The organism is Streptomyces poriticola, assembly GCF_036689765.1.
Taxonomy (GTDB): domain Bacteria; phylum Actinomycetota; class Actinomycetes; order Streptomycetales; family Streptomycetaceae; genus Streptomyces; species Streptomyces poriticola.
On record NZ_JBAGKH010000041.1, the window covers coordinates 1 to 42,236 of the forward strand.

Below are 42,236 nucleotides of genomic sequence, written 5' to 3' on the forward strand. Positions count from 1 at the left end.
ACCACGGGGCTCGGGCGGGCGGACCTCGCCCGTATCAGCCGGTCGGGTACCCGGGCCCTCGGTACCGAGGACGGGCTCGCCCTCTTCGACCAGGCCGTCCGTGGCACCGACGCCCTGTCCGTCGCCGCGCTGTGGGACCTGTCCGCGCTGCGCGCGGCGCAGTCGCTGCCGCCCCTGTTCCAGGGGCTCGCAGGGCGGCCGGTCCGGCGGTCGGTCGCCGACGGTGCCGGGCGGGGTGCGGAGTGGGCCGACCGGTTCACCGGGCTGACGCCGGCCGAAAGCGAACGTGCCGCCGTCGAGTGGGTCCGTGAACAGGCGGCGGCAGTGCTGGGGCACGCGTCCTCCGCCGCCGTCGCCGCGGACCGGGCCTTCCTCGACCTGGGCTTCGACTCGCTCACCGCCGTCGAACTGCGAAATCGGCTCGCCACGGCGACCGGGCTGCGGCTCGGCACGACCGCGGTGTTCGACTACCCCACCCCGGCCGGGCTGGCCGCGCACCTGCTGGAGCGCGTGCTCGGCGCCACGACCGGCCCGGCGCAGGCGGCTCCCACCGCCGTACCGGCGGACGAGCCGATCGCGATCGTCGGCATGGCCTGCCACTACCCCGGTGGGATCACCTCCCCGGACGAGCTGTGGCGCGCGGTCACCAATGGCCGCGACGCGATCTCCGGGTTCCCGACCGACCGCGGCTGGGACCTGCGGGCCCTGTTCGCCGACGACCCCGAGCGGCCCGGCACCAGCCACACCCGCGAAGGCGGATTCCTGCACGACGCGGGCGAGTTCGACGCCGACTTCTTCGGTATCAGTCCGCGTGAGGCGCTGGCCATGGACCCGCAGCAGCGGCTGCTGCTGGAGGCGTCCTGGGAGGCGATCGAGCGCGCCGGGATCGACCCCGCGTCGCTGCGCGGCAGCCGGACCGGCGTGTACGCCGGCGTGATGTACCACGACTACGCGGCCCGCGTGGACGTCCTGGCCGACGGCGTCGAGGGCTACCTCGGCACCGGCAACTCGGGCAGCATCGCCTCCGGCCGGATCGCCTACGCCCTCGGTCTGGAGGGCCAGGCCGTCACCGTCGACACCGCATGCTCCTCGTCGCTGGTCGCCCTGCACTGGGCGGTCCAGTCGCTGCGCTCCGGCGAGAGCGACCTCGCGCTCGCCGGCGGTGTCACCGTGATGGCCACCCCGGGTGTCTTCGTCGACTTCTCCCGGCAGCGCGGCCTCGCCACCGACGGACGCTGCAAGTCGTACGGCGCCGGCGCCGACGGCACCGGCTGGTCCGAGGGCGTCGGCATGCTCCTGGTCGAACGGCTCTCCGACGCCCGCCGCAACGGGCACCGGGTGCTCGCCGTCATCCGCGGCACCGCCGTCAACCAGGACGGCGCGTCCAACGGACTCACCGCGCCCAACGGGCCCTCGCAGCAGCGGGTGATCCGGCAGGCACTGGCCGACGCGGGACTGCGGCCGTCCGACGTGGACGCCGTGGAGGGCCATGGCACCGGCACCTCGCTCGGCGACCCGATCGAGGTGGAGGCGCTGCTCGCCGCCTACGGTCAGGAGCGCGCCGAGCCGCTGTGGCTGGGGTCCATCAAGTCGAACATCGGGCACACCCAGGCCGCCGCCGGTGTGGCCGGCGTGATCAAGATGGTCGAGGCCATGCGGCACGGTGTGCTGCCCCGCACGCTGCACGCCGACGAGCCGTCCCCGCACATCGACTGGTCCTTGGGCGCGGTGGAACTCCTGGCCGAGGAGCGGGAGTGGCCGCGCACGGACCGGCCGCGCCGGGCCGCCGTGTCGTCCTTCGGACTGTCCGGCACCAACGCCCACGTGGTGCTGGAACACCTGGACCACGGCGACCGGACGGCCGAGGCCGGCGAACGGCCCGCCGTACCCGTGCCGGTGGCGCTGTCGGCGCGTACCGACGCCGGGCTGCGGGCCCAGGCCGACCGGCTCGCCGCGGCGCTGACCGCCGACCCGGACCTGGTCCCCCTCGACATCGCCTACTCGGCGGTGACCGGACGGGCCCGCCTGGAGCGCCGGGCCACCGTCGTCGCGGCGACCCGAGAGGAACTGCTGGCCGGGCTGGGAGAGTGGGGCCCGGCGACGGTGGCCGGCACCGGGCACACCGCGTTCCTGTTCACCGGACAGGGCGCTCAGCGCCCCGGCACCGGTGAGGAGCTGGCCGCCGCGCACCCGGTGTTCGCCGCCGCGTACGCCGAGGTGTGCGCCGCGTTCGACGCGGTCCTCGACCGGCCGCTGCGCGAGGTCGTCGCCACCGGCGACGGTCTCGACGACACCGGGTACGCGCAGCCGGCGCTGTTCGCGCTGGAGGTCGCGCTCGGGCGGCTCTTCGAGTCCTGGGGCTTCGTACCGGACTTCCTGCTCGGCCACTCCGTCGGCGAACTGGCCGCCGCGCATCTGGCCGGCGTGTGGTCGCTGCCCGACGCGGTGCGCGTCGTCGCCGCCCGCAGCCGGCTCATGGCCGCCCTGCCGGCGGGCGGCGCGATGGCCGCCGTCGAGGCGCCCGAGGAGGAAGTGGCCGCCGAACTGGCCGACGGCGCGGTGCTCGCCGCGGTCAACGGCCCCCGGTCGGTGGTCGTCTCCGGCGCGCGGGACGCGGTGCTGGCCACCGCCGGGCTGTGGGCCGCACGCGGCTGCCGCACCCGGGAGCTGAAGGTGTCGCACGCCTTCCACTCGCCGCTGATGGAGCCCATGCTCGCCGACTTCGCGGCGGCCCTGGCCGACGTGGAGTTCCGTGCGCCGCGGATCCCGCTGGTGTCCACGGTGACCGGCACCGCCGCCGGCGACGAGCTGTGCACCCCCGGCTACTGGGTCCGGCACGTACGGGACACCGTGCGGTTCGCCGACGGCGTCCGCGCCCTCGGCGAGGCCGGCGTGGACACCGTCGTGGAACTCGGCCCGGACGGTGTCCTCACCGCGATCGCCGCTCCGCTGCTGCCGGACACCGCCGTTGCCGTGCCCACGCTGCGTGCCGGACGCCCCGAGACGCCCGCCGTGGCCGCCGCGCTCGGCGCCCTGCACGACCGGGGCGCGGCGGTGGACTGGCCGGCCTTCTTCGCGGGCACCGGAGCCCGGACCGTCGAACTGCCGACGACCGCGTTCCAGCGCACCCGCTACTGGCTGGAGTCCGCCCCCCGGACCGGCGACCTCTCCGCCGCCGGGCTCGCCACCGCCGGGCACCCGCTGCTCGGGGCCGCCGTCGACTCGCCCGACGGGATGCTGCTCACCGGCCGGCTGGACACCGCCACCCACCCCTGGCTGGCCGACCACACCGTCCTGGACACCGTCCTGCTGCCGGGCACCGCCTTCGTGGAACTCGCCCGCGCGGCCGGCGAACGCGTCGGCCTGCCGCGGGTACGGGAACTCACCCTGGCCGCCCCGCTCGTGCTGCCCGCGGACGGCTCGGTCCTGGTCCAGGTGCACGTCGGCACCGCCGCCGACGGCGAGCGGCCGGTCACCGTGTCCGCCCGCACCGACGACGGCCAGGAGTGGACACGGCACGCCACCGGCGTACTCGCCCCGGCGGCACAGGCGCCCGGCACCGACCCGCTGCCCTGGCCGCCGCAGGACGCCGAACCGGTGCAGCCGGCCGGCCACTACGACGAGATGGCCGCCGCCGGCCTCGGCTACGGCCCCGCCTTCCGCGCCCTGCGCGCGGTCTGGCGGCGCGGGGACGGCCCGACCGCCGAGGTGTTCGCCGAGGTCGGCCCCGCCCCGGGCACCGACCCGGCGGGCTTCGGCGTGCACCCGGCGCTGCTCGACACCGCCCTGCACGCGGCCGCTGTCGGTGGACTCGGCGTCGCGGGCGTGCCGTTCACCTGGAGCGACGTCGAGGTGCACACGGCCGGCGCCCGCTCCCTGCGGATCCGGATCGCCCCGGACGGAAGCGGCGGGCTGTCCCTGCGCGCTACGGACGACGAGGGCCGGCCCGTGATCGAGGTAGGAGCGCTGCGTCTGCGCGCGATCGCCCCGGAGGACCTGCGCACCGCGCCGGCCGCCACCGAGGCGCTGTTCGACCTGGACTGGGTGCCCGTCCCCGGCGCGCAGGGCCCGCGGCCCACCGGGCGCTGGGCGGTGCTCGCCCCTGCCGACGCCGCGCGGGCCGAGGTGCTGGGAGCCGGGACCGAGACGGTCAAGGACCTGGCCGTGGTGCCGGAGGACGCGGACGTCGTGCTCGCCGTCGTGCCCGCCGGGGACGGGGCCGCGACCGGCACCGATGTCCCCGAGGCGGTCCGGGTCGCCCTGCGCGACACCCTCGACCTGGTGCAGACGTGGGTGGCGGGGGAGTCCGCCGCCCGGCTGGTGGTGCTCACCCGCGGCGCCGTGGTGCTCGCCGGTGAGCGGCCCGACCTGGCCGGTGCCGCCGCCTGGGGCCTGGTGCGCGCGGCGCAGTCCGAGCACCCCGGCCGGCTCGTCCTCGCCGACGTGGACGACGACCCGGCGTCCCTGGCCGCGCTGCCAGCCGCCCTGGCGACGGGCGAGCCGCAGCTGGTGATCCGCGCCGGTGCGGTCCGCGCCGCCCGCCTGGTCCGCGCCACCTCCGCCGAACCCGCCGTACCCGCCGCCCCGCTGGGCGCGCGCGGCACGGTGCTGGTCACCGGAGCCACCGGCAGCCTCGGCGCCCTGGTGGCCCGGCACCTGGTCGCCGAGCACGGCGCCCGGCGGCTGCTGCTGGTCAGCCGGCAGGGGCGGCAGCCGGAGCTGGCCGCGGAACTCGCCGCGGCCGGGGCCGAGGTCCGCTTCGCGGCCTGCGACGTCGCCGACCGGGACGCGCTGGCCGCGCTCCTGGCGAGCGTCGACCCCGAGCACCCCGTGACGGCCGTCGTGCACGCCGCGGGTGTGCTCGACGACGGCGTCGTCGCGGCGCTCACCCCGGACCGGCTCGACACCGTCCTGCGGCCCAAGGCGGACGCCGCCTGGCACCTGCACGAACTCACCGGCGACCTGGACGCGTTCGTGCTGTTCTCGTCCGCCGCGGGACTCCTGGGCGCACCCGGACAGGCCAACTACGCGGCTGCCAACGCGTTCCTGGACGCCCTCGCGGCGCACCGCCGGGCCGCCGGCCTGCCCGCGGTGTCGATCGCCTGGGGCCCCTGGGCCGACGGCATGGCCGCACAGCTCGACACCCGGCGCGCCTCCCGGGCCGGCCTGCTGCCGCTCGACGCCGCACTCGGCCTGGCGCTGTTCGACGCCGCCCGTGCCGGGGCACCGACCGCCCCGCTCGCCGCCCGCCTCGACCTGCCGGGACTGCGCGCCAGGGCGGCGGAACTCCCGCCGGTCCTGCGGGCCCTGGTGCCCGCCCCGGCCCGGACGGCACCCGAGCCGGCCGAGGCGCTCGCGGACACCCTGGCCTCCCTGCCCGCCGCGGAACGCAAACGCCGGGCACTCGACGCCGTCCTGCGGCACACCGCCGAGGTGCTCGGCCACGCCACGGCCGACGGCGTCGACCGCGACCGGGGCTTCCAGCAGCTCGGCTTCGACTCCCTGATGTCCGTCGAACTGCGCAACCGGCTGGGCGCCGCCGCGGGCCTGCGGCTGCCCGCCACGGTGATCTTCGATCACCCCACGCCCGCCGCGCTCGCCGCCCACCTGGTGGCCGAACTGGCCCCCGGCCGCCCCACCGTGGCGTCCCTGCGCACCAGCACGCTCGCGGAACTGGAGGCCACGGCGGCCGAGTTCGCCGGCGACCCCGAGCTGCGCGAGGGCCTGCGCACCCGGCTGCGGGCACTGCTGCGCACCCTCGACGACCCGGCCCCGGACGAGCCGCTCGCCGAGACCGGCGAGGAGAGCCTCGCCGATCTGCTCGACCTCGCCGACCGGGAGCTGGGGGACTTCTGATGACCGACCACGACCGCACGACCGACCGCACCACCGCACGAGGAGCCACTGCGTTGTCCCAGGAACAGACCGATGACCGCAAGGTCGTGGAGACGCTCAAGCGCCTGACCACCGACCTGCGCCGCGCCAAGCAGCGGCTGCGCGAGGCGGAGGACCGGGCGCACGAGCCGATCGCGATCGTCGGCATGGCCTGCCGGTACCCCGGTGGCGTCAGCTCGCCGGAGGACCTGTGGCGGCTCGTCCTCGACGGCCGGGACGCCATGGGAGCCTTCCCCACCGACCGCGGCTGGGACCTGGCGGCCCTCTTCGCCGACGACCCCGAGCGCTCCGGCACCAGCCACACCCGCGAGGGCGGGTTCCTGCACGACGCGGGCGAGTTCGACCCCGGCCTGTTCGGGATCAGCCCCCGCGAGGCGCTCGCCATGGACCCGCAGCAGCGGCTGCTCCTGGAGACCGCCTGGGAGGCCGTCGAACGCGCCGGTATCGACCCCATCGCGCTGCGCGGCAGCCGCACCGGCGTCTACGCCGGCGTGATGTACCACGACTACGGCACCGGGACCGACCCCCTGCCCGAGGGCGTCGAGGGCTACCTCGGCCTGGGCACGGCGGGCAGCGTCGCCAGCGGCCGGATCGCCTACACGCTGGGCCTGGAGGGCCCCGCCGTCACCATCGACACCGCCTGCTCCTCGTCCCTGGTCGCCCTCCACTCCGCGATCCGGGCCCTGCGCGCCGGGGAGTGCACGATGGCCCTGGCGGGCGGCGCGACCGTGCTGTCCACCCCGGCCGTTTTCGTGGACTTCTCCCGCCAGGGCGGCCTCGCCACCGATGGACGCTGCAAGTCCTACTCCGCCGAAGCCGACGGCACCGGCTGGTCCGAGGGCGTCGGCATGCTCCTCGTCGAACGGCTCAGCGACGCCGAACGGCTCGGCCACCCCGTCCTCGCCGTGCTGCGCGGCTCCGCGGTCAACCAGGACGGTGCCAGCAGCGGCCTCACCACCCCCAACGGGCCGGCCCAGCAACGGGTCATCCGGCAGGCGCTCGCCGACGCCCGGCTCACCACCGCCGACCTGGACCTCGTGGAGGGCCACGGCACCGGCACCCCGCTCGGCGACCCGATCGAGGTGCAGGCCCTGCTCGCCACCTACGGCCAGGACCGTGCCGAACCGCTCTGGCTGGGCTCGGTGAAGTCCAACATCGGCCACACCCAGGCCGCCGCCGGTGTCGCCGGGGTCATCAAGGCCGTCATGGCCCTCCGGCACGGCGTGCTGCCCGGCACCGCCCACTTGACCGAGCCGACCCCGCAGGTCGACTGGACCGCCGGCGCGGTGGAACCGCTGCGGGAGGCCCGCGCCTGGCCCGAGACCGGCAGGCTGCGCCGCGCCGCGGTGTCCTCGTTCGGAATCAGCGGCACCAACGCCCACGTGGTCCTGGAACAGGCTCCCGCCGCGCCCCCCGCCACGCCGGAGTCCCCCGGGACCCGCCCCGCCCCGGCCGCCCTCCCCGTCCCCCTCTCCGCCGCGACCGAGGCCGGCGTCCGCGCCCAGGCGCTCCGGCTGGCCGCCCACCTCACCGAACACCCTGAACCAGCCCCGCACGACATCGCGTTCAGCGCCGCCACCGGACGTGCCGCACTCGCAAGCCGGGCCGTGGTCCTCGCCGACGACCGGGCCGGGCTGCTGGACGGCCTCACCGCGCTGGCCGAGGGACGGCCCAGCCCCGCCGTCGTCACCGGCACCGCCGCGGCCGGAGCGCGCCGGATCACCTTCGTCTTCCCCGGCCAGGGCGCCCAGTGGGCCGGCATGGCCGTACCCCTGCTGGAGACCTCGCCGGTGTTCGCGGCGAAGTGGGCCGAATGCTCCCGCGCGCTCGCCCACTGGGTGGACTGGTCGCCCGACGAGGCGATCCGCTCCCCGCAGGCACTGGAGCGGGTCGACGTCGTCCAGCCCGTGCTGTGGGCCGTCATGGTCGGCCTCGCCGAGCTGTGGCGGGCCGCGGGCGTACGGCCCGAAGCCGTACTCGGCCACTCCCAGGGCGAGATCGCCGCCGCCTGCGTCGCCGGCGCCCTGTCCCTGGAGGATGGTGCGAAGGTCGTCGCGCTGCGCGCCAAGGCCCTGCTCGCGCTCGCCGGCCGCGGCGGCATGCTCTCGGTCCCGCTGCCCGAGGCGGAGGTCCGCGCCCGGCTCGACAGCCGGCCCGGCCTCGGCATCGCCGCCGTCAACGGTCCCGCCACCGTGGTGGTGTCCGGCGAGACGGCCGCCCTCGACGAGGCCCAGGCCGCCTGGGAGGCCGAGGGCGTCCGGGTGCGCCGTGTCCCCGTCGACTACGCCTCCCACTCCCCGCACGTCGCCGAGGTCCGCGACCGCCTCGCCGCCGACCTCGCCGGCATCACCCCGCGCCCGGCGGACGTGACCTTCCTGTCCACGCTCACCGGGGAACCCCTCGACACCACGGGACTCGACGCCGACTACTGGTACCGCAACCTGCGCGAGCAGGTCCGCTTCGAGGCGGCCACCCGGCGCGCCCTGGAGCAGGGCCACCGCGTGTTCATCGAGGTCGGCCCGCACCCCGTGCTCACGCTCGGCGTCCAGCAGACCGCCGAGGCCATGGACGTGTCCGCCGCGGCGATCGCCACCCTCCGCCGCGACCAGGGCGACCTGCTCCGCTTCCGCACCGCGCTCGCCGAGGCCGCCGTCCTCGGCGCCCCCGTCGACTGGGCAGCCGAACTCGCCCCGTACGCGCCCCGCCCCGTCGACCTGCCCACCTACGCCTTCCAGCGCGAGCGCTACTGGCTCACCCCGCAGCGGCGCGCCGCCCTGGCCGCCGGCACCGGCACCGACCCGTGGGACGGCCGGTTCTGGGACATCGTGGACCGCGCCGACGTCGAGGAACTCTCCCGCGCGCTCGGCGTCGACACCGACGACCCGCTCACCGCCGTCGTACCGGCCCTCTCGCGCTGGCGCCGCCTCCTGCGCGAGCAGTCCGCCGTGGACAGCTGGCGCTACACCGTCACCTGGGAGCGGCTCGCCGTCCCCGACGACGCCCGGCTGACCGGGCCGTGGCTGCTCGTCGTACCCGAGACCCGGGCCGGTGACGCCCTCGCCGCGCAGTGTGCCGCCGCCCTCACCGGGCACGGCGCCGACGTCACCACGCTCACCCTGGGCGCGGACGACACCGACCGCGAGGCGCTCGCGGCCCGGCTGGCCGGCCTCCGCCCGGCCGGTGTGCTGTCCCTGCTGGCTCTGGACGACGCCCCGCACCCCGCACACCCGGCCCTGCCCACCGGACTGGCCCTGACCATCGCCCTCGTGCAGGCCCTCGGCGACGCCGACGTCACCGCGCCCCTGTGGTGCGCCACCCGGGGCGCCGTCGCCACCGGCCCCGCCGACCACGTCACCGCCCCCGCCCAGGCGCAGATCTGGGGCCTGGGCCGGGTCGTCGCGCTGGAACACCCCGACCGCTGGGGCGGCCTGATCGACCTGCCCGCCGAGTGGGACGACCGCGCCGCCGGCCGCCTGGCCGCCCTGCTCGCCGGCGGCGGCGACGAGGACCAGACGGCACTGCGCGCCACCGGCGTGTCCGCCCGCCGCCTGACCCGCGCGCCGCTCGGCACCGAGCCCGCCCCCCGGCCCTGGCGGCCGGCCGGCACCGTCCTGCTCACCGGCGGCACCGGCGCCCTCGGACCGCACCTGGTGCGCTGGCTGGCCGAGCAGGGCGCCGAGCGCATCGTGCTGCCCGGCCGCCGCGGCGCCGACGCCCCGATCGCGGCCGAACTGACCGCCGAACTGGCCGGCACCGACACCGAACTCCACTTCCCGGTCTGCGACGTCACCGACCGCGCCGAACTGGCCGCGCTGGTCGGCGATCTCGACGCGGCCGGCACCCCGGTGCGCAGCGTCCTGCACGCCGCCACCGCGCTCGAACTGCGCCCGCTTGCCGACACCCCCGTCGACGCCTTCGCCGGACAGACGGCCGCCAAGGTGCTCGGCGCCCGGCACCTCGACGAACTCTTCGCCGACCGCGACCTGGACGCCTTCGTGCTGTTCTCCTCGGTCGCGGGCGTCTGGGGCAGCGGACTGCACGCCCCCTACGCCGCCGCCAACGCCTACCTCGACGCCCTCGCCGAGGACCGCCGGGCCCGCGGCCTGACCGCGACCTCCGTCGCCTGGGGCATCTGGGCCGCCGTCAACGAATGGGACGGCGTCAACGAGGACGTCGACCCCGAGCGCGTCGGCCGGCAGGGCCTGCCCTTCCTCGACCCGGACCTGGCCGTCGCCGGCCTGCGGCAGACCCTCGACCACGACGAGACGACCGTGGTGATCGCCGACGTCGACTGGACCCGGTTCGTCCCGGTGTTCTGCTCCGCGCGCCGCCGGCCGCTGCTGGAGTCCGTGCCCGAGGCCGCCGCCGTCCTGCGCACCGCCACCGTCGACACCGGAACGGTGTCCGCGCTGCGCGAGCGGCTCGGCTCCCTGCCCGAGGCCGGCCGTCGACGGGCCGTCACCGAGCTGGTCCGCGAGCACGCCGCCGCCGTCCTCGGCCACGACTCGCCCGCGGCACTCCCCGCCGACCGCGCCTTCCGGGACGTCGGCTTCGACTCCATCACCGCGGTCGAACTGCGCAACCGGCTCCGCTCGGCCACCGGCCTCGCCCTGCCCGCCACCCTCGTCTTCGACCACCCGTCGCCCACCGCGCTCGCGGACCATCTCCTGGCGCTCGCCTTCGACACCGCCGCGGCGGACGTAGCCGTGCCCGCCGCCCGCACCGCCGCCGATGACGACGACCCGATCGCCATCGTCGGCCTCAGCTGCCGGTATGCCGGCGGGGTCGTGTCCCCGGACGAGCTGTGGCAGCTCGTCGTGGCCGGGCAGGACGCGGTGGGCGCCCTGCCCACCGACCGCGGCTGGGACCTCGACTCGCTCTACGACGCCGACCCCGACGCCCGTGGCCGCAGCTACGTCCGCCAGGGCGCCTTCCTCACCGACCCCGCCGGTTTCGACGCCGCCTTCTTCGGCATCGCCCCGGCGGAGGCACGAGCCACCGACCCCCAGCAGCGGCTGCTCCTGGAGGCCGCCTGGGAGGCGTTCGAACATGCCGGAATCGACGCCACCGGCCTGCGCGGCGGACGCGTCGGCGTCTTCGCCGGCGCCAACGTCGGCGACTACGCCTCCAGTCGCGGCCCCGGCGCCGGCGGCTCCGACGGACAGCTGCTCACCGGCAACGTGCCGAGCGTGATCTCCGGCCGGATCTCCTACACCTTCGGGTTCGAGGGCCCGGCCGTCACCGTGGACACCGCCTGCTCGTCCTCCCTGGTCGCCCTCCACCTGGCCTGCCAGTCGGTGCGCAGCGGCGAGAGCGACCTGGCTCTGGCCGGCGGCGTCGCGCTCATGTCCAGCCCGGCCGCCCTGATCGGCTTCTCCGCGCAGCGCGGCCTGTCCGGCGACGGCCGCTGCAAGGCCTTCGCCGACGCCGCCGACGGCACCGGCCTCGCCGAGGGCGTCGGGCTGCTGCTGGTGGAACGTCTCTCTCGGGCCCGCGCCCAGGGCCACCGCGTCCTCGCCCTCGTACGCGGCTCGGCGATCAACCAGGACGGCGCCTCCAACGGCCTCACCGCCCCCAGCGGCCCCGCCCAGCAGCGCGTCATCACCGCCGCGCTCGCCGACGCCGGGCTGCGGCCCGCCGACGTCGACGCCGTGGAGGCCCATGGCACCGGCACCCGCCTCGGCGACCCGATCGAGGCCCAGGCCCTGCTCGCCACCTACGGCCAGGACCGCACCGAACCGCTCTGGCTCGGCTCGGTGAAGTCCAACATCGGCCACTCCCAGGCCGCGTCCGGCGCGGCCGGCGTGATCAAGACGGTGCAGGCGCTGCGGCACGGCCTGCTGCCCGCCACGCTCCACGTGGACCGGCCCACCAGCCAGGTCGACTGGACCACCGGCGCCGTCGAGGTGCTGACCGAGGCCCGGAACTGGCCGGCCCTGGACCGGCCGCGGCGGGCCGCCGTGTCGGCGTTCGGCCTGTCCGGCACCAACGCGCACGTGATCCTCGAACAGGCCCCCGCCGAGGACGCCCAGCTGATCCCCGAACAGACCCCTGCCGAGGACGTCCCGCAGACCGCCCCCGAGCCCGTGCGGCCCGTGGCGTGGCCGGTGCACGGCCGGACCCGGAACGCCCTGCGCGCCCAGGCGGCCCGGTTGCGCACCCACCTGGAGGCCCGCCCCGACGCCCGCCCGGCCGACGTCGGCTGGACCCTCGCGGCAGGCCGGGCCGTGTTCGACCACCGCGCCGTGGTGCTCGGCACCGACCGCGCCGAGCTGCTGCGCGGACTCGACGCCGTCGCCGCCGGCACCCCCGACCCCGCGGTCACCGACGGCGCCGCCCAGGGCGCCGACCGGGTCGTGTTCGTCTTCCCCGGACACGGCGCCCAGTGGCCCGGCATGGCACGCCGGCTCTTCGACGACTCCCCGGTGTTCCGGGAGAGCGTGCTCCAGTGCGCCGACGCCTTCGCCGAGTTCGTCGACTGGTCCCTGCTCGACGTGCTCCGCGACGAGGAGGGCGCGCCGCCGCTGCACCGCGTGGACGTCGTCCAGCCCGCCCTGTTCACCATGATGGTGTCGCTGGCCGCGCTGTGGCGCTCGTACGGCGTGGAGCCGTCGGCCGTGGTCGGCCACAGTCAGGGCGAGATCGCCGCCGCCTACGTGGCGGGCGCCCTCGACCTGCAGGACGCCGCCCGGATCGTCGCCACCCGCGGCAAGGCCTGGCTGACCCTGGCCGGCACCGGCGGCATGGCCTCCGTGGCGCTGCCCCGCGCCGAGGCGGCCGAGCGGCTGCGCCCGTTCGGCCACCGCCTGGACATCGCGGCCGTCAACGACCCGCGCTCGGTCACCGTCGCCGGCGACCTCGACGCGCTGGAGGAGTTCCTGACCGGCCTGGAGGCCGAGGGCGTCCGCGTCCGCCGGGTCCGCCAGATCGTCGGCGCGGGCCACACCGCGCACGTCGACGCGCTGCGCGACCAGCTGATCGAGACCCTCGCGCCGACCGCGCCGCGCTCCGCGCCGATCGCGTTCTGCTCCACCGTCACCGGCGAACTGCTCGACACCGCCGGCATCGACCACCACTACTGGTACCGCAACGCCCGTCAGACGGTCCTGTTCGAACAGGCGGTCCGCACGCTGGGGGAGCAGGGCTACGGCCCCTTCCTGGAGATCAGCGCGCACCCGATGTTCACCGTCGCCGTGCAGGAGACCCTGGAGGACGCCGGCGCCGACGCCCCGGTCCTCGCCACGCTGCGCCGCGACGAGGGCGGGCGGGACCGGTTCCTGCGCGCCGCCGCCGAGGCCCACACGGCCGGTGTCACCGTCGACTGGCGGCCGGCCTTCGCCGGCACCGGAGCCCGTACGGCCGAGCTGCCGACGTACGCCTTCCAGCGCTCCCGGCACTGGCTGGAGCCGGGCGGAGACAGCGGCGACGTGACGGCCGCCGGCCTGGCACCGGCCGGTCATCCGCTGCTGGGCGCCGTGGTCGAACTCGCCGACGGGGCCCTGGTCCTGACCGGCCGGCTCTCCGCCACCGCACAGCCCTGGCCGGGGCCCGAGGCGCCGGACGCCGCGCTGGTCGACCTCGTCCTGGCCGCCGCCGACCGGGCCGACTGCGCGGGCATCGGCGACCTGACAGTGTACGAACCGCTGGTCGTGCCGGCCGGCGGCGCCGACACCCGGCTGACCGTCGGCGCACCCGACGCGGCGGGCAGCCGCACGGCCGCCGTCCACACCCGCACCGCGGACAGCCCGTGGGTACGCCACGCCGAGGCCACGCTCGTCACCCGGTCGGTCCCCGGCGACTCCCTGACCGACTGGCCGCCGGCCGGCGCGGAACCGATCGACCCGCCCGCGGAGACGGGCCGCGCCGGTGTCGCCGTGACCGCCGCCTGGCAGCGCGGTGACGACCTCTTCGCCGAAGTCGCACTCGACGACGGCACCGCCGAGCGGGCCGACGCGTTCGCCCTGCATCCGCTGCTGCTGGACGCCGTCCTGAGCCCGCTGCTCGACGGCGAGCTGATGCCCACCGCGTGGTCGGGTGTCCGCCTGCACGCGGCCGGGGCCAGGACTCTGAGAGCGTGCGCGGAGCGCACCGGCCCCGACACCGTGGCGCTCACCCTGGCCGACCCCGAGGGCGGCCCGGTACTGACCGCCGACACCGTCCGCCTCGCCGCCGCGCCCGCCGCGGGAGCCGGCCGGCGGATCGGCAAGGACGCCCTGTTCCGGATGGAGTGGGTGCCGGCGCCGCTCGCCGCGGCCACGCCCGGCCGCTGGGCCGTGCTCGGGGCCGACCCGCTCGGCGCCGCCGACACCCTGCGCGCCCTCGGGCACACCGTGCACGGCGCCGACGGTCCGGCCGGCCCGACCGAGGTGCCCGACGCGGTGCTGATCACCGCCGCCGGCGCCCTGGACGAGGCGCCCGCCGAGGCACGCACCGTGCTGCACGGCACGCTCGCCACCCTCCAGACCCTCCTCGCCGACGACCGGTTCGCCGCCGTACCGATCGTGGTCCTCACCCGGGGCGCCGCCGCCGACCGGGCCGACGATCTCGCCGGCGCCGCGGCCTGGGGCCTGGTGCGCTCCGCACAGTCGGAGCATCCCGGCCGCTTCGTCCTGGCCGACATCGACGACGACCCCCGCTCCTGGCGGGCACTGGCCGGCGTACCGGCCACCGGGGAGCCGCAGCTGGCGCTGCGGGCCGGCGAGGCCACCGTCCCGCGGCTGGCCCGCCTCGCCCCGCCGGACGGCCCGGCGCCGTGGAACCCGGACGGCACCGTCCTCGTCACCGGCGCCTCCGGCGACCTCGGTGCGCTGGTGGCCCGGCACCTGGTGGCCGCCCACGGGGCCCGGCACCTCGTGCTCGCCTCCCGGCGCGGCCCCGCCGCCCCGGGCGCCGCCGAACTCGGCGCCGAGCTGCGTGCGTCGGGCGCCGCCACGGTCACGCTGGCGGCCTGCGACACCGCCGACCGCAAGGCGCTCGCGGAACTCCTCGCCGCCGTCCCCGACGAGCACCCGCTCACCGCGGTCGTGCACAGCGCCTCCGTCCTCGACGACGGGGTGATCGCCGCACTCGACCCGGACCGGCTGGACACCGCGCTGCGCCCGAAGGCCGACGCGGCCTGGCACCTGCACGAACTGACCCGGCATCTGGACCTGTCCGCCTTCGTGCTGTTCTCGTCCGTGGCGGGCACCTTCGGCGGCCTCGGCCAGGGCAACTACGCGGCGGGCAACGCCTTCCTGGACGCGCTGGCCCGCCACCGCCGCGCCCACGGCCTCCCGGCGACCTCCGTGGCCTGGGGCTGGTGGGCGGAACGCGCCGCCAAGAGTGGCCACGGCACGGACGCCGAGGCGCCCGTCGCCGTCAACGGCATGACCCCGCTGACCGAGGACCACGGCCTCGCCCTGTTCGACGCGGCTTGCCGCGGCGACGAGCCGTTCGTGGTGGCCGGCGCGCTGCACCTGCGCTCGCTGCGCGCCGCGGCCGACGAACTGCCGGCGCCGCTGCGCGGCCTCGTCCGGGCACCCGCCCGCAGGGCCGCCGCCCAGGCCGCCGGGACCAGCACGCCCACGGTGGCCGGGGAACTGGCCGGCCGCCCGCCCGCGCAGCGCGAGGCGTTCCTGGTGGACCTGGTGCGCGACGAGACCGCGCTCGTGCTCGGCCACACCGGCCGTGACGACGTACCCGCCCACCACCGGTTCCTGGACCAGGGATTCGACTCCCTGGCGGCGCTGAAGCTGCGCAACCGGCTCGCCGCCGCCACCGGGCTGCGGCTGCCGCCGACACTCGTCTTCGACCACCCGACCCCGACGGAGCTGGCCCGCCATCTGCTGGCCGAACTCGCCCCGCCGGCGGACGCGAAACCGCCCGCGTTCGACGACGAGGACGCAGCCACGGCCGTCCTGGTCCTGGAGGAACTCGGCCAGTTGGACGAGGCCATCACAGGGCTGCCCGCCGACGGGCCCGAACGCACGCGTATCGCCGGTCTGTTGGCAGACCTGCTGGCGAGGTGGGGTCGATGAGGTTGCGCACAGCACTGGCCACGGGCCCTGGACCGTCCGATAGCATCACCATGATCGCTACGGCAGGGCGGGCCCACCACCGACCCGGCCGCACCGCGCCACGGGGGCGGGTACGGCTGACGGCGATCGATACGCGTGAGCAGGCAGGCACGTCCGCCGCACGCACGCACACAAGGGGGAACTGATGGAGAACGTTCAGGCCTGGGTTCTGCCCGCTGGTCCGGAGGACAGGTCCGGCGGCTCGGTGCGCGGCGAGCTGACCCTCACCCGCATCCCGGTCGCCTCCCCGGGCGAACACGAGGTACTGGTCGAGTCCCTCGTCGGCTGCTGGGAGGCCAACATGGAGCACGCCCTCGCGCGCAGCCCCGTCGACATCGTCCGGCAGCGCGGCGAGGAGCAGATCGTCATCGGCACCTGCGGCGTCGTCCGCGTGCTCAGCACCGGTTCGGCCGTGCGCGGACTGCGCGAGGGCCAGGAATGCCTGTGGATCCCGTTCGGCCAGGTCGACCGCAACGGCTACGCGGAGACCATCTGCGCCTACGACGCGCCGGGTTCGCCCGGTCTGCTGGCCGAGCGCATGGTCGTCCCCGCCGACCGGCTCGTGCCGCTGCCGGCCGACGGACGCTACCCGCTGGAGCGCTGGGCGCCGTTCGCCCGGTACTTCACCGCATGGGACAACTGGCGGGTCACCAGCCGGTGCTGGCGCAGCCAGGTCGACGACGCCTGGGACGAGCAGCCGCTCGTCCTCGGCTGGGGCGGCGGGGTCGTCTTCGCCGAACTCGAACTGGCCCGCCGCGAGGGCTTCCGCACGGCGATGGTGTCCGGCCGCGAGAGCCGGCTGAAGGAGATCGCCGCGTCCGGCGCGACCGCCGTCGACCGCCGTGAGTTCCCCGACCTGGACTACCTCCGGGCCAAGGAGTCCACCGACCCCGACGCCATGGACCGCTACCGCGCCTCCGAGGCCCGGTTCCTGGAGATCGTCGGCGAACTCTCCGGCGGCCACGGTGCCTCGGTCTTCCTGGACAACCTCGGCGGCGGCCTGCACCGGGCCACCATGAAGAGCCTCGCCCGCGAGGGCGTGGTGTCCACCGTCGGCTGGAAGACCGGCATGCGGCTGTGGAACCTGCGCGCCACCGAGTGCATCAGCCGCCACATCCACGTCCACACCCACGCCTGGCGCCTCCAGGACGCCCCCCGCATCCGCGACGTCATGCAGGAGACCGGCTGGCTGCCCGACATCGCCGACGACCCGGTGACCCCGTTCGCCCGCGTCCCCGAACTGGCCGACGTCTACCGCCGGGACGACCTCGACACCTACTTCCCGCTGTTCTCCGGCGCCGGGAGGGGCTGACCCGATGAGCCCGCGTTCCTACGACGTGGCGGTCGTCGGCATGGCCTGCGCGTTCCCCGGTGCACCGGACCTCGACCGGTACTGGGCCAACGTGGTGGCCGGTGTCGACTCCGTCACCGAAGTACCCCCGGACCGCTGGCCGGCCGACCGCCACTGGGGCGGCGCCGACGCGGCCCCCGGCGAGCAGTCGCCGTCGAAGTGGGGCGGTTTCCTGCCGCCCCTGCCCTTCGACGCCCTCGCCCACGGCGTCCCGCCCAACTCCCTCGGCGGCATCGAGACCGCCCAGCTGCTCGCCCTGCACACCGCCGACCGGGCACTGGCCGACGCCGGGTACCGCGAGCGGCCGTTCGACCGGGAGACCACCTCGGTGATCTTCGCCGCGGAGGCGGGGGCCGACCTCGCCTCCGCGTACGCGGCGCGCTCGATGCTCGGTCAGCACCTGGAGTCGGTGCCGGAGGAGCTGGACGCCCGGCTGCCCCGGCTGACCGAGGACTCCTTCCCCGGCACCCTCGCCAACGTCATCGCCGGCCGGGTCGCCAACCGGCTCGACCTCGGCGGCCCCACCTACACCGTCGACGCCGCCTGCGCGTCCTCGCTGGCCGCGCTCGACCAGGCCTGCAAGGAACTCCTCGCCGGAACCAGCGACATGGTGCTGTGCGGCGCCGTCGACACCCACAACGGGCTCCACGACCACCTGCTGTTCGGCTCCGTGCGGGCACTCTCGCCCACCGGCCGCTGCCGTGCCTTCGACGCCTCCGCCGACGGCATCGTCCTCGCCGAGGGCGTCGCCTGCCTCGTGCTGAAGCGGCTCGCGGACGCCGAACGGGACGGCGACCGCGTCTACGCCGTGATCAAGGCGGTCGGCGCAGGCAGCGACGGACGCGGCCTCGGCCTGACCGCGCCCCGCCCCGAGGGCCAGCGGCGCGCCCTGGAACGGGCCTACGCCCTCGCGGGCCTGTCCCCCCGCGAGGTCGGCCTCGTCGAGGCGCACGGCACCGGCACGGTGCTCGGCGATCGCACCGAACTGGAGACGCTCACCGAGGTGTTCCGCACCGCCGGTGCCGGTGCCGGTGCCGGTCCCGGAGCGTGCTCGCTCGGCTCGGTGAAGTCCCTCATCGGCCACGCCAAGTGCGCGGCCGGCATGGCGGGACTGATCAAGGCCGTACTCGCCGTGCACACCGGTGTCCGGCCGCCCACCCGCCTCACCGAGCCCAACGCGGCCTGGGACCCGGCGACCAGCCCGTTCGCCTTCGACACCACGGCCCGCCCCTGGGCCGAGCCCCGACGCGTCGCAGGAGTCAGCGCATTCGGCTTCGGCGGGGTCAACTACCACGCCGTCGTGGCCGCCCCCGCCCCGGACCCGTCGCACGAGACCGCCCCGAGGTCCGCCGGACTGCTCCTGTTCCGCGGTACCGAGGACGAGGTCCGCACCGCCCTGCGGGACCTGGCCGGCCGGCTGGCCGACGGCACCGTACGGCCGTACGCCCTCACCGGCGTCACCGGCACCGGCCCGGCCCGGGTCGCCCTCGTCACCGAGGGCACCGCCACGCTGGGAGAACAGCTCGACCTGGCCCTGCGCCTGGAGGACCGCCCCGAACGCGGCGTCCACGTGGGAGACGGCACCCGGCAGCCCGTCGCGCTGCTCTTCCCGGGCCAGGGCAGCCAGCGGCCCGGCATGCTGGCCGACCTCTTCGTCGCCTTCCCGCGCCTGCACCGGTTCCTGCGCGCCGAACCGGCACTGACCGGCGCCGTCTTCCCGCCCGCCACCTTCGGCGGCACACCCCCGCGCCTGGTCGACACCCGGCTCGCCCAGCCCGCCCTCGGCCTCGGGGCACTCGCCGCCCTGGACCTCCTGCGGGCCTGCGGCGTCGAACCCGACATGACCGCCGGCCACAGCTACGGCGAACTGCCCGCCCTCGCCGCCGCCGGCGCCCTCCCCGAGACGGCCGTACTGCCGCTCAGCGGCGCCCGGGCCGAGGCCATGCACATCGCGGCGGGCCAGGACCCCGGCGCGATGGCCGCGGTTGCCGCGCCCGCCGGCACGGTCGCCGAACTGCTCGCCCGGCACGGCCTGGCGGACGACGTCACGCCGGCCAACTACAACGCGCCCGGCCAGGTGGTGCTCGCCGGCTCCGCCGCCGGGATCGACGCCGCCGTCGCCGTACTCCGGGAGGCCGGGCACACCGCCAAGCGGCTACCGGTCGCGGCGGCCTTCCACAGCCCGCGGATGGCCCCGGCCGTCGACGCCTTCGCCGGCGCACTGGCCGGCCACGACCTCCGCGTGCCCCGGCTGCCGGTCTGGTCGGGCGCCACCGCCCGGCCGTATCCGACGGACCCCGAGGCGATACGCACCCAGCTCGCCGGCGCACTCGCCCGCCCGGTGCGGTTCGCCGAGCAGATCGAGGACATGTACGCGGCCGGCGTCCGCGTCTTCGTGGAGGCGGGCCCGGGCACGGTTCTGACCCGCCTGGCCGGCGAGGTGCTCGCCGGCCGCCCGCACACCGCCCTGTCCGTGGAGGCCCCGGGCCGCCCGGGCCTCGCCCATCTGCTCGGCACCCTCGCCGCGCTCGCCGTACGCGGCACACCCGTACGGCTGGACGAGCTGACCGGCGCCCGGGACGAGCCGGTGTCCGCGCCCCCCGGATGGACCGTCGACGGCCACCTGGTCCGCACCGCGGACGGCACGCCCGTCCCCGGCGGACTCCAGCCGGCCGGACCGCCCGTGACCCTCACTGGCGGCGGCGTGTCCGACAGCCGGGACGAGACCGTCATCGAGTTCCTGCGCGGCACCCAGCGGATCGTGGCCGCACAGCAGGAGGTCGTGCTCCGCTACCTCGGCACGGAACCCCCGGCCCCGGAGCCGCCCGCCGAGCACGACCCAGCGGAATCCGCCGGGACCGCTGCGCCCACCGTCCTGGACCTGGTCGCCGCACGCACCGGCTACCCGCCGGCCATGCTCGACCCGGACCTGGACCTGGAAGCCGCCCTCGGCGTCGACTCGCTCAAGCGCACGGAGATCGCCTCCGCCCTGGTCCGCGGCACCCCGGCCGCGGACGCCGTGGGCGAACTCGCCGACCTGCGCACCATCCGGGCGATGACCGACTGGCTCGCCACCCGCACCGGCCCCGACGGCGCCGACCGCCAGGCGGCCGTGCCGGAGCCCGAAGCCATGCCCGCCGGCGCCTCGGGCACCGTGCGCCACGTCGTCGAACCCGTGCCCGAGGAACGGCCCGCCGGTCCGCCGCCGACCCTCACCCGGGCCGCCGTCAGCGGCGGCGGTGAGGTCGGTGACGTGCTGGCCACGCTGCTCAAGGAGCGCGGCACCGAGGTCGTCAGCGACCCCGCCGGCTGCGACGCCCGCCTGCTGCTCGACGCCCTCGACGGCGGCGACGGCATCCTGCCCGGCCGGTTCGCCGACATACAGGCGGCCGTCCTGGGCGGTGTACGCACCGTGCTGCTGGCCACCTGCCACGACGCGGGACCCGCCGGCAGCGGAGTGCACGGCCTCGCCCGCGCCCTCTCCCGCGAGCACCCCGGCCTCGCGGTGGTCGCCGTCGACCTGCCCGCCGGACAGCCGGCCGAGGAAGCGGCGCGCACCCTGCTCGCCGAACTCGGCGGCAGCCAGCCGTCCGTGACCCACACCGACGGCCGCCGGGCCGTCTGGCGCACCCGGCCGGCCCCGCTGCCCGCCGCCGACGTCACCGCCGGCGACCTCGGCCTGGACCGCGACTCCGTGGTGCTCCTCACCGGCGGCGCGCGCGGCATCACCGCACGCGTCGCCCGCGCCCTGGCCACCCTCACCGGCTGCCACATCGAACTCGTCGGCCGCAGCGAACCCGTCACCGGGCCGGTCCTCACCGACGCCGACCTGCGGACCCGCCTGATCGCCGAGGGCGGGCGCGACCCGGCCGGCATCGAACGCGCGGTCCGTGCCCACGCCGCCGGCCAGCAGGTCCGGCAGTGCCTGGACGACCTCGCCGGCCGGGCCGCCTCCGTGCGCTACCACCGCGCCGACGTACGCGACCCCGAGCGGCTGGGTGCCGTCCTGGACGACGTGTACGCCCGGCACGGCCGGCTGGACACCGTCGTCCACGCGGCCGGCCAGGTCCGCGACCGGCTGCTGCGGGACAAGACCCCCGACGAGTTCGCCGAGGTGTACGACACGAAGGTCGCGGGCGCCCGGGCGCTGGCCGCCCGGCTGCGGCCGGGCCTGCGCCACCTGGTGCTCTTCGGCAGCATCGCCGGCGTGACCGGCAACCGCGGCCAGACCGACTACGCCGCCGCCAACGACGCTCTGGACACCCTGGCCCGGCAGTGGTCCGGCCGGGTCGCCGACCGGGTCCTCGCCCTGGACTGGGGCCCCTGGGCGGCCGACGCGGGCGGCATGGTGACCGCCGAGCTGGAACGGGCGTACGCCCGCAACGGCATCGGCCTGATCGACCCGGACGACGGCGTACGGGCCTTCCTGCGCGAACTGGCCTTCGGCAGCGACCCGCAGGTGCTGCTCACCGTCGGGGACCCCGCCGGGTTCGGGAGCGCCCTTGACTGACATCCTCCTCGCCGCCGCGGTCGGCCCCGGGGCCCTGGGCACCGCCCTGCGCTCGGGCCGGCGCGGCGGCACCGGACCCTGCCGGGTCGCCGTGCTCGACCCCACGGCCGAGCGGATCGCACAGGCCCTCGCCCTGATCGACCGGGGCGAACCGTGGCACGGCGGCAACGACATCTGGTTCGCGCCCCGGCCCGGGCCGGTCGGCCGCACCGTCTTCCTCTTCCCCGGGCTCGACGCCCGTACCGGCCCGCCCCCCGACGACGTCCTGCGCTGGCTGGGTCGCCCCGCCGGACCGGCGACCGGCGCCGCCACCCTCGCCGAGCGCACCCACGCCACCCTGCGGCTCAACCGGGTGCTCCACGCGGCGCTGCTGCGGGCGGGGATCGTCCCGGACGCCATGGCGGGGCACAGCGCGGGGGAGTGGAGCGCCCTGTTCGCGGCGGGACTCTTCCCCGAGACGGCGTTCGACGAGTTCGCCCGGACCATGGGCGCCGCCCCGGTCCCCGACGTGGTCTTCGCCGCCGTCGGCCTGCCCGCCGAGGCGGCGGCCCGGCTCGCCGAGGGAGAGCCGCGGGTCGTGCTGTCCCACGACAACGGGCCCGACCAGAGCGTGCTGTGCGGCGACGAGGACGCCGTCACACGCTGCCTGGCCCGGATCGCCGACCCCGAGGTGCCGCGCAGGGTGCTGCCGTTCCGGTCGGGGTTCCACTCGCCGATGCTCACCCCGTACCTGCCGGGTTTCTCGGCCGTGTTCGACCGGGTGCCGCTCGCCCGCCCCGCCGTCCCCGTCTGGTCCGCGACCACCGTCGCCCCCTACCCGGACGACGAGACCGAACTGCGCGCCCTGCTCGACCGGCACCTGGTGGAGCCCGTCCGGTTCCGTGCCGTGATCGAGCGGCTGTACGAGCAGGGCGCCCGCGCCTTCGTGCAGGCCGGCTGCGGCAGCCTCACCCGCTTCGTCGCGGCCACCCTCGCCGGCCGGCCCCACCTCACGGTCAGCGCGGGCTCGCCGACCCGGCTCCAACTCGACCAGCTGCGCTGGGCCGCCGCCGCACTATGGGCGGAGGGCCACACCCCGGACCTGGCCGCCCTCGGCCTCACCGGGCCCGCGGCGGACCCGGTGCCGAGCCCCCGCGCCGTGACCGGCGCCCACCCGAGAACGGGCGCGTACCCGGAGCCCCACCCGGTGGCCGACGCCTACGAGGCCGCCGTCGCCGCGGTGAGCGCCTCCGTGGAGACCGTCTACCGGACCTGGAAGGAGCGGACATGAGCAGCCGGCGACACGCGGTCGTGACCGGATCGTCCAGCGGCATCGGCGCGGCCGTCGCCGCCCGGCTGGCCCGGGCGGGCTGGGCGGTCACCGGCTGGGACCGGAAACCCGGCGACACCACCGGCCTCGCCGACTGGCGCGAGGTGGACGTCTCCGACACCGAGTCCGTCCAGGCCGCCGCCCGCGAGGTGACCGGGACCGACCTCCTCGTCAACAGCGCGGGCGTCGGCGCCATCGCCCCGTCGGCGGAGCTGAAGCCGCGCACCTGGGAACGGGTCGTCGGCGTCAACCTCAGCGGCACGTTCTACTGCGCCCAGGCACTGTTCCCCGCCCTGTCCGCGCGCCGCGGACTGGTGGTGAACCTCGCCTCCGTCATGGCACACCGGGCCGTCCCCGGCCGCGCCGCCTACTGCGCGTCCAAGGCCGGCGTGGTCATGCTCACCGAGGCGCTCGGCGTCGAATGGGCGGAGCACGGCGTCCGCGTGGTGGCCGTCAGCCCCGCCTACGTCCGCACCCCCCTGGTCGCGGAGGGCTTCGCCAACGGCAACCTGGACGAGTCGGCCATCGCCGCCCGCACCCCGCTGGGCCGGCTCGCCGAGCCCGAGGAGATCGCCGACCTCGTCCTGTCCCTCACCGGCGACGAGTTCGCCTATCTCACCGCCACCACCCTGCGCCTCGACGGCGGCTGGACCGCCGACGGCGTGTTCCCCCGCTGAACTGGCCCGGACCCCGCTGAACAGGCCCACGGACAAGGAGAACCCAGACCCGATGCCCGTCACGGACTTCGGCGTCCTCGCGCTCGCCCACGCCCTCGGCGATCCGCGCGACCTCGCCGCAACCGCAGCCGACCACGTCGACGACCCCGACCGCGTCCTGCTCTGGGGCTACCGCGGCTACCACCGCGCCCCGGAGGGCACCACCTCCACCGCGCTCGCCGCCCGCGCCGCCGAGAAGGCCCTCGCCAAGGCGGGAGTCGACCCCCGCGACCTCGACCTCGTCGTGGTCGCCGACAGCAGCGTCCCCGAGTACCTGCTGTGGGACACCTCCGCCGTCGTCGCCCGCGCGATCGGCGCCGGCACGGCACCGACCCTGCTGCTCACCCAGGGCTGCGCGTCCGGAGTCACCGCCTTCCAGCAGATCGCCGGCACCTTCGCGACCCGCCCCGACGCCGAGACGGTCCTGCTGGTCGCCGTCAACCAGGTCAGCGAGGCACACACCAACCGCATGCGCTTCAACACCCTGCTCGGCAGCGACGGCGCCGCGGCGGCCGTGCTGCGCCGCGGCCACGACCGGCTCCGCTGGCTGGCCACCGAGCAGCTCACCGACCCCACGTACGCCGACTTCTACCGGGTCGAGTACGGTGGCGCCGTCGCCCCGCACGCCCCCGAGGGCACCGGTAACCTGGACGTCGACCCGCTGTCCCTGGTGTACCGGCACTTCCGCCGGGAGCCCGAGCACCTGGCGAAGTTCGTCCGCACCCTCAACAGCCGCGTCCGCACCGTGTTCGAGGACGCGTGCGACGGGGCCGGGGCCGACCCCGGCCAGGTGAAGCGGTTCCTGTTCCTCAACGACAACCAGGACTCCCTCGCCGACGTCGCCAAGGCCGTCGGCGTGCCCCTGGACCGCACCAACGCCGAACTGGCCAAGGACCTCGGCCACTGCGGCGGCGCCGACCAGCTGATCTGCCTGGACACCCTGCTCGAACGCGGCGAGCTCGCCGAGGGCGACCTGGTCGCGCTCGCGGGTCTGTCCATCGGCATGCACTGGTACTGCACCCTGCTCACCGTCTGACCCGGCACCCCCACCGAGCCCTCACCGACAACCCGCAGCACCGAGAGAAACAGAGAGAGGAACGACCATGGCTGAGCTGACCATCCAGGACCTGATCGACATCTTCAACCGCAGCATCGGCGACCAGGACCCGGTCGAGCCCGAGGGCGACCCTTCGGACGTCACGTTCGCCGCCCTCGGCTTCGACTCGCTCACCACGCTGAACGCCGTACGCCGGATCGAGCGCAAGCACGGCGTCGAACTCGGCGAGAGCGTGATCAGCGAGGCCCGTACGCCGCGCCAGCTGCTCGACCGCGTCAACGCCGCGCTCGCCGCGGCCTGAAGCACGAAAAGAGACAACGACATGTGCGGAATCACCGGATGGGTGGCCCACGGCGACGACCTCGCGCGGCACCGGTCCGTCGTCCAGGCGATGACCGACACCATGATCTGCCGCGGCCCGGACGCCGAGGGCGTCTGGATCGAGGGACCCGTCGCGCTCGGCCACCGCCGACTGTCCATCATCGACCCGGCGGGCGGCGCCCAGCCCATGGTCGCGACACGCGACGGCCGGACCCTGGCGGCCCTGACCTTCTGCGGAGAGATATACAACTTCCGGGAGCTGCGTGCCGAACTGGCCGCCCTCGGGCACCCGTTCCGCACCGACAGCGACACCGAGGTCGTCCTCAACGCCTACCTCCAGTGGGGCGCCGACTTCACCGCCCGGCTCAACGGCATGTTCGCCATCGGCCTGTGGGACGCGACCACCCGCGAACTGCTGCTCGTCCGCGACCCGATCGGGGTCAAGCCGCTCTACTACGCCCGCACGTCCGACGGCGTCGTGTTCGGCTCGGAACCGAAGGCCGTCCTGGCCCACCGCGGCGTGCCGCGCCGCGTCGACGCCCAGGGCCTCGCCGAGATCCTGGACATGGTCCGCACCCCGGAGGTCACGCCGTTCACCGACCTGTCCGAGGTCCGCCCCGGACAGGTGGTGCGGGTGACCGAGGGCGGCCTGACCCGGACCCGGTACTGGCAGCTCACCGCTCGCGAGCACACCGACGACCTGGACACCACGATCGCCACCGTCCGGGAGCTGCTGGAGGACATCGTCTCCCGCCAGCTCATCGCGGACGTCCCGGTCGCCACCCTGCTCTCCGGCGGCCTCGACTCCTCGGCCATCACCGCGCTGGCCCAGCGCGCGCTGACCGCCGAGGGACGCGGCCCGGTCCGCTCGTACTCCGTGGACTTCCAGGGCGCGGCCGACGGGTTCGAGCCGGACGCGGTCCGCGGCACGGCCGACGCGCCGTACGTGCGGGACTGCGCCGCCCATGTGGGCTCCGACCACAGCGAGGTCCTGCTCGACAGCACCGAGCTTGCCGACCCGGCGGTCCGGGCGGCGATCCTGGGCGCCACCGACCTCCCGCCGGCGTACTGGGGCGACCTGTGGCCGTCGCTCTACCTGCTGTGCCGCGAGATCCGCAAGCGGGCGACCGTGGTGCTGTCCGGCGAGTCCGCCGACGAGCTGTTCGGCGGCTACCGCTGGTACCAGCGCCCCGAGGCGGTCGACGCGCCGACCTTCCCCTGGCTCACCCCCGGCTCGGCGCGCATCTTCGGCGGCAGATCGCTGATCGACCAGGGCCTGCTGGAGAAGCTGGACCTGGAGGGCTACCGCCGGGACCGCTACGCCGAGGCCCTCGCCGAAGTGCCCGTGCTCGCCGGGGAGTCGGCGGTCGACCGGCGCATGCGCGAGGTCACCTACCTCAACATCACCCGGTTCATGCAGGCCGTGCTGGACCGCAAGGACCGCATGAGCATGGCCGTCGGCCTGGAGGTCCGGGTGCCGTTCTGCGACCACCGCCTGATGGACTACGTGTTCAACGTGCCGTGGGCGATGAAGTCGTTCGACGGCCGGGAGAAGAGCCTGCTGCGCGCCGCGGTCCGCGATGTGCTGCCGAACTCGGTACTGGAGCGCACCAAGACCCCGTTCCCCGCCACCCAGGACATCCGGTACGAGCAGGCGCTGCGCACCGAGTTGCGCAAGGTGCTGGCAGATCCGGACTCACCGGTGCTGCCGCTGCTCAACACCGCACGGGTCAACCGCGTCCTCGGCCGTGAGCTGGACGACGTCAGCCTGCCGCACGACCGCGGCGGCATCGAGATGGCGCTGTGGCTCAACCGGTGGCTCGTCTCCTACGAGGTCACCGTGACCGTCTGAGCCCCTGGAAGCGCCGTTCGCACGGGCCGGGCGTCGCTCCGCCCCGACGCACGTTCCGCATCACATCGCCCGCCGAAGCACCTCCCGGCGTCAACCACCTTCCGCACAAGTCCATTTCGCACACAGCATGTTCCAGCAAGGGGGATCTTCATGCACGACCGGTCCAGCGCAGAGCACCAGTTGTGGCTGCGCAGTTTCCACCAGCCGACGCCGGGCGCGCCGCGGCTGCTCTGCCTGCCGCACGCAGGGGGCTCGGCGAGCTTCTACTTCCCGGTCTCCAAGGCGCTGTCGCCTGCGGTGGACGTGCTGGCGGTGCAGTACCCCGGCCGCCAGGACCGCCGGCAGGAGTCCCCGGCAGGCTCCATCCAGGAACTCGCAGAGGGGGTGTTCCGCGCGTTGGTCGACCGGGAGGACACGCCCCTGGCCCTGTTCGGCCACAGCATGGGCGCCATGGTCGGCTTCGAGCTGGCCCGGCTCCTGGAGGCTGCCGGGCGGCCACCCGCGGTGCTCTTCGTCTCTGGCCGCCGGGGCCCGTCCATCCAGCGGACGGAAACCGTCCACAAGGGAGACGACGAGCGGCTGATCGCGGAGGTCACCAAGCTCGACGGCACCGACGCGGCCCTGCTCCAGGACGAGGAGGTACTGCGGATGATCCTGCCCGCGCTGCGGGCCGACTACCGTGCGGTGGAGACCTACCAGCGCACCCCCGGCCCCCGGCTGAGTTGCCCCTTCGTCGTGATGACGGGCGACGCCGACCCCCGGGTCACCCCAGACGAGGCCCGGACCTGGGCAGAGGAGACGGACGGAGCCTTCGAACTCCAGGTGTACCCCGGCGCACACTTCTACCTGGTGGCGCAGCAGCAGGCCGTGCTGGCCCGGATCGAGGCCACGATACGGCGGCTCGGTTCCACCTCCGGAGCGGTGGCCTGAGCCTGTGAACGAGATTCTCAGCGCCATCCTGTCGGCCGAGGCGACCGCCGCGGACTTCGCGGCCCTGCCGCTCCCCGAGTCCTACCGCGCCATCACCGTGCACAAGGACGAGACGGAGATGTTCACCGGTGTCGACCCGGCCGGCAAGGACCCGCGCAAGTCACTGCATCTGGACGAGGTGCCGGTGCCCGAACTGGGCCCGGGCGAAGCCCTGGTGGCGGTGATGGCCTCCTCGGTCAACTACAACTCCGTGTGGTCTTCCCTCTTCGAGCCGCTGCCGACCTTCGCTTTCCTGGAGCGCTACGGCCGGCGCGGCAAACTGGCGAAGCGGCACGACCTGCCGTACCACGTGATCGGCTCCGACCTGGCCGGCGTGGTGCTGCGGACCGGCCCCGGGGTGCAGGTGTGGAAGCCCGGTGACGAGGTCGTGGCGCACTGTCTGAGCGTGGAGCTGGAGTCGAGCGACGGCCACGACGACACCATGATGGACCCCGAGCAGCGCATCTGGGGCTTCGAGACCAACTTCGGCGGTCTGGCGGAGCTCGCATTGGTGAGGTCCAACCAACTGATGCCGAAGCCCCGGCACTTGACCTGGGAGGAGGCTGCCGCGCCAGGACTCGTCAACTCCACGGCCTACCGACAGCTGGTGTCGCGCAACGGTGCGCAGATGAAGCAGGGCGACAACGTGCTGATCTGGGGCGCGAGCGGCGGCCTGGGTTCGTACGCCACACAGCTGGCACTGGCAGGCGGTGCCATCCCGGTCTGTGTGGTGTCGACGCCGCAGAAGGCGGCGATCTGCCGCTCCATGGGTGCTGAGGCGATCATCGACCGTGATGCCGAGGGCTACCGGTTCTGGCGAGACGAGAACACCCAGGACCCCCCGGAATGGAAGCGTTTCGGCAAGCGCATCCGAGAGCTGACCGGAGGTGAGGACGTGGACATCGTCTTTGAGCATCCGGGCCGCGAGACCTTCGGCGCGTCCGTGTTCGTTGCGCGGAAGGGCGGCACGATCGTCACTTGCGCCTCCACCTCGGGCTATGAACATCAGTACGACAATCGATATTTGTGGATGTCGTTGAAGCGGATCATCGGTTCCCACTTCGCGAACTACCGTGAGGCCTGGGAGGCCAACCGGCTCGTCGCGAAGGGCAGGATCCACCCCACGCTCTCGAAGGTCTATCCCTTGGAGGAGACCGGACAGGCCGCCTTCGACGTGTACGGCAACGTGCACCACGGCAAGGTGGGGGTCCTGTGCCTGGCGCCCACGGAAGGCCTGGGCGTGCGGGACGAGGAGATGCGCGCCAGGCACGTCGGAGCCTTCAACCGCTTTCGGTCGCCCGCGGTGCCGCAGGCAGGGGCGGTCTGAGGGCACGACGCGCAAGAGACCGCACACGATGGCCACTTCCGCAACAGAGCCCCTTGGAAAGGTAGGACGTCATGAGCAACCCGTTCGACAAGGAAGACGGCAGCTTCTTCGTGGTGGTGAACGTGGAGGGGCAGCACTCCCTCTGGCCGGCCTTCGCCGAGATCCCTGCGGGCTGGTCGATTGTCCACGGCGAGACCGACAGGGCGGCCTGCTTGGAGTACGTCGCCGCTCACTGGACCGACATGAGGCCTCGTTCGTTGGCCGATGCCGCGCCGACCTCAGATGGGAATATCAGTTCGAAAACAGTCCGTTGACAACAAGATGTTTACATGTCAGGGTTGCTGTATGTCATCGATTCCGCCGCAATCAGCCGATGCCTTCACCGCCCCGAGCGCGCACGAAGCCAGAGTGCAGCGTGCGTACACCTCTCTTTTCCGCATCGCCGAACGGCATGCGGTCACCGACGGACAGCGTCGTCGGCAGACCCAGTCTCACATGATCAGCCCGTATGAGGCGGTCAGGCTTGTGTCGTTCCTGCTCAGTGGGGCGGCGCAGCTCGAGGGAGAGGAACCGGAGGTGGATCGCGCGGACATCACGGCCGCGTTGAGTCTTCTCCCGCTCGCTCGTGCCGAGATGGACGAAGTGGAGGTCGGAATTCTCAAGATGGCGCATGGCCGTGGGATGACTTGGTCGGAGATCGCGTTCGGTCTCGGCCTCGAAACCTCGCAGGCGGCGAGGCAGCGCTATGAGCGCCTGGCCAGTCGTACGAAGGCCGACGTCGAGAAGGCCGACGAATAGAGCTCGGCATCGGCATGGCGGCGGCGGCCGACCGCCGCCGCCATGGTAGCTGTCAAGGACTGCTCGGGAGCTGCGGTGATCTGGTGTGGCTCGGTCGGGTGGTCCGGTAGGTTGATCTTGTGTCCTCCGCCCAGTCGCCGCCCTCGTACGAGGAACTGGCCGCTCCGGTGATGGAGTTGAAGCTGCTGGTGTCCGCTCAGGCGGAGGCGATCGCTCAGCAGACGGAGCGGATCGCGGAGTTGGAGCGGCAGGTCGCGGCGGACTCGCACAACTCTTCCAAGCCGCCGTCCTGTGATGGGCTGCGCAAGCCCTCCGGGCGCAGGCCGGGCCGGGCCAAGGGGGATCCGGCGGGCGGCTGCAGCAGGTCGCCGTCCCGGATGTGAGCGTCGATCATCATCCCGCCGAGTGCGGCGGCTGCGGGGCCGGACTCGGGGGTGGGCCGAGTGCGGGTTATCGGGCCCGGCAGGTCTTCGATCTGCCCGAGATCCGCTCTGAGGTGACCGAGCACCGGCTGCGCCGGAGGGTCTGCGGCTGCGGACGCACCACGACCGCGACGGCTCCCGGGCAGGTCGGCGCGGCCACCGTGTATGGGGCCGGGGTACGGGCGGCGGTCTGCTACCTGTCGGCCTACCAGCACTTGCCGGCCAAGCGCCTGGCCGAGTCGATGGACGCCCTGTTCGGTCTGCCCCTCTCCACCGGCACCGTCCTGTCCGTCCTGGACCGCGCGCACGAGGGCCTCGCAGGTGTCGAGACACAGGTCACGGACCGTCTGGCCGCTGCCGCGGTGGCGCACGCTGACGAGTCCGGAGTGCGGGTGGCGGGCCGTCTGCATTGGCTGCCCGTGATGTGTACCCACCTGTTCTTCTACCACCCCCTTCCACTGTGGGACACCCCCTCCGTGAGCCCCGCAGGACGGGGACGCAGACGTGTGAAGTGTGCTGGACCGCCGACCACGGTGATGAGCAGGCCGTTGCGGGTGCCGAAGTACCGGTAGGGCAGACCTGTGCTGATTCCGGCGCGGGCGGCGACGGCGGCGACCTCCAGGGTGCCGTTCTCCGCGAGTTCCTCGGCGGCGGCCTGCCGCAGCAGCTCCCGTGAGGCGGCACCTCTCGGCCATGTGGGTCGGGTCACCCCGGCACCTTGAGCTGAGCTCAACTCACTCCACAAGGCCCGGCGGGGACACGGGTGTTGATACTTGCCCGCTCCGGCCCGGACGGCGACCTGCCGGAGGCCGTGGCGGCCGGACACCACGACGGAAGGGTGGCCGGGGCAGGGCGGCCGGTTGCCGGCGGCGGCCGTCGGATCCGGAAGGCCCGACAGCGCAACGCGCTGCCGTCCCTTCGGGGTCTGCGGAACGCAACAGCGGAGGGTGTGGGAATCGACCCGGCCTTCTTTGTCCTGTTCTCGGTGTTCCCAGCCGTTTCAGCCACCCGTAAGTAACCAGGGGTAACCCCCAACTTTCAGGAGGCGGGCATGTACCGCAGAAGACACAGGCTCAGACACGCACTCGCGGTCGTCGCCGCGTCGGTGACCGTTCTCGGCGGCTTGGCGGGCACGGCGTCGGCCGACGGGGCCGGTACCCCGGCACCCGTCTCGACGCCGTTACCGGCGGAGCTGGAGCGCATCCGGGCGGCGGAGGCGACATCGCTGTACGGGAACCCTGCCGAGCGTCCCTTCGACGACCGGCTGACCTCGGTCGCCTCGCTGGGCGACAGCGAGATATCCGGCGAGGGCATCGGCACCTACGAGCGGGGTACCGACGGGCCCGACAACTGGTGCCACCGCTCCCCCGACGCGGCGATCCACCGCACCCGTATCGGCACGGACAGAAGCTACAACCTCGCCTGCTCCGGGGCCCGGACGGGCCACATCGTCATCGGCGGCACCAAGCAGCACGCCGACGAGCTCGTCCAGAGCGACCATCTTGCCATCAAGGCACGGAACACCACCGTGAAGATGGTGCTCCTGGTCGTCGGGGCCAACGACGACCTGCGTTTCGGCTCCGTCATGACCGACTGCGTCAAGCGCTGGCTGCTCTTCAAGGGGCCCTGCGAACCCACCTACGGTCCCGGCTGGCAGGCGCGGGTCGACGCACTGACGCCCAAGGTCGAGAGGGCCGCACGGGACCTGCGGACCGTGATGCGCGGGGCCGGGTACGCGGACACCGACTACCAGCTGGTCGTCATGGGCTACCCCAGCCCCATCGGCCCGGACGTCTACGACAACCCCGGCTTCAGGGGGAAGCTGTGGGGCGGATGCACCGGCCACGACTCGGACGCGGCCTGGGGCCGCAACACGGCCGTACCCGCCTTCGAGCGCGGAATACGCGAGGCAGCGCGCCGCGCCGGTGCGGTCTACCTCGACAATTCCCGCCTCTTCCACGGGCACGAGGTGTGCATGGACAACGCCTGGGCGCGAGGGCTGACCATCGACCTTCTCAACCCCTTCCCGCCCGATGCCAACTCCCTGCGCCAGTCCTTCCACCCGAACGGCCGCGGCCACGGCGCCTTCGCGGCATGCCTGACCCAGCTGCACGCCGTCGACTGGCGCGAGGCGAGCTGCGCAGACCCGGCAAGCACGGGCAAGCCGGTGCTCTACGAAGGCGCGTGGGACGACATGCTCCGCCCTCTGCGCAACGAGGCGACCGGCGGCTGCATCGACGTGTACCGCTCGAAGACCGCGAACGGCTCGCACATCGCCGGCTGGGACTGCCACGGCGGCCGCAACCAGGCATGGTGGTACGACCCCGGGCGAGGCATGGTGCACAGCGCCCTCACACACGACCGTTGCCTGGACATGCCCCGCAGCGACTACACCGCCGGCGCGTCCCCGCACCTGTGGAACTGCCACGGGCAGGAGAACCAGCGCTTCGCCCTCGTCGAGGGGACCATCCGGCCGAAGGCGGCGACGCGCATGTGCCTGACGCTCACCGCTCCCCGGGGCGAGCTGCACCTGCGCGCCTGCGACGGCTCTGCGCAGCAGCGCTTCGCCTGAACCGACCCGCCCCACCGGCGCGGTCGCCGGGGCGGCGAACGGCGCACGGGCAGGGCGACGGCGGGGCGGATCCCGACGGCGGCCGGGTGCCGGACTTCGGGCGGTACTCGAGCTCGAACAGCCGTCCAACAGGGCCAGCACCCACAAGGACCGGCGAAGCGGTCGCAGCCGGGGTCCCGACGAGCAGGCCGTGGACCCGCTCGGGCCGGCGCTCCCGAAGCTGTGCGGCCGGTGCGGTCGGGCATCCGCTGCCGGACCTCGTCGCCCCGGCCTGGGCGGGCGGCCCCGGGAGGATGGCGCGGCCGTCGCGCGCCCCTCGACGCTCGCGCGTGGACGGCCGCCCCGCCGCCGTGGTGGCGGGGTACGTGCAGGGATCACCGCCACGAGCACCCCGGGTCCGACGCAATCTCGCGCCCGCTGCCCGCCCGTCACCGCAGGACGTGCCGGCAGGGCGGGTGGCACGGCCGCCTCGCCCCGCCGCGCCGACTCCTTCGACCACAGGACGCCTTCCCTATACACGGAACGTGCTCTACCTTTGCACGCCATGCGAATGACGTGGACACGTCGAATGCTGATGGGACTCTGCATGACAGGCGCGGTTCTCCTGGGCGCGTCGCCGGGTGTTCAGGCCCACGAGGAGCGTGAAGTCGCCTTCCCCGACGGATCGGGCAGCGTACCCGTCTACCGCGGGGGTGAGCCGGACCTGCTGGTCTGCAAGACCGGAAGGACGGACTTCGAGCAGCGCATCGCCCGGTTCCCGGCCGCGCTGCGGGAGCGCAACCTGCGGCTGTACGAGCGGTGCGAGCGTGACGGCTTCCGGCACCTGCAGCAGGCGGTGGATGCGGCCGACCGGCCGGGAACGAACATCGCCGTCCTGCCCGGGCGCTACGAGGAGGAGCCCTCGCAGCCGGAGCCGACGGGCAGGTGTGCCCGGCTCAAGGCTCCCAGGGCGGCGTTGGGTTACCAGGTGCTGTCCTACGCGCAACAGAAGCAGTGCCCCCACAATCAGAATCTCGTTGCCGTTCTCGGGAAGCAGGACCTGCAGATCGAGGGCACCGGGGCGGACCCGCGCGACGTCGTCGTGGACGCCGGCTACCGCAAGCTCAACGCGATCCGCGCGGACGGCTCCGACGGCATCTACTTCCGAAATTTCACCGCCCAGCGCACCACCTTCAACTCGCTGTACATACTGGGAGTCGACGGCTTCGTCATCGACACCGTGCTCACCCGCTGGAACGACGAATACGGTTTCCTCACCTTCGCCAGCGACCACGGCCTGTACCGCAACTGCGAGTCGTACGGGAACGGCGACTCGGGGATCTACCCGGGCAGCGCCTCGGACATCAACGCCGGGCGCGGCTACGACGTACCGCGCTACTCGATCGAGATCACCGGCTGCCGCAGCCACCACAACCTGCTCGGCTACTCGGGGACCGCCGGCGACTCGGTCTGGGCCCATGACAACGAGTTCGACAACAACATGGCCGGCGCCTCGATGGACAGTGCGTTTCCCGGTCACCCGGGCCTGCCGCAGAACCACGCCAGGTTCGAACGCAACCTCATCCACGACAACAACCAGGACTACTACCGGTATGTGAAGGACGGCACGTGCGACCGGCCGCCCGCCGAGCGGGGCTACGAGCAGGGCGTCGTCTGCCCCCAGACGTCGGTGCCGCCCGGCACCGGAGTCCTGGTGGCGGGAGGGAACTGGAATGTCTTCGAGGGCAACTGGGTCTACGGACACCGGCGGACCGCGTTCCACCTCAACGCGGTCCCCGCGTTCGTCCGCGGCGACGAAGCCTGGTCGCGGCAGGCCGACACCTCGCACCACAACCGCTTCCACGACAACCGCCTCGGCACGACGAAGGACGGCAGGGCCCGCCCCAATGCAACCGATGTCTGGTGGGACGGCCAGGGGCGGGGCAACTGCTGGCAGAAGGTCCGAGGCAGCAGCCCGCGCACCCTTCCGCGGTGCGGCGACAGGGCGGGGGCGGTGTCCGGCGGTTCGCACCGCATCGTGGGTGAACCGGTGAAGGTCGCCCAGCTGATGGTGTGCTCCGAGTACAGCGTCAGGGAACGGCGGCTGCCCGTGGGCTGCGACTGGTACGGAGCCCGCGGGATCGAACGCATCGAGGTGCAGCTCGCTCTCGGCATCGCCGTCGTGCTCGCGGCGGTCGGTGGACTGCTGTGGTGGCGCAGACTGCGCCACCACCGCTGGGTCACCGCGGTGACCGCGCTCGGCGCGGCCGGTCTGGCCCTGGACGTCGCCGGGGAGACAGCCACACTTGCCCCGACGGTGGTACCGCCGCTCGCCCTGCTGCTGCTCGGGACCTGGTGGGCCGTCACCGGACTCGCGCTGCGGGGCACGCGTCGCCTCTTCGGCTGGACGACCGTGATGCTCGGCCTGCTGACCCTGCTGGACGCCTTCGACCAGGCGGTGCTCATGATCCCGTGGACACCGCTCGGCCCGGCGTGGCCGCGCGGCCTGCTGGGGCTGGTCTGGGTCGTCTGGGCGGTGGTGGCCGCGGCCCGGCCGGCAGGCGCCGGATCCTCCTCCGGGGCGGCCGCTGGCCGGACCGCCCGGGTGATGCCGTGAGCGGGCGGCGACTGGCGCACACGCTCCGGACGGCCGGTATCTTTGGCACCCTCGTCCTCGCCGCCGGTCTCTGCGCCGGCTGCACGGAGCGCCCCGACACCCACCACAGGCCCGGAACGAACCACGACACGGTCCCCGGCCCGGCAGGCACGCTGCTGCCCACCGAGGGCAGAAGCCGTCACGAGCGGCTCCGGCAGGTGCCCGCCAAGGACGCTCCCGCCGTCACCGTGACCGTCCGGGCCGATACGCACGACGGATGGAACATCCGGCTCGACGTCCGACGGTTCCGTTTCAGCCCGGACAGCGTGGGCGGGGCGGCGGTCCTGGGCAGCGGCCACGCTCGTCTGCTGCTGGACGGCGCAGAGGTCGCACGGGTGTACGGCGACCGGCACCATCTGCCCTCGGCCGACGTACCCGCCGGCTCGCAGATGCTCACCGTCAGGCTGCACGCCGACGACCACACCGTGTGGTCTCTGGACGGCAAACCGGTCCAGGACAGCGTGCCCCTGTCCAGTACCGCCCCACCGCCCTTGGGGCCGGACCAGGAACAGAAGCCTTCCGGCAGGACGGTCGACATCACCGTCGCAGGAGGCGTCGTCAGCCCGAAACCCGGACGCATCGAGCTGAGGAAGGGCGAACGGCTCACCCTCCGCGTCACCAGCGACACCGACGACGAACTGCACGTCCACGGAGTGGACCGCTCGGCCGTGCTCACGGCCGGCCGCACCGTCACCCTTCAGGTGCTCCTGGACCGGTCGGGCCTGTACGAGGTGGAGACGCACCGGTCCGGCCTCGTACTGACGCAGCTCGCCGTCCGGTGATCGCCGTGACCCCGCTCGCCCACGGCGTCGGCGCCCGCCACGACCTGCCGGTCTCCGCCTTCCACGCATACGCCGGAGCGTTCGCCGCGCTGCTCGTCTCCTTCCTCGCCCTGGGACTGCTCTGGCCGGCCCCCCGCTTCCGGGGCGACCGCGCCGGCCGCCCCCTGCCGGTCCCGGTGCAGCGTGCGGCACAAGCGCGCGTCGTGCGCGGCGCGGCGCGGGGACTCGGGCTCGCCGCTGCCGCCGTGGTGCTGCTTCATCTGCTGCTGGGCCCGAACGACGCCGACCGCAACCCGGCACCCGCAGTGGTCTACGTCCTGTTCTGGGTGGGTCTCGTACCCGCGTCACTGCTGTTCGGCCCGGTGTGGCGGCTGCTGAACCCGCTGCGCACGCTGCATGCTCTCGGCTGCCGGACGGCGCGCCGTGATCCGCGCAGGGGAAGCAGACAGCTGCCCCGGCAGCTCGGGTACTGGCCTGCGGCGGCCGGGCTGCTGGCCTTCACGTGGCTGGAGCTGGCCTCCCCCCACCCCGCCTCGAGAACGGCTCTGCTCCTCTTCCTGGTGACCTACGCGGCCGTACAGCTGGCAGGGGCGGCGGTCTTCGGCAGCCACTGGTTCGACCGGTGCGACGCGTTCGACGTCTACTCCGCACTCCTCGCCCGGCTGGCTCCGCTGGCGCGCAGGGCCGACGGGCAGCTCGTCCTGCGCAGTCCTCTGCAGGGCCTCGACGGCACTCCCCGCGCCCCCGGGCTCGTGGCCGTCATGTGTGTGCTGCTCGGCAGCACCGCTTATGACGGTATGTCGGACGCGCCTGCGTGGATCGCCGTGCTGCAGACCTCGCCTGCGGGCCCCACCACGACAGCTCTCCTAGGGCTGTTGGGGACCGTGGCCGCCATCGCCGCTCTCTACGGTGTTTGCGCGGGTGCGGTCCGCCTCACCGCCGGTCCGGTGCCCCAGCCGCTCACCGCTTTCGCCCACTCCCTGCTGCCGATCGCCGTGGGCTATCTCATCGCCCACTACTTCTCGCTGTTCACCACGGAGGGCCCGCGTGCGGTCATGACGGCGGCGGGTCACGGCCCGGTGGCCGCACGGGACGGACCTCTCGGCCCCGACGGCCTTGCCACGCTGCAGGTCACCGCTGTCGTCACGGGGCACGTCCTCGGTGTCGTGGCTGCGCACGACCGGTCGGTACGGCTCTTCCCCCCGGACCGGGCCGTGGCCGGCCAGATCCCCCTGCTGGCCGCAATGATGGGCTACACCCTCGGCGGGATCGGGCTGCTCGTCGCATGAGGCCGCGTCTGGCTGAAGGTCCGCCGGCCTTCCTGAGCGACGCGCCCCGAAGGTCCGCGAGCGGACCGACCGGATCGGCCCGGAGCAGGTGAGCAACCGGTCCGGTCCGGTTGCACCGCCGGTGCACGCATCGCCTCACCGCTCGTGCGCCGGCGGGCAGCCCCAGGCTCGGCAAGCCCCGCCCATCTGGACGCGCGCCGATGACCCCGAACGGTCCGAGGCCCTGGTAGCAACCACTCAACGCACTCTGCACCGGCTGGGACCAGGGGCTTCACCAGCGCTTCGAGCGCGTCTCCTGGCCACCATCGCACTCGAGCATCGCGGAACCCGAGACCTTTGGGCCGACGAGGCGGCGGGGGAAGCCGAACAAATCGCCCGAGACCTCCACGACCCCAACGTGGTGGTACTCGCGCTCAACGCCCGTTTCGTGCAGTCCTTCCAGCACCCCGGGCGTACCGGCGAACGCGACGCCATCGCCGGCGAGCTCATGGAGCTCTCCGCGCGCCACGATCTCCCGCTGTTCGAGATTCTCGGCCGTCTGACGCCAACGGACCCCGACCTGGACTGGGGTCCCTACCGTCCTGGGGTCCATCCCCTCCTCGACCTCGCCCGCGGCAAAGACGTCGTTGACAGTGGCCGCGGTGGTGATGACCTCGAGCGGGGTGCCGCGGCCGTCGCAGATCGGATGGTGTTTGCTGCCCGTCTTCCGCCGGTCGACCGGCGACGGACCGGTGTCGGCTCCCCTCTTTCGCGTGGACGCGGGAGCCCGTCCACGCACGCACGGGACCAGTCGAGCTCGCCGGCAGCGTTCAGTTCGGAAAGCAGTATGCGGTGCAGCTGGTCGAAGGCCCCGGCCTGCTGCCACCGCTCCAGGCGCCGCCAGCAGGTCTGCCCGGAGCCGAACCCGAGCTCCAGGGGTAGGAGTTGCCAGGCTATGTCGTGGTGGAGGACGTACAGGATGCCCTGCACGCACAGCCGGTCCGCCACCGGTCGCGGCCCGGCGACTTCTCGGGCCAAGGCGGCAGAAGCGGCTCGATCAGCATCCACAAGTCGTCATGCACGATCCACGGCCGAGCACGCACACCCTCCCGAACGGTCGAATCGTCACATCGGTCACGCCCAACCAGGACACCTCAACAAGATCGTGGTACGAGCTCATATTGAGCATCCCCTCTTCCAGCACGGTGCGGGCGCCCGTGTGAAGCTGAACAGTGCGCATGCCGGAGCCGTATGAAGGGTGTGCCCTCTGTATGAGATCACCCTCCGGCCGGGTGCAGGCCTGGCCGTGCCAGGACGTTCTCGTGCCATGTGAGCTCTTGCCCACCCGGCGTGGGAGATTCGAGGAAGCGAGGCCCTGTGGTGACGCATTCGGACACGGCAGACGGACCCACTCCCCAGGAAAGGGTGGATCACGGCCTTCTCCCCGAGACCGACCTCGTCGAGTGCCTTCGCTCCGGCACCGAGGCCGAGGGGCCGGCCATCCGAGAGCTGCAGCGCAGACATCTGCCCGCCGTCGCGGCCTACGCGCAGTTGCACACCGCCGGCGATCCGGCTGGCCGACGGCTCGCCGGCGAGGCGTTCTCCCGGGCGATGAAGGAGGTCCGGGAAGGGGTCGACCCGTCAGGGACCTGGCGTCACCACGCGCTGACACACGTCCGCGAAGCCGCGCTCGCCTGGGCCGCTGACGACCGGCGGAGCCAGCTGCAGCCCGATTTCCTGGCCTGGGCGCAGACGGTGCACGTCACCGGCGGGTCCGAACCGCCCAACGCCATGGCCAGCGCCTTCTACCAGCTGCCGGAACGGCTGCGGTCCGCCCTGTGGTACGCCGTCGTCGACGACGAGCCGCACTCCGAAGTCGCCACACACCTGGGCACGACCTCAGACGCCGTCCCCGATCTCGCGGCCAAAGCCCAGGTCGCGATGCGGGATGCCTATGTGCAGGAGCACCTGTCGCTCCGCGGCACAGCAGAATGCCACGGCTTCAAGCGCATCATCGAGGCCGCCGCTCAGGAGCGGGGCGGCATCCCGCACCCGGATCTGGCCGCGCATCTGGCCCACTGCACCAACTGCACGGGCCTGCTGTCCAGGCTTACGAGAATGTCCGCAGGTCCACGGCTCCTACTGGCCGAGGGACTGCTGCTGTGGGGCGGCGCCGCCTACACCGAACGCGTCCCGATGCGCACCACTGCTGAGACCACGTCGTCCGGGCAGGGCACCGTCCTCGGCACGGACAGCCAGAAGACCCCGCTCGACGTGCCGACAGCACTGGTCGAGGTCCTGAAGAGTCCCAGCCGTCCCCGACCCGCCCATCGATCCGTGCCGGAACGCCGGACCGTCAAGGCCGTCGGCGGCATCGCCGCGATCGTCGCCGTGGCCACGGGGGCCGCGGTAGCGGCTCCCGACGTCCTGCCCGAGAGCTGGGGCCTCAGCGGTCTCGCGGGCCCCGAGCCCAGCCGGTCGGCCGACCCGAACCCGTCCACCACCCCCTCGCGCTCCCACGACACAGCGCCGTCGGGCGGACCGACTCCGGATCCGGAAGGGGAGCCTCCCTCGCCGGTTCCCCTCGGCAAGCCCTCCCGGATCGTCCATGCGGCCACCGGGCTGTGCCTGGACGTGGAGAACCAGGTGGTGGACAAACGTGTCAACGCCGTCGCCGCTCCGTGCGGTTCGGGCACCACCCAGCGATGGAAGTTCGACACCGACGGACACCTGCACAACGAGGCCGACCCCGGATTCTGCCTCAAGGTCGACGGAGACACCACGGACGTGGGGATCCGGCCCTGCACGAGCGACGACCCGGAGAAGCGATCACGGATGACCTTCGTCATCGGTGAGAACGGGGAGATCCACTCCAAGCCACGCCCCGGCCGGGTCATCGTCCCCGTGGGCGACTACACCGACGAAGTCCGTCTCCTGGAGCTCAAGGAGAGCTCCACGGTGGGTGACAAACGCTGGGTCGCCGGTCCGGTCACGGCCACAGGAACCGCACAGCTGCCGTCGGCGAATGTCTCCAGATCGAGCGGGTAACGTTCTGCTACCCGGACAACTCGACCGATACTCGGCGTTCGGTGCCCCGAGCTTGTCTGCCCTGATCGACTTGGTCGAGGCCGACGCGCTGGACGCCTTGGACGATCACGTGGAGGCCCAGATCCATTGGCCGGTCAGGCCCGATCGTTACCGGAAGGCGCTGGACATGGATCCCAACTATCACGGGATCGTCGTAGCGTGGACACGAGTGCTCGTGCATGCACGGCAACACAGGGCCTGAGGCAGTCGCTTGTCGCAGGCCGCCCAGGACGGCCCCGCCGACGCCCCCAGGCCCTGCTCGGCGACAAGGGCTACGACTCCGACCCCAACCGCCACGAACTGCGCAAGCGCCGGATCCTGCCGGTGATCTCCCGCAGGGGTGCCCCGAACATCGAGGGGTGGGGCCGGGCAAGCTCCGCTACGTCGTCGAGCAGACCTTCGCCCTCCTCCACCGGTTCAAGCGCCTCGCCGTCCGCCGGGAACGGCGGACCGAACTCCACGACGCCTTCGTCTCGCCGGCCTGCAGCCTCATCTGCTGGCGACGGCTCAAGAAGCATCGATCATGATCGTGTTACGAGCTCCGCTACCTGTCGTATCCGTCAGCCGAGAATCCTGGCGGATTCGATCACTACAGGCTCCGTGGGCACGTCCTGGTGGCCGCGGAGGGTGCCCGTCTTGACCTGCTTGATGGAGTCGACGACATCGTGGCCCGCAGTGACCTGGCCGAACGCGGTGTATCCCCAGCCTTTCGGGGTCGCTGCCGTGAAGTCGAGGAAGCCGTTGTCCGAAACGCTGATGAAGAACTGGGCTGTCGCGGAGTGGGGATCGCTCGTCCGCGCCATCGCCACTGTGTAGGCGGTGTTCTTCAGCCCGTCAGAGGCCTCGTTCTCGATCGGTGCCAGGGTGGGCTTCTGGGTCATGTCCGGGGTGAAGCCACCTCCCTGGATCATGAAACCGTCGATCACCCGGTGAAAAATCGTGCCGTCGTAGTGTCCGTTGCGTACGTACGTCAGGAAATTCTCAACAGTCTTGGGCGTTTTGGTATCGGCGAGTTCTAGGACAATGCGGCCGAGATTGGTGTTCAGCTCAACTATGGACATGGGTTTCCCTTTCCCGGTGCGGCTCAGCCGCAGTTGCGGTCCGGCCGTGGCGGCTGCTCTCTGGAGTGCTTGAGGATCACAACTATCAGAACTCCGGGCAAGGTTGTACATCCGGCCAGGCGGCGTGTCGGCGCCCAGCTTAGCTCACGGGCGGCATCGCTGGTCGGGCGGGCCTGTCAAACGAGCGGTGTATCCAGGGTGGTTGGGGTTACTGACGGGCCTGCGGGGAGCCGGCCATCGAAGGTGATG

Annotated in this window: 23 protein-coding genes and 2 pseudogenes; 21 read left to right on the forward strand and 4 right to left on the reverse strand. The window is 73.8% G+C overall.

Features of this window, described 5'->3' with window-relative positions:
* From V5O46_RS29250 to V5O46_RS29320, 15 genes are all read left to right on the forward strand, one after another.
* On the forward strand, window positions 1–5,856 hold a 5,856-nt coding region (locus V5O46_RS29250), incomplete at its 5' end, for an SDR family NAD(P)-dependent oxidoreductase (RefSeq protein WP_332887738.1).
* A complete protein-coding gene (locus V5O46_RS29255; RefSeq protein WP_332887739.1) occupies window positions 5,856–15,911 on the forward strand; it encodes a type I polyketide synthase in 10,056 nt (3,351 codons plus the stop codon). The genes V5O46_RS29250 and V5O46_RS29255, both read left to right, overlap by 1 nt.
* Before the next feature lie 184 nt (window positions 15,912–16,095).
* Entirely contained in the window at window positions 16,096–17,262 is a 1,167-nt protein-coding gene (locus V5O46_RS29260) for a zinc-binding alcohol dehydrogenase family protein (protein WP_332887740.1), read from the forward strand.
* 4 nt (window positions 17,263–17,266) lie between these two features.
* A complete protein-coding gene (locus V5O46_RS29265) occupies window positions 17,267–21,811 on the forward strand; it encodes an SDR family NAD(P)-dependent oxidoreductase (protein ID WP_332887741.1) in 4,545 nt (1,514 codons plus the stop codon).
* Window positions 21,804–23,081, forward strand: a complete 1,278-nt coding sequence (locus tag V5O46_RS29270) for an ACP S-malonyltransferase (protein ID WP_332887742.1) — start codon at window positions 21,804–21,806, stop codon at window positions 23,079–23,081. The genes V5O46_RS29265 and V5O46_RS29270 overlap by 8 nt, the downstream gene beginning before the upstream one ends.
* Window positions 23,078–23,797: an SDR family NAD(P)-dependent oxidoreductase gene (locus V5O46_RS29275; protein WP_332887743.1), complete on the forward strand. Its 720-nt coding sequence runs from the start codon at window positions 23,078–23,080 to the stop codon at window positions 23,795–23,797. Before V5O46_RS29270 ends, V5O46_RS29275 begins: the two co-directional genes overlap by 4 nt.
* A 52-nt stretch (window positions 23,798–23,849) precedes the next feature.
* Window positions 23,850–24,872, forward strand: coding sequence for a 3-oxoacyl-ACP synthase III family protein (locus V5O46_RS29280; protein WP_332887744.1), 1,023 nt, complete (start codon window positions 23,850–23,852; stop codon window positions 24,870–24,872).
* A 67-nt stretch (window positions 24,873–24,939) separates the two neighbouring features.
* Window positions 24,940–25,194 (forward strand): acyl carrier protein, encoded by a 255-nt coding sequence (locus tag V5O46_RS29285; RefSeq protein WP_332887745.1) that lies wholly within the window; start codon window positions 24,940–24,942, stop codon window positions 25,192–25,194.
* Window positions 25,195–25,215: 21 nt separating this feature from the next.
* Complete coding sequence (gene asnB / locus V5O46_RS29290) at window positions 25,216–27,066, forward strand: asparagine synthase (glutamine-hydrolyzing) (RefSeq protein WP_332887746.1); 1,851 nt, start codon at window positions 25,216–25,218, stop codon at window positions 27,064–27,066.
* Between the two features lie 150 nt (window positions 27,067–27,216).
* Window positions 27,217–27,996 carry a thioesterase II family protein gene (locus V5O46_RS29295; RefSeq protein WP_332887747.1) on the forward strand — a complete coding sequence of 260 codons (780 nt, stop codon included), beginning with the start codon at window positions 27,217–27,219 and terminating at the stop codon, window positions 27,994–27,996.
* Between the two features lie 4 nt (window positions 27,997–28,000).
* Entirely contained in the window at window positions 28,001–29,362 is a 1,362-nt protein-coding gene (ccrA, locus tag V5O46_RS29300) for a crotonyl-CoA carboxylase/reductase (protein ID WP_332887748.1), read from the forward strand.
* A gap of 71 nt (window positions 29,363–29,433) precedes the next feature.
* Window positions 29,434–29,676: an MbtH family protein gene (locus V5O46_RS29305; RefSeq protein WP_332887749.1), complete on the forward strand. Its 243-nt coding sequence runs from the start codon at window positions 29,434–29,436 to the stop codon at window positions 29,674–29,676.
* Window positions 29,677–29,707: 31 nt separating this feature from the next.
* Complete coding sequence (locus V5O46_RS29310; protein ID WP_332887750.1) at window positions 29,708–30,160, forward strand: DNA-binding protein; 453 nt, start codon at window positions 29,708–29,710, stop codon at window positions 30,158–30,160.
* 119 nt (window positions 30,161–30,279) lie between these two features.
* Window positions 30,280–30,543 carry a DUF6444 domain-containing protein gene (locus tag V5O46_RS29315; protein WP_332887751.1) on the forward strand — a complete coding sequence of 88 codons (264 nt, stop codon included), beginning with the start codon at window positions 30,280–30,282 and terminating at the stop codon, window positions 30,541–30,543.
* Window positions 30,540–31,154, forward strand: coding sequence for an IS66 family transposase (locus V5O46_RS29320; RefSeq protein WP_332887752.1), 615 nt, complete (start codon window positions 30,540–30,542; stop codon window positions 31,152–31,154). Before V5O46_RS29315 ends, V5O46_RS29320 begins: the two co-directional genes overlap by 4 nt.
* 20 nt (window positions 31,155–31,174) lie before the next feature.
* Here V5O46_RS29320 and V5O46_RS29325 read toward each other — a convergent pair.
* Window positions 31,175–31,411, reverse strand: a pseudogene (locus tag V5O46_RS29325) (hypothetical protein); the annotation flags it as partial.
* 222 nt (window positions 31,412–31,633) lie between these two features.
* Here V5O46_RS29325 and V5O46_RS29330 point away from each other — a divergent pair.
* The 4 genes from V5O46_RS29330 to V5O46_RS29345 all read left to right on the forward strand — a co-directional run bounded on the left by V5O46_RS29330 (window position 31,634) and on the right by V5O46_RS29345 (window position 37,860).
* Window positions 31,634–33,154, forward strand: coding sequence for a ricin-type beta-trefoil lectin domain protein (locus V5O46_RS29330; protein WP_332887753.1), 1,521 nt, complete (start codon window positions 31,634–31,636; stop codon window positions 33,152–33,154).
* A 550-nt stretch (window positions 33,155–33,704) separates the two neighbouring features.
* Window positions 33,705–35,750, forward strand: coding sequence for a right-handed parallel beta-helix repeat-containing protein (locus tag V5O46_RS29335; RefSeq protein WP_332887754.1), 2,046 nt, complete (start codon window positions 33,705–33,707; stop codon window positions 35,748–35,750).
* Window positions 35,747–36,571: a cupredoxin domain-containing protein gene (locus tag V5O46_RS29340; RefSeq protein WP_332887755.1), complete on the forward strand. Its 825-nt coding sequence runs from the start codon at window positions 35,747–35,749 to the stop codon at window positions 36,569–36,571. The genes V5O46_RS29335 and V5O46_RS29340 overlap by 4 nt, the downstream gene beginning before the upstream one ends.
* Window positions 36,572–36,576: 5 nt before the next feature.
* Complete coding sequence (locus V5O46_RS29345; protein ID WP_332887756.1) at window positions 36,577–37,860, forward strand: hypothetical protein; 1,284 nt, start codon at window positions 36,577–36,579, stop codon at window positions 37,858–37,860.
* Window positions 37,861–38,131: 271 nt separating this feature from the next.
* On the opposite strand, the gene V5O46_RS29350 is transcribed toward V5O46_RS29345, so the two are convergent.
* Window positions 38,132–38,638 (reverse strand): hypothetical protein, encoded by a 507-nt coding sequence (locus V5O46_RS29350; RefSeq protein WP_332887757.1) that lies wholly within the window; start codon window positions 38,636–38,638, stop codon window positions 38,132–38,134.
* Between the two features lie 65 nt (window positions 38,639–38,703).
* A pseudogene (locus tag V5O46_RS32035) lies at window positions 38,704–38,907 on the reverse strand (transposase); the annotation flags it as partial.
* A 357-nt stretch (window positions 38,908–39,264) separates the two neighbouring features.
* Between V5O46_RS32035 and V5O46_RS29355 the strand changes: the two are divergent.
* On the forward strand, window positions 39,265–40,887 hold the full coding sequence (locus V5O46_RS29355; protein WP_332887758.1) for a ricin-type beta-trefoil lectin domain protein: 1,623 nt from the start codon (window positions 39,265–39,267) through the stop codon (window positions 40,885–40,887).
* 398 nt (window positions 40,888–41,285) lie between these two features.
* The gene (locus V5O46_RS29360; RefSeq protein WP_332887759.1) at window positions 41,286–41,453 is read left to right on the forward strand and encodes a hypothetical protein; all 168 of its coding nucleotides are present in this window, start codon (window positions 41,286–41,288) and stop codon (window positions 41,451–41,453) included.
* A gap of 33 nt (window positions 41,454–41,486) precedes the next feature.
* Here the strand turns inward: V5O46_RS29360 and V5O46_RS29365 are convergent, their stop codons facing one another.
* Complete coding sequence (locus tag V5O46_RS29365) at window positions 41,487–41,987, reverse strand: peptidylprolyl isomerase (RefSeq protein WP_332887760.1); 501 nt, start codon at window positions 41,985–41,987, stop codon at window positions 41,487–41,489.
* Between the last annotated feature and the right edge of the window lie 249 nt (window positions 41,988–42,236).

Coding starts and splice junctions, on each gene's coding strand:
- V5O46_RS29265 (WP_332887741.1), top strand. CDS start 17,267: ATGAGCCCGCGTTCCTACGACGTGGCGGTCGTCGGCATGGCCTGCGCG.
- asnB (WP_332887746.1), top strand. CDS start 25,216: ATGTGCGGAATCACCGGATGGGTGGCCCACGGCGACGACCTCGCGCGG.
- V5O46_RS29275 (WP_332887743.1), top strand. CDS start 23,078: ATGAGCAGCCGGCGACACGCGGTCGTGACCGGATCGTCCAGCGGCATC.
- V5O46_RS29335 (WP_332887754.1), top strand. CDS start 33,705: ATGACGTGGACACGTCGAATGCTGATGGGACTCTGCATGACAGGCGCG.
- V5O46_RS29310 (WP_332887750.1), top strand. CDS start 29,708: ATGTCATCGATTCCGCCGCAATCAGCCGATGCCTTCACCGCCCCGAGC.
- V5O46_RS29295 (WP_332887747.1), top strand. CDS start 27,217: ATGCACGACCGGTCCAGCGCAGAGCACCAGTTGTGGCTGCGCAGTTTC.
- V5O46_RS29280 (WP_332887744.1), top strand. CDS start 23,850: ATGCCCGTCACGGACTTCGGCGTCCTCGCGCTCGCCCACGCCCTCGGC.
- V5O46_RS29255 (WP_332887739.1), top strand. CDS start 5,856: ATGACCGACCACGACCGCACGACCGACCGCACCACCGCACGAGGAGCC.
- V5O46_RS29365 (WP_332887760.1), bottom strand. CDS start 41,987: ATGTCCATAGTTGAGCTGAACACCAATCTCGGCCGCATTGTCCTAGAA.
- V5O46_RS29260 (WP_332887740.1), top strand. CDS start 16,096: ATGGAGAACGTTCAGGCCTGGGTTCTGCCCGCTGGTCCGGAGGACAGG.
- V5O46_RS29330 (WP_332887753.1), top strand. CDS start 31,634: ATGTACCGCAGAAGACACAGGCTCAGACACGCACTCGCGGTCGTCGCC.
- V5O46_RS29285 (WP_332887745.1), top strand. CDS start 24,940: ATGGCTGAGCTGACCATCCAGGACCTGATCGACATCTTCAACCGCAGC.
- V5O46_RS29305 (WP_332887749.1), top strand. CDS start 29,434: ATGAGCAACCCGTTCGACAAGGAAGACGGCAGCTTCTTCGTGGTGGTG.